The organism is Psychrobacter sp. JB385, from assembly GCF_900163785.1.
Lineage (GTDB): Bacteria > Pseudomonadota > Gammaproteobacteria > Pseudomonadales > Moraxellaceae > Psychrobacter.
Window position 1 is genome coordinate 461,371 of sequence record NZ_FUKN01000013.1, and the last position, 57,671, is coordinate 519,041.

At 43.0% G+C, this 57,671-nt stretch carries 42 protein-coding genes (2 of these 42 only partly in view); 20 read left to right on the plus strand and 22 right to left on the minus strand.

Annotated features, from left to right (window positions below; all coding sequences use genetic code 11):
• Both CZ794_RS09250 and CZ794_RS09255 read left to right on the plus strand, forming a co-directional pair.
• Positions 1-536, plus strand: partial view of an FAD-binding oxidoreductase gene (locus CZ794_RS09250; protein WP_087041311.1) — the final stretch only. Its footprint begins 712 nt before the window's first position; 536 of the gene's 1,248 nt are visible here — the last part of the coding sequence; its start codon lies beyond the left edge, outside the window; its stop codon occupies positions 534-536.
• Positions 537-595: 59 nt separating this feature from the next.
• Positions 596-934 carry a RidA family protein gene (locus CZ794_RS09255; protein WP_062845869.1) on the plus strand — a complete coding sequence of 113 codons (339 nt, stop codon included), beginning with the start codon at positions 596-598 and terminating at the stop codon, positions 932-934.
• A gap of 854 nt (positions 935-1,788) precedes the next feature.
• Here the strand turns inward: CZ794_RS09255 and CZ794_RS09265 are convergent.
• Positions 1,789-2,925 carry a glycerate kinase gene (locus CZ794_RS09265; protein WP_087041312.1) on the minus strand — a complete coding sequence of 379 codons (1,137 nt, stop codon included), beginning with the start codon at positions 2,923-2,925 and terminating at the stop codon, positions 1,789-1,791.
• A gap of 173 nt (positions 2,926-3,098) precedes the next feature.
• Entirely contained in the window at positions 3,099-4,454 is a 1,356-nt protein-coding gene (locus CZ794_RS09270) for a GntP family permease (protein ID WP_087041313.1), read from the minus strand.
• A 303-nt stretch (positions 4,455-4,757) separates the two neighbouring features.
• On the opposite strand from CZ794_RS09270, the gene CZ794_RS09275 reads away from it, so the two are divergent.
• The gene (locus CZ794_RS09275; RefSeq protein ID WP_087041314.1) at positions 4,758-4,913 is read left to right on the plus strand and encodes a nicotinate-nucleotide--dimethylbenzimidazole phosphoribosyltransferase; all 156 of its coding nucleotides are present in this window, start codon (positions 4,758-4,760) and stop codon (positions 4,911-4,913) included.
• Positions 4,914-5,058: 145 nt separating this feature from the next.
• Here CZ794_RS09275 and CZ794_RS09280 read toward each other — a convergent pair whose 3' ends face one another.
• The 6 genes from CZ794_RS09280 to ppsA all read right to left on the minus strand — a co-directional run bounded on the left by CZ794_RS09280 (position 5,059) and on the right by ppsA (position 10,615).
• Positions 5,059-5,283, minus strand: coding sequence for a hypothetical protein (locus CZ794_RS09280; protein ID WP_087041315.1), 225 nt, complete (start codon positions 5,281-5,283; stop codon positions 5,059-5,061).
• 329 nt (positions 5,284-5,612) lie between these two features.
• Positions 5,613-6,119, minus strand: coding sequence for a 50S ribosomal protein L9 (rplI, locus tag CZ794_RS09285; protein ID WP_087041316.1), 507 nt, complete (start codon positions 6,117-6,119; stop codon positions 5,613-5,615).
• A 20-nt stretch (positions 6,120-6,139) separates the two neighbouring features.
• Entirely contained in the window at positions 6,140-6,370 is a 231-nt protein-coding gene (gene rpsR, locus CZ794_RS09290; protein ID WP_010198808.1) for a 30S ribosomal protein S18, read from the minus strand.
• 16 nt (positions 6,371-6,386) lie between these two features.
• Entirely contained in the window at positions 6,387-6,791 is a 405-nt protein-coding gene (gene rpsF / locus CZ794_RS09295) for a 30S ribosomal protein S6 (protein ID WP_062844273.1), read from the minus strand.
• A 310-nt stretch (positions 6,792-7,101) separates the two neighbouring features.
• A complete protein-coding gene (locus CZ794_RS09300) occupies positions 7,102-8,091 on the minus strand; it encodes an RDD family protein (protein ID WP_087041317.1) in 990 nt (329 codons plus the stop codon).
• A 139-nt stretch (positions 8,092-8,230) separates the two neighbouring features.
• Complete coding sequence (gene ppsA, locus CZ794_RS09305; protein WP_087041318.1) at positions 8,231-10,615, minus strand: phosphoenolpyruvate synthase; 2,385 nt, start codon at positions 10,613-10,615, stop codon at positions 8,231-8,233.
• Between the two features lie 477 nt (positions 10,616-11,092).
• On the opposite strand from ppsA, the gene CZ794_RS09310 reads away from it, so the two are divergent.
• The 3 genes from CZ794_RS09310 to sthA all read left to right on the plus strand — a co-directional run bounded on the left by CZ794_RS09310 (position 11,093) and on the right by sthA (position 14,238).
• Positions 11,093-11,989: a pyruvate, water dikinase regulatory protein gene (locus tag CZ794_RS09310; protein WP_062844276.1), complete on the plus strand. Its 897-nt coding sequence runs from the start codon at positions 11,093-11,095 to the stop codon at positions 11,987-11,989.
• Between the two features lie 83 nt (positions 11,990-12,072).
• The gene (locus CZ794_RS09315; protein ID WP_087041319.1) at positions 12,073-12,477 is read left to right on the plus strand and encodes a hypothetical protein; all 405 of its coding nucleotides are present in this window, start codon (positions 12,073-12,075) and stop codon (positions 12,475-12,477) included.
• 111 nt (positions 12,478-12,588) lie between these two features.
• Positions 12,589-14,238 carry a Si-specific NAD(P)(+) transhydrogenase gene (sthA, locus tag CZ794_RS09320; RefSeq protein WP_087041320.1) on the plus strand — a complete coding sequence of 550 codons (1,650 nt, stop codon included), beginning with the start codon at positions 12,589-12,591 and terminating at the stop codon, positions 14,236-14,238.
• Between the two features lie 141 nt (positions 14,239-14,379).
• Here sthA and CZ794_RS09325 read toward each other — a convergent pair whose 3' ends face one another.
• The 5 genes from CZ794_RS09325 to CZ794_RS09345 form a co-directional block, all read right to left on the minus strand.
• On the minus strand, positions 14,380-15,579 hold the full coding sequence (locus CZ794_RS09325) for an ABC transporter permease (RefSeq protein WP_087041321.1): 1,200 nt from the start codon (positions 15,577-15,579) through the stop codon (positions 14,380-14,382).
• Positions 15,579-16,805, minus strand: coding sequence for an ABC transporter permease (locus CZ794_RS09330; RefSeq protein ID WP_087041322.1), 1,227 nt, complete (start codon positions 16,803-16,805; stop codon positions 15,579-15,581). Before CZ794_RS09330 ends, CZ794_RS09325 begins: the two co-directional genes overlap by 1 nt.
• Before the next feature lie 3 nt (positions 16,806-16,808).
• Entirely contained in the window at positions 16,809-18,008 is a 1,200-nt protein-coding gene (locus CZ794_RS09335; protein WP_087041323.1) for an HlyD family secretion protein, read from the minus strand.
• 48 nt (positions 18,009-18,056) lie between these two features.
• Positions 18,057-18,920, minus strand: a complete 864-nt coding sequence (locus CZ794_RS09340) for a YihY/virulence factor BrkB family protein (protein WP_179207280.1) — start codon at positions 18,918-18,920, stop codon at positions 18,057-18,059.
• A 107-nt stretch (positions 18,921-19,027) separates the two neighbouring features.
• A complete protein-coding gene (locus CZ794_RS09345; RefSeq protein ID WP_087041325.1) occupies positions 19,028-20,680 on the minus strand; it encodes a TolC family protein in 1,653 nt (550 codons plus the stop codon).
• Positions 20,681-21,251: 571 nt separating this feature from the next.
• Here CZ794_RS09345 and glpK point away from each other — a divergent pair.
• The 4 genes from glpK (at position 21,252) to CZ794_RS09365 (ending at position 26,028) form a co-directional block, all read left to right on the plus strand.
• The gene (glpK, locus tag CZ794_RS09350; RefSeq protein WP_087041326.1) at positions 21,252-22,829 is read left to right on the plus strand and encodes a glycerol kinase GlpK; all 1,578 of its coding nucleotides are present in this window, start codon (positions 21,252-21,254) and stop codon (positions 22,827-22,829) included.
• A gap of 494 nt (positions 22,830-23,323) precedes the next feature.
• Positions 23,324-23,794, plus strand: a complete 471-nt coding sequence (locus CZ794_RS09355; protein WP_227681041.1) for a hypothetical protein — start codon at positions 23,324-23,326, stop codon at positions 23,792-23,794.
• Between the two features lie 262 nt (positions 23,795-24,056).
• Positions 24,057-25,082: an endonuclease/exonuclease/phosphatase family protein gene (locus CZ794_RS09360; protein WP_087041328.1), complete on the plus strand. Its 1,026-nt coding sequence runs from the start codon at positions 24,057-24,059 to the stop codon at positions 25,080-25,082.
• A 253-nt stretch (positions 25,083-25,335) separates the two neighbouring features.
• Entirely contained in the window at positions 25,336-26,028 is a 693-nt protein-coding gene (locus CZ794_RS09365) for a TetR/AcrR family transcriptional regulator (protein WP_087041329.1), read from the plus strand.
• 44 nt (positions 26,029-26,072) lie between these two features.
• Here CZ794_RS09365 and CZ794_RS09370 read toward each other — a convergent pair whose 3' ends face one another.
• From CZ794_RS09370 to CZ794_RS09390, 5 genes are all read right to left on the minus strand, one after another.
• A complete protein-coding gene (locus CZ794_RS09370; protein ID WP_087041330.1) occupies positions 26,073-26,879 on the minus strand; it encodes a hypothetical protein in 807 nt (268 codons plus the stop codon).
• A gap of 128 nt (positions 26,880-27,007) precedes the next feature.
• On the minus strand, positions 27,008-32,338 hold the full coding sequence (locus CZ794_RS09375; protein ID WP_087041331.1) for an SdrD B-like domain-containing protein: 5,331 nt from the start codon (positions 32,336-32,338) through the stop codon (positions 27,008-27,010).
• Positions 32,339-32,471: 133 nt separating this feature from the next.
• Positions 32,472-34,616, minus strand: coding sequence for a DUF11 domain-containing protein (locus tag CZ794_RS09380; protein ID WP_087041332.1), 2,145 nt, complete (start codon positions 34,614-34,616; stop codon positions 32,472-32,474).
• 45 nt (positions 34,617-34,661) lie between these two features.
• On the minus strand, positions 34,662-35,126 hold the full coding sequence (locus tag CZ794_RS09385) for a hypothetical protein (RefSeq protein WP_087041333.1): 465 nt from the start codon (positions 35,124-35,126) through the stop codon (positions 34,662-34,664).
• A 267-nt stretch (positions 35,127-35,393) separates the two neighbouring features.
• Positions 35,394-37,427: a hypothetical protein gene (locus CZ794_RS09390; RefSeq protein ID WP_143515717.1), complete on the minus strand. Its 2,034-nt coding sequence runs from the start codon at positions 37,425-37,427 to the stop codon at positions 35,394-35,396.
• Between the two features lie 593 nt (positions 37,428-38,020).
• Here CZ794_RS09390 and aceE point away from each other — a divergent pair.
• Both aceE and CZ794_RS09400 read left to right on the plus strand, forming a co-directional pair.
• Positions 38,021-40,837, plus strand: a complete 2,817-nt coding sequence (aceE, locus tag CZ794_RS09395) for a pyruvate dehydrogenase (acetyl-transferring), homodimeric type (RefSeq protein WP_373407909.1) — start codon at positions 38,021-38,023, stop codon at positions 40,835-40,837.
• Between the two features lie 24 nt (positions 40,838-40,861).
• Positions 40,862-42,547, plus strand: a complete 1,686-nt coding sequence (locus CZ794_RS09400) for a 2-oxo acid dehydrogenase subunit E2 (protein ID WP_087041336.1) — start codon at positions 40,862-40,864, stop codon at positions 42,545-42,547.
• A gap of 160 nt (positions 42,548-42,707) precedes the next feature.
• Here CZ794_RS09400 and CZ794_RS09405 read toward each other — a convergent pair whose 3' ends face one another.
• Positions 42,708-43,349, minus strand: a complete 642-nt coding sequence (locus CZ794_RS09405; protein ID WP_087041337.1) for an OmpW family protein — start codon at positions 43,347-43,349, stop codon at positions 42,708-42,710.
• A 791-nt stretch (positions 43,350-44,140) separates the two neighbouring features.
• Here CZ794_RS09405 and CZ794_RS09410 point away from each other — a divergent pair.
• Complete coding sequence (locus CZ794_RS09410) at positions 44,141-45,124, plus strand: ion transporter (RefSeq protein ID WP_087041338.1); 984 nt, start codon at positions 44,141-44,143, stop codon at positions 45,122-45,124.
• 103 nt (positions 45,125-45,227) lie between these two features.
• Here the strand turns inward: CZ794_RS09410 and CZ794_RS09415 are convergent, their stop codons facing one another.
• The 3 genes from CZ794_RS09415 to CZ794_RS09425 all read right to left on the minus strand — a co-directional run bounded on the left by CZ794_RS09415 (position 45,228) and on the right by CZ794_RS09425 (position 50,058).
• A complete protein-coding gene (locus tag CZ794_RS09415; protein ID WP_087041339.1) occupies positions 45,228-45,875 on the minus strand; it encodes a TerD family protein in 648 nt (215 codons plus the stop codon).
• Positions 45,876-45,957: 82 nt separating this feature from the next.
• Positions 45,958-47,079 carry a YafY family protein gene (locus tag CZ794_RS09420; protein WP_087041340.1) on the minus strand — a complete coding sequence of 374 codons (1,122 nt, stop codon included), beginning with the start codon at positions 47,077-47,079 and terminating at the stop codon, positions 45,958-45,960.
• A 210-nt stretch (positions 47,080-47,289) separates the two neighbouring features.
• Positions 47,290-50,058 (minus strand): ATP-binding protein, encoded by a 2,769-nt coding sequence (locus CZ794_RS09425; RefSeq protein ID WP_306298352.1) that lies wholly within the window; start codon positions 50,056-50,058, stop codon positions 47,290-47,292.
• A gap of 432 nt (positions 50,059-50,490) precedes the next feature.
• On the opposite strand from CZ794_RS09425, the gene rsmG reads away from it, so the two are divergent.
• The 7 genes from rsmG to lpxK all read left to right on the plus strand — a co-directional run.
• Positions 50,491-51,207, plus strand: a complete 717-nt coding sequence (gene rsmG, locus CZ794_RS09430; RefSeq protein WP_087041341.1) for a 16S rRNA (guanine(527)-N(7))-methyltransferase RsmG — start codon at positions 50,491-50,493, stop codon at positions 51,205-51,207.
• 261 nt (positions 51,208-51,468) lie between these two features.
• Positions 51,469-52,248 (plus strand): ParA family protein, encoded by a 780-nt coding sequence (locus tag CZ794_RS09435; protein WP_087041342.1) that lies wholly within the window; start codon positions 51,469-51,471, stop codon positions 52,246-52,248.
• Positions 52,249-52,406: 158 nt separating this feature from the next.
• The gene (locus tag CZ794_RS09440; protein WP_087041343.1) at positions 52,407-53,555 is read left to right on the plus strand and encodes a ParB/RepB/Spo0J family partition protein; all 1,149 of its coding nucleotides are present in this window, start codon (positions 52,407-52,409) and stop codon (positions 53,553-53,555) included.
• 84 nt (positions 53,556-53,639) lie between these two features.
• Entirely contained in the window at positions 53,640-54,338 is a 699-nt protein-coding gene (locus CZ794_RS09445; RefSeq protein WP_087041344.1) for a MotA/TolQ/ExbB proton channel family protein, read from the plus strand.
• A gap of 105 nt (positions 54,339-54,443) precedes the next feature.
• Entirely contained in the window at positions 54,444-54,875 is a 432-nt protein-coding gene (locus tag CZ794_RS09450) for a biopolymer transporter ExbD (RefSeq protein ID WP_087041345.1), read from the plus strand.
• 97 nt (positions 54,876-54,972) lie between these two features.
• Positions 54,973-56,757: a lipid A export permease/ATP-binding protein MsbA gene (msbA, locus tag CZ794_RS09455; protein ID WP_087041346.1), complete on the plus strand. Its 1,785-nt coding sequence runs from the start codon at positions 54,973-54,975 to the stop codon at positions 56,755-56,757.
• 83 nt (positions 56,758-56,840) lie between these two features.
• Positions 56,841-57,671, plus strand: partial view of a tetraacyldisaccharide 4'-kinase gene (lpxK, locus tag CZ794_RS09460; RefSeq protein WP_087041347.1) — the 5' portion only. Its footprint extends 297 nt past the window's final position; only the first 831 of its 1,128 coding nucleotides appear in the window; the start codon lies at positions 56,841-56,843; the stop codon falls past the right edge of the window.

Genomic DNA, 57,671 nt, shown 5'->3' on the forward strand with positions numbered 1-57,671 from the left:
ATAAAGATACATATTATAGTGATAAATTGGTCATCGCAGCAGGTCCTTGGTCAAATGATTTGATCAAACCACTTGGTTACAATCTGCCACTATTCCCAATGCGTGGTTATCATCAGCATTTCAAAGTGACAGAAAAAAATACCATCCATCACAGTATGTTTGATATGGACAAAGGTTTTGTCATGGGGCCAATGCAGCAGGGTATTCGTATCACCACGGGTGCTGAGATGACCACCATGAATGCGCCAAAGAACTTTGGTCAATTACAAACCGTATTGAAGCTTGCTAAAAAAATCTTGCCGTTAGAAGATGCGGTTGAGAGTGAAGCATGGGCAGGGTCACGCCCTTGTATGCCTGATATGAAGCCAGTCATCGGTCCTGCTGATAAGCATGACAAGCTATGGTTCGCCTTTGGTCACAGCCATCAAGGCTTCACTCTAGGGCCAATGACAGGTCGTCTTGTCGAAGAGATGATTCACGATAAGCCTACATTGGTCGATCTTGCACCATTTAGTGCCCAGCGTTTTTCTAACTAAGAGCGCATCTGATATAGTTAGCACAGACTTAAATTTATAAATTGAAGGATTATAATATGATAAAGAAGCTACATAGCACGCCACGTATGAGCAGAATTGTCGTCCACAACAAGACCGTATACTTATGTGGTCAGGTCGGTAATGCAGAAGACGATATCAAAGCGCAAACATTGACTTGCTTGGAAAAAATCCAAACGTTACTAGAAGAAGTGGGTAGCGATAAGTCAAAGCTATTATCTGTCACGGTTTGGATCAAAGACATGGCAGACTTTGCGGCTATGAATGAAGTCTATGACAAATGGTTTGAAGGCATCGAGCCGCCAGCGCGTGCGTGTGGTGAGTCTGCATTGGCACGTCCTGAGCTACTGGTTGAGATGATCGCCATCGCTGCTGAGTAATAAAATAGTTTGAAAGCTTGAATAAAGCAAAAAAGGACACGATAGCGATATCATGTCCTTTTTTTATGAGTATGTTTTTTATACGAAAGGATCTAGTTATATAAGCAATATTTTTTAGCGTAGCTAATAATATAAGAAATCTCGGTAAGCTAAATAAGCCTACATTATTCATTAATTAAATATAGTTAAATGCTAAAAGCGAATTATTTGACTATATTATTTACTATAAATAGAACTTATGTTCAATAAAGTTATGTGTTTTTCGAAACAAATGTTATCATAAATAATACAAATTAAATATAGTCAAAAAACTTAATCAACATAGTAACCCTATTTTTAGGTCAAGTAGGGGAGTTTCTAATTTTGGTTGACTATGGCTTACTTCATACTAAGATTTTAGGGGATTATCACGTGGGAATTATAGGGATTGGTTTATTTTTTATTACTTTGATCATTTGTATTATTTATGGGATTAAGTTGATTATCATTGCTTTTCAAGAATCAACTGCTTGGGGGCTCATGTATTTATTTGTACCCTTTGCCAATCTGTATTTTGTTTTCACTAGATGGGAAAAGACCAAATCACCATTTTTGAAAACATTGATCGCCATTCCACTATTCTTGATTGGATCCGTTATGATGGCATCACAATCATAATGTTAAATTTGAGTAGTATGAGTATGTTTAATATTCCTTTCATACATTCTAAGATGCCTCGTTGAAAATGAGCTGCTCTTATATATCAATTAATAAAAAATAGCACCCTCAAGTTATGAGGGTGCTATTGATTTAGAGGTAAATAGAGTCGATTTAGTATTGACGAACAAATATGCCAATATGCCAAAGGATTATTCTTATCTCACGCTTTGACCCAGTCGCATGGCTGCGGCAATATTGACAGCGGTGGTCTCAATATTGTGATAGGCCGCACTTAGCACATTATCAATGGAATCTATCCTTTGAATACTGGGCATAACCACATCGAACTGGGTGGTTTGAGCAGGTTTTAACCCATCAACACTGCCGCAAATAGCGATAACTGGTGTATGAGTGGCTTTGGCAAGTTGGCTGATGCCGCCCGCGACTTTACCCATTGCTGTCTGCTCATCAAGCTTACCTTCGCCTGTGATAACAAGGTCAGCATCAGCAATATGCTGCGATAAGCTGGCAACTTCTGCAACTGTGTCAAAACCTGATTTTAATTGAGCATGGCAAAAGCTCATCAACGCATACCCAAGCCCACCAGCGGCACCAGCACCAGCAACTTCCTGACATCTCTCATAGCCATGTGCATCACATATGGTGGCAAAATGACCAAGCGCATGGTCTAAGTCAATAACCTGTTGAGGACAAGCGCCTTTTTGAGGTCCAAAAATAGCACTAGCACCAGACTCACCACACAAAGGATTGGTCACATCACAAGCAACTTCAAATACTGTCTCCAAGATGTCTGCATGAAAACCAGTATTATCCAGTCTCTGTAAGTTGGCAAGCTCACCGCCGCCTTGTCCCAACATATTGTCATCAGCGCCATGAAAAGTCATACCGAGCGCGGTTAGCATACCAAGTCCTGCATCATTGGTCGCACTACCACCCAGACCGATGATAATGCGTTTGGCACCTTCACCCAAAGCATCTGCAATCAACTCACCAACACCATAACTACTGGCAATGACAGGATTACGCTCCGCGACAGTTAGTAGATGTAATCCGCAAGCCTGAGCGATTTCAATCACGGCAGTGGCATCTGGTAATAGCAAGTATTTTGCGGTAATCGGTCTCATCAGAGGATCATGTACACGCACCTCTTTCCAGCGTCCGCCCAACACGTATGACAATACCGCTGACGTGCCTTCACCGCCATCAGCCATAGGCAGTAACGTATAATCAGCGTCTGGAAACACCTGACTAAATCCAGACTGAATGGCATGGCAAACATCCAATGCATCTAAGCTTTCTTTGAACGAGTCGGGGGCGATTAAAATTTTCATGAAAATCCTTTGAGTATTTCAGTAAAGGCGTTTAGGCAAAATTGGTCAAATACAATCATCGACCAATCTGTCTTTTGCTATATTTGCCATCACAGGCAGATGGTCTAGGGTGTGTCCTCACTTTTCATGCATCTAGATACACATCAATTGAATTGAGGACACGCTCTAATAGGTTAAATAAATACTAAGGTCAATAGCCAGATAAATACGATACTGGTGACACCCTGAATACCAGTAGCCATCGAATGAGCCTTGTAAGCCTGCGCCACACTCATACGGCTAAACTGACTAACAATCCAGAAGAAACTGTCATTTGCATGTGAAACGGTCATTGCGCCTGCACCAATAGCCATCACACAAAATACACGACCAAGCTCGCTGTCTAGACCGATCTGATCCAACAAAGGCGCAACCATTGCAGAGGTAGTAACCAAAGCAACCGTGGTTGAGCCTTGCGCTGTTTTTAGCGCAGCAGATACGATAAATGGCATAAAGACGCCCAAACCCAATGCAGATAACGTGGTACCCAAATAGTCACCGATAGGCGTCACTTTTAGCATGGCACCAAATGCACCACCAGCACCCGTAATCAATAGGATGGGGGCAGCTACTACCAAGCCTTGCGAAATACTGTCACTAATTTGCTGCGTTTTTTGATCAGTATTGATAAGTAAAAAGGATAAAAACAAACCGATAAGTAGGGCAGTTAAAGGGTTACCGATAAATACAAGGATATCTGTCAGCATGCCGCTTCCAAAGGGCATACTTGGAAGATTGGCAACAGACGATAGGCAGATGAGCAAAATAGGGACAATAATAGGTAAAAATGCCATCGTTGCTGAAGGCAATTGACTATAATCATCGCGTGTTTTCATACCATCAGGCATGACTGCTGCAGGCGCATCGGCATCTATATTGTCAGGCGTAGCATTAAGAAAGCGGTTCGACCACCACCAGCCTGCCAATACAGCAACTGCTGTCACAACCACACCAACCATGATAACCAAGCCTAGATTTGACTCCAGCCCTAAGTTCCCTGCGGCGGCAATTGGACCGGGCGTTGGTGGGACAAAGGTATGGGTTGCATATAGACCTGTTGCCAATGCAATACTCATTGCCACACTCGACACTTTCAAGCGCTCGGCCAAAGACTCTTTTAAAGAGTTCAAAATGATGTAGCCTGAGTCACAAAAGACAGGAACCGATACCACAGCACCGACGATAGACATGGTTAAAGTAGGGAAGCGTGGCCCCAATACTTTGATCACAAACTCAGCCATCACAATGGCGGCACCCGTTTTTTCAAGAATTAGGCCAATGATAGTACCGAACACGATCACCAGACCAATATAGCCTAAGATGCCACCAAAGCCATCTGATATTGTCTTAGCAACAGTATTCAGTGGTACTTGATAAAAAAGCGCGACCAAAAAAGCTGACAATATTAACACTAAAAAAGGGTGCCACTTTAATTTTGCTGTGGCGAAAATAATAAAAAGAATGGTCAGCACCAGCCAAAATACGATCATTACTGCCTCTATATAGTTGATATTTTTGGGAATTATCCATGCAGCTGTCACTGAGCTGGGCATCAATAGCGATATGTGTTTTTAAAGGGGCATATTCTATCTTAAATACGCCTTTCTAGGAAATCTATTCAACACAGAGATGACGCTATTAATAGTGAAACTTCGTATTCTGCTAGTATGGGTTTTTGATTTTATATGTCACAGCATTAGGATGCTTGCTTCGAACACATTTACCCCGGCGTTGCCCAGTAACTTACTGATTAACTTGCTGATTGTAGGAGAGGCGAGTATTTTGTAGGAGAAGTGGGTATTGGAAATACTTCAGCTGTCAGTTTGTTGATAGCAAGGTTGGGTCATCTACCTATTGCTAATAGTATTGGTCGTGGTACAGGGCTAAATAATAAAGAATTACAGCATAAGACAGGCAGGAGTGTCCCGACTACCTACTATAGCCAATGAGTGCCTACGTCCTGAAAATTGTCTAGAGCGTAGCCAATTGGATTTTTGATCAAAAAAATAGCCAATTATCATGACCATTCGTTTCAAAATCAGATTTACTAATTATTCAGTATGGAGCGCGTTATTATCAGTAGTTGGCTACAAGTTAAGCGATTTTGTCAAACCAAGCTTTACTGTTTTTGGCAGTAATAGAATCAAAGCTCACATAGATACCTTGATCATCCAAAGTGGCGTACCAGTGATCTTCATTATTGCCAGTTAATAACTGGAAATATTTATTATTCACAATTCTACCGACTGTGTAAATCTCACCTTCTGAGTAAAAATCATTACCGCGTACACATAATAATTTATCATCAGTATTTATCATATCAGTACACCTTGTCAGTAATTAAGAGGCAAGTAGAGTAGCAACTTACTAAGTAACCTTGTAGATGACTTTATATACATAATCTTATTATTAAGTATAAGTTTTTTAACAGATTTATTGCAAGTAGTTGCTAAAGTGAATTATGAAGAAAATAATGAGGTAGAGGCAAACTTGCGTAGAGTCTATGGTGCCACACACGGTTAAAACCGTCATTGCTCAATATATTTATTCTGTTTACGTAGTGACACTCTGCCAAAATATAGGTATAAAAAAACCAGTGACTGGGCGCCACTGGTTTTTGTGTAGACTAAACTTAGATATTCAAAAGATTACTCTTCAGAATAGTCCTCGCTCTCGTCTGCAGCTTCTTCTTGCTCTTCGTTATTACCATCTTCAGATAGGATAGTAACTAAGATGCTAGCAGTAACGTCATGGTGTAGCTGAATATCAACATTGTATTCGCCAACTTGACGTAAAGTGCCTTCAGGAAGCTTGATTTCAGCACGGTCTACTTCTAGACCTGAGTTAGTCAATGCTTCAGCGATATCGCGAGTACCGATAGAGCCGAATAGCTTGCCTTCGTCACCTGATTTAGCACGCATGATAACATTAACGTCAGTTAACGCATCAGCACGTTCTTGAGCAACTGCTACTTCTTTTGCTTCTTCAGCTTCAAGTTCAGCACGACGTGCTTCAAACTTTTCAATGTTAGCTTTAGTAGCAGGTAGTGCTTTGCCCTGAGGGATAAGAAAGTTACGTCCGTAACCTGGTTTTACATCGACAGTCTCACCGAGTTTACCAAGGTTGACGATACGCTGTAACAAAATAATTTGCATGAGTCATTCCTAGTTAACGGTTAACCTTGATGGTTATCAGTGTATGGAAGTAGCGAAAGATAGCGAGCTTGCTTGATAGCAGTGGCCAACTGACGCTGATATTTAGTAGATGTACCGGTAATACGGCTTGGTACGATTTTACCATTATCACTGATGTACTGTTTTAGCAATTCAACATCTTTATAATCGATGTGAGTGATGCCTTCAGCAGTGAAACGGCAGAATTTGCGACGGCGATAGAAACGTGCCATGAGTATTCTCCTTTAATTAGTCTTCACTGTTGTCGTTGTCGTCATGATCGTTTTCACGATTGTCTGGACGACGAGTAGTTGCTTTGCGTGCGCGTTTTTCATCGGCATTCTTGGCTAACTGCGACTCTTCAGTGACAGCTTCGTCACGGCGCATAACTAGACTACGAATGATCGCGTCGTTATAGCGGAATAATTCTTCAAGTTCAGCCAAAGTTTCACCGTCAGTTTCAATGTTGAAAAGAACGTAATGAGCTTTGTGAATCTTGTTGATTGGGTAAGCCAGTTGACGACGGCCCCAATCTTCTAAACGATGGATAACACCGTTGTTGTCTTGAACTAACTTGATGTAACGCTCAACCATGCCAACCACTTGGTCGCTTTGGTCTGGGTGTACAAGTAACACCAGTTCGTAATGTCGCATTATGACTCCTTACGGATTAGTAGCTATTAACCCTATGTTAATAGCAAGGAGATTTATAAAGTAAGCCTGATTCTTAACCAATATGGTAAGCAATAAGCTTAGTTTATAAAGCGCCGTATTATAACAGTACTTTAGCATTAACACAAAGGTTAATCGCTTGGCACCTAGAATAAGCGCTAAAACTGACTTTTTAGTATCAACAAAAAAGCAACGATAGAACGCTGCTTGTTTATTGATACTAAAAGGAGGTTATATAAATAGCAGAAGGGGTGGTTAAACTTGAACCAAAAAACACTGGCTCAAACATTGACTACTTAATCTTAGGTTCTTTTACCAATTGACTGCTATCTGCTTTTACCACCAATGTTTTGGCAAGTTTGTCGTGCCAGCCGATGTTTTCAGGGCTTTTCGCTGCCATGTAATAATGAATAGCAATAATGACAAAACCTAAAAAGCTGGTGAATGAGAATAACAGATTATAGATGATAAAAAGAAACAGTGTACGCATACCCACCAGTTTGGTAAATGATGGCAAACGATGTGTGGTTTGATCTACCACACGAATACCCGTCAGCAGTTTACCAAGTGACTGACCACGTAACGTGATAAATATCAGTTGTAAGGCAAATAATCCAAAAACCATGACTTGTGACATCATCAGTGTGCTGCTAGGAAGACTTTCCATCAGCGTCATTGAATATTGATAAGCAACATCCATATTTTGAATGTTTTGGAATTTACTATAGTCCACATCCATCTTAGTCAATGCCAAGACGAGTGGAATAATGGCCAATATATACAGTAGACCATTAATAGCTGTTGCTAATACACGCGACATAATTGGCGCAAGCACAAGATCACCGACGACTTTGTCTTTGCCAGATTTGTTAAGGACAGACTTATTCAAAGACACATTGTGATGCGGTGTTTGATGACGGTTGCCTGTCATGTCTATCTTTGCATTTTTACTTGAGTCTTTTGAACGTTCAGGCTTGCCATATAATCTGTCTAACGATACGGACTTGTCACCTTGGGAGTGACTGGCATTGTCTTCAGGAAAGATGGTGACATTGTTGATGATAGAGTCGTTAACCTCTGAAGTGCCGACATTATTAATTCTATAGACTGTTTGATTGTTGGTTAGGTTACCAACTCGCTGCCATTGATCTAGGCCTTCATGCCACATCAAGTCATCCAGCAGTACCTCGCCAGATGCCAACATGATATTGAGCTGATCCAATGTGTATGGGCCAGCTTGTACGTTATTTCGAGCAAGGAAAATCTGCATAGTTGCCTGCATAGTTAGTCATATCTAAGTCATTATATTAGGGTCTATCTGAAAAAATCAAATAGACCCTAAAAGTGATATCTTTAACGACTGTGTGAGTTGCTCTGCTAAGTTAATACTGCAACTTAACATTGTGACTTAACGTGATGGCTTATTTTGTTTCTTCACCCGCTAAGAAGAACCAAGTATCAAGTACTGAGTCTGGGTTCAATGACACAGAGCTAATACCTTGCTCCATGAGCCAAAACGCTAAATCTGGATGATCTGATGGGCCTTGACCACAGATACCAACATATTTGTTTTGCTTACGACATGCTTCAATAGCCATAGTTAACAGCTTTTTAACAGCAGGGTCACGCTCATCAAATAGATGTGAGACGATACCTGAATCGCGATCGAGACCTAGCGTTAGCTGAGTTAAATCGTTAGAGCCGATTGAGAAACCATCGAAGTATTCTAGGAACTCTTCTGCTAACAATGCGTTGGTTGGTAGCTCACACATCATGATGACGCGTAAACCATTTTCGCCACGTTTTAGACCATTTTTACCAAGTAGCTCGATGACTTCTTTGGCTTCACCAGTCGTACGTACGAATGGAATCATGATTTCAACGTTGGTCAAGCCCATCTCGTCACGTACACGCTTCAGTGCTTTACACTCAAGCTCAAAACAGTCACGGAAGTTATCAGACACATAACGGCTAGCACCGCGGAAACCAAGCATTGGGTTCTCTTCTGATGGCTCGTATAGCTTACCACCAAGTAAGTTAGCATATTCGTTTGATTTGAAATCTGACATACGAACGATCACTGGCTGATCCATAAAGGCAACGGCTAAGGTTGAGATACCTTCAACCAATTTATCAACATAAAAGTCAACAGGTGAAGCATAACCTGCAATACGCTCATGAATGGCTTGTGAGATTTCACGTGGCAAGCTGTTCATGTTTAGTAGTGCTTTTGGATGCACACCAATCATACGGTTGATGATAAATTCAAGACGCGCAAGACCAATACCTTCGTTTGGCATTTGCGTGAATGAGAAGGCGCGATCTGGGTTACCGACGTTCATCATGACTTTGAATGCAAGCTCTGGCATAGACTCAACAGAGTTGGTCTGAACTTCAAAGTCAATTTGACTTTCATAAATGAAACCAGTATCACCTTCAGCACAAGAGGCCGTCACGTCTTGACCATCGACCAGCAGCTCAGTGGCGTTACCACAACCAACGATGGCTGGTACACCAAGCTCACGCGCGATAATGGCAGCGTGACACGTACGGCCACCACGGTTGGTGATGATGGCAGAAGCGCGCTTCATAACCGGTTCCCAATCAGGATCAGTCATATCTGATACCAATACGTCGCCTTCTTCTACTTTATCCATCTCGTTTAGGTTGGTCACGATACGGACTTTACCTGAACCAATACGTTGACCGATTGAGCGACCTTCACACAATATTTTGGCATTACTCGTATCGATGATGTAACGTTCCATGACGTTGCTGTCTTGACGGCTTTTTACCGTCTCAGGACGCGCCTGTACGATAAAGATTTCATTAGTGTCGCCATCTTTTGCCCACTCGATATCCATCGCTTGACCATAGTGCTTTTCGATGGTCATGGCTTGTTTGGCAAGTGAGGTTAGCTCTTCTGTAGACAACGAGAACTGCATACGATCTTGTTTTTCAACATCAACGGTTTTTACTGATTTTGCGGTACTGCCTTCATCACCGTAGATCATTTTCTTGTGCTTGCTACCAAGGTTACGGCGAATAACCGCAGGCTTACCATTTTCTAGCAGACGCTTTGAGATGTAGAATTCGTCTGGGTTAACCGCACCCTGTACAACCATCTCACCAAGACCATAGCTTGATGTGATAAACACCACTTGATCAAAACCGCTTTCGGTATCTAGCGTGAACATAACGCCAGCTGCGCCAGTCTCTGAACGTACCATACGCTGTACGGCAGCAGATAAAGCAACGCCCTCGTGCTCAAAACCTTTATGGACACGATAAGAGATGGCACGGTCGTTATATAGAGACGCAAATACTTCTTTAATAGCAATAAGGATGTTATCAATACCGCGAATGTTCAAGAAGGTTTCTTGCTGACCTGCAAATGATGCATCTGGCAAATCTTCAGCCGTGGCAGAAGAGCGTACCGCAACCGCGATGTCTTCGCCGCCGCTCATGGTTTCGAACGCCTGACGTACTTCTTGCTCAAGATCTTTTGGCAGCTCTTGCTCAATAATCCAAGTACGGATAGTTTTACCAGTAGCAGCAAGCTTATTCACATCATTGACGTCTAATGTTTTTAGCTCGTTATTGATTTTGTCCAGCAAGCCTGTTTCTGTCAAAAAGCGATTGAACGCATTTGAAGTTGTGGCAAAACCGCCTGGAACACTGACGCCCAAATCAGAAAGATGGCTGATCATCTCGCCAAGTGAGGCATTCTTACCACCGACCACTTCAATGTCGTCTTTTCCTAGCTGATCAAGATTGATTACAAGCGCTGTAGATTGAGCTGCCATGATAACTCCAGAAAATAAGGTTATTTAGTAAAGATTATAATGGTGGATTATACCGCTATATTCTGAGAATTTCGAGGGGGTAAATTAAAAAACTTGTGAAAAAAATACAAATTGTCAGATTTGCTACATAATTATTGACGTCACACTAAGTTATTATGAATGATCGCTCTGAAAGTTTTTAGCCAAAAATGAGATAATATCTGCTTTTAAAGGTGAAAAAGGATGCTGTCTTCTGAGTGAACGCCTGTAACATTGATTTCTATTAGTTCTCTAATATGCGTATAATGGATAGCATAAATAGTAGAGGCTTATCATTATATAGGTGTTCAATTTCAGCACTTAATACTCAGTGTTAAGATATCAAGTACCAAAATATTAAGTACCGAATTACGTGCTATATGAGAGCAGTCGAAGACAGATGAGAATCAAGCGCTACATGAAGGTTACTATTGTGTTATCAATCGAGGTGCCAACGTTATGTACTCAAGCAATCCTGCTGAACAAGTGAAACCCACTATTCAAAATCGAAATGCCCTAAATTTAGACAGCTCACAAGCCGTTAGAACGGCATTTTTTATCTCAGATGGTACAGCGATTACGGCTGAAACACTCGGGCGTGCTATTTTGAGTCAGTTTGCCTCGGTGCCTTTTGAGACGCGAGTATTGCCTTATGTAGATAGTTTGGAGCGCGCTGATGATGCGGTTGAGCAAATCAATATGGCCTATCAGCGAGATGGCTTGTTGCCACTAGTATTTGATACGATTGTCAATCCTGAGATACGTGAAAAAATCAACGCAGCCGAAAGCTGTAATCTGGACATGTATGAAGGGCTGATTGGACGCGTTGCTGAAGAAACAGGGGTAGAGCCAGATGGACATTCAGGTCATGCCCATGATGATGTGGATTCTGAGACTTATAAAGAGCGTATCGATGCGGTTCACTTTGCCTTAGACAATGACGATGGCGCACGTACTCGTCATTATAATGCCGCTGATATTATTTTGATTGGGGTATCGCGTTCAGGCAAAACGCCAACGTCACTATACCTAGCACTACAGTTTGGTATTCGCGCTGCTAATTATCCTTTGACTGAGGATGATCTGTATGACAATCAATTACCAAAAGCCTTGCGCGATCACAAAGACAAGCTATTTGGTCTATTAATCGATACTGACCGTTTAGTAAAAATCCGTCAAGAACGCCGTGCGGGCAGTCGTTACTCTAGCTATCAGCAGTGCCAGCAAGAGCAGCGTGCGATACAAGGCATCTATATTACTCACGGTATCCCAAGCTTAGATGTGTCTGAGATGTCTGTAGAAGAGATTGCCACCCGTATTTTGCAGATGACTGGTCTTAAACGCCGCATTGGCTAATACCATATGTATTATAAAAATAAGCGCTAAAAAATATTAGTATACGCCATTCACTATCATGTCATTATCATACAGAGAATATTATGATCTCAGCCTATAAATCGAGTAAGACGCCTTTATTGTTGACCAGTTTACTGAGTATGGCGACCTTGCTCAGTGCCTGTCAAACATCACCATTCTCACGTGAGCCAGTGCCTGAGCCGCGTTATATCCCGACCATCGTCTTAGGCGAAGCACAAACGCTCACTATCATGCCAAACCGAGTGGCCTGCGCCTCAGCCCTGCCAATGCAGTGCTTACTGGCCAAATCAAATAAAGATGGCAGCGTGTTTCAGATTCCTTATGACTGGGTTGATGACTTTAAACCAAGTCTTGGCACAGAGTATGTGATCAGTGCCCGCCCACAGATTGATCAAGCCAAACAAAGCCCGACGGGGTATTGGACATTGCAAAATATAGTGTCACAACGTATGGTGACCATGCCTTAGCGCTTGAGATTGATACATACTTGAGCTTGGTACAATGAGCTTGACTCAACCAAGTATTGATTTACTCATGGTCTAACCACCACATAAATAAGTAAATATAAAGAGGACATGATGGTAAGTAAAAAACCAAAAGACGCGACCAATGAAGTTGGCGAAGATACTCAAACCGAAGTCTCAAACAAAAAAAGCAACCTTACCCCTAATTCTGAACATACAGAAGGTAAAGATAAGGAACAAAAGATTGAGCAAACTCACGAGCAGGTGACGGATGATATCATGCACCATCCGCATCTTGTAAACCCACTCGATGACACGCGTATTGATATCAAATCTGGTTTTGCTAAAGATTTGAATCGCATCAAAGGCGATGATCATGAGTATGAATACGATGTGGTCATTTTAGGAGCAGGGCCAGCTGGTGAAGCGGCTGCCATGAAGCTGACAAAATCAGGCAAAAAAGTGGTGGTTGTAGACCCGCGTGACCAAGTGGGTGGCAACTCTACTCATGTGGGCACCATTCCAAGTAAAGCCTTACGTCAGTCAGTATTCAACTTAATTAACTTTCGCCGTGACCCTATGTTCACTAAGGCGATGGAGTACAAACAAGTTCCTTTAAATAGCGTACTGGCTAATGCTCGTCAAGTCATACGTCGTCAGGTAAATACGCACACACGGTTTTATGAGCGTAACCGTATTGAGGTGATTCAAGGTTGGGCAAGTTTTGTCGATACCCATACGCTGCGCATCGAAATTGATGACAATATGTTTGAGACCATTACCTTTAACAAAGCCATCGTGACTGTTGGTAGCCGTCCATATCGTCCAGACATTCTAGATTTTAATCATCCACGGGTCTTTGACTCTGATAAAATCTTACAAATGGATTATATCGTCAAAAAAATCATTATTTATGGCGCAGGTGTTATTGGCTGCGAGTACGCCTCTATCTTTACTGGTCTTGGCTATAAAGTTGATTTGATTAATAACCAAGATCAATTGCTCAGCTATTTGGATAGCGAAATTAGTGATGCAATCGCACACGATTTTAGACAGTTCGGTGTATTAATCCGTAGTAATGAAGAAATTGACCATTTAGAAACGCATGATGATTGCGTGATTTTGCACTTAAAAAGTGGTAAAAAAATCAAGTCTGATGCCATCTTATGGTCGAACGGACGTTCGGGTAATACAGAAGGTCTGAATTTGGAAGCCATTGGCCTCAAAGCCAACAGCCGTGGTCAATTAAAAGTTGACGACACCTATTGTACTGAAGTCAAAAACATCTATGCCGCTGGTGATGTCATTGGTTGGCCATCGCTGGCTTCTGCGGCTTATGACCAAGGCCGCTGTGCGGCAGCCTTTATGGTTGGTGATAGCGATGCTGAACCAGTATCTAGTGTCCCAACAGGGATTTATACCATTCCTGAAGTCTCATGTATTGGTAAAACAGAGCAAGAGCTGACGGATGAAAAAGTACCTTATGAAGTAGGGCAGGCATTCTTTAAGCACCTAGCACGTGCGCAAATCATCGGGGAGCGTAGTGGGGTACTGAAGATCTTGTTCCACCGTGAGACGTTAGAAATTCTTGGTATTCATTGTTATGGCAACCATGCTTCAGAGATTATCCATATTGGTCAAGCTGTTATGAAGTGTAAGAGTAATAACACGCTTGAGTACTTCGTCAATACCACCTTTAACTATCCAACAATGGCAGAAGCTTATCGTGTTGCAGCATTGAATGGTTTGAATCGAATCTTTTAATGTACCATTATTGATTGTAAGTTTTTTACAGATAGTACAAATAAAAAAGCGTCTACTGAATAAGTAGGCGTTTTTTTATTTTTGCCTTAATAAAAGTATTCATTAAAAGGCAGATTCGTTATTTATAAAGGGTGGAATAGGTCATAGCAGAGCTTTACGCTGCTGTACAGAATCGTACCAACGTATGAGCATCAGCAGCATAAAATAAAGTACCCATAGTCCTGCCAGTGCATAAAACCCTAGAGCAACTTGAGAGATACTGGCCCCCATTTGATTCAGCTGGACAGAGGTATTGATCGCCGGTGTGGTCGGTATGAGCCAGCGAATGATCTGTAAAAACTCTGGAAGTTGATAAGCGGGCCAAGGGTAACCGCTGACAAAAAACATTGGTAGTGAGCTAAAGATCAAAAGTTGCATACTGCGCTCACGTTGACGGAACCAGAGCCCAAGTACACAGCCAAGCGTCGCGACCGTCGGACAAAACAGTAGTAAAAATAACAGGCTACCGATCATATTCTGTCCGCGCGCATAGTGGTGGAGCTCAAATGCCCAGCCATAATAAAAACATCCAGTCATAAAACCAAACGTGCTGAGGGCTGCAATACGTCCAAGCCAGCCCCTTATACTCGCCCTATGACGCCGCTGTTCATACCACGTACCGACCAGCATAGCAGTTGACATCAAAAGTGTTTGCTGCAAAATCAGAATAGACACTGCGGGCACGACGTAAGCCCCATAGCCTTCGGTTTGGTTATATAAAGGGATGATTTTTAATGGTACTGCCTGAGTATTGGCGGTGGCAGTTGCAAGATAAGCGCCTTGAGCCACGTTTTTTTTGATTTTAATACCAGCAGACACCGTACTAACGGCTTTTAAAAATCCAGTTTGTACGTTTTTATTTAATAAAAAGTAACCACCATTACCCAAAACACTGACACTGGCTTCTTTTCCTGACATCACTTGCTGCTCAAGTCCGTTTGGAATCACCATATACCCAGCAATGTCATCTGACCATATGGCTGCTTTGGCTTCTTGTTCATTCAGAAAACGCTGTGTGTCTAACTGCGGGCTGGCACTTGCATAACGAATGATGGTTCGTGATAAGTTGCTGTTGTCGTTATCAACGATACCCACAGGCACATGATTGACCACTTCTGTTGAATAAGGCCAAGGATAAAAAAATCCATAAATGATGGGCGCAATCATGAGTAATAAAAGCACCCCCTTATCAGAAAATACGTCTTTAAGCGTCTGTAAAAAACTGCCTAAAAAATGTTGTGAGGAGTATTTGTCCGAATCATCTGCCGTGGTGAATGAGTGGTTTTTCGATGTTAATGACATTAGCGTGCTCCCCAACGCTCAGGATGCGCAAGCGCACGTTTGGTTAGTAGCGCAGTCAAAATCATGGCAATGCCTGTTGCAAGGGTCAGGCCATAAATAATTGGCAGCGACACGGCTATAGGCGCCTGCATCTGTAATTGCGCAATGTGCAGCTTTAAATAATGAGTGAGTGGCAATGCATCTGACCAATGTTTGGCACTGTCACTAATGGCAATGTAAGGAAAAGTCACCCCAGCAAAAGCGTAAGAAGGTGCTGAGATAAAGGCAGTAGAAGACAATCCCATACGCAAGGAGAAGGCACCCAAGGTAAAAATAGCGCCCAACCAAAAAGACAGCATGATGAGCAGTATGAGACCGATGTAGGTAATAATAAATGAGCCAATAGCGATCGATGTTTGAGGTGTGGCGAGCCATAATGCCAACATTGCCCAAACACTATACGCCACTGTTGGCCAAAAATATTTGCCCAACAACCCACCCAATATCACCAAAACGCTGGCTGGTTCATCGATTTTATGGCCTGACTGATGCTTATTGATAAAACGATACCAATGACCAAGATTTTTATCACGTAACTCACGACCAATTGTGGTTGCACCAATGACCATCGCCAAAATATGTAATAAAGCAGGAATAACGGTCGACGCCAAAAACTGTTGGTAATTGGTGGCGGCGTTAAACAAGCTGATACGCTGTATTTTGATGGGCGAGTAGGCAATGGCTGCTTGTGCTGGTGACATGCCTTTTTTGATCAAACGCTGTATCTCAACGCCTGCTGACAACGTACCAGCAACGGCTTGCACACTGGTCTGAATAATGCCTGAATGTGTACCGTACTGCGCATTGACTCGCAGTACTAGCGGAGCTGACTTGCCCGACAAAATGTTGCGAGAAAAGTTTTCTGGAATCACCACGATGGCATACACGTCGCGCTGCAAGATTGCCGCTTGCGCCTCAGTATCTGAGTAATAAAGCTGTCTTACGGTCAAAGTGGGGCTGGCTTCCAAATAGCGAACAGCCATGTTGGCAACAGGCCCATTATCTTGATCCATCACGCCAATGGGCAAGTCGGTAATCTGAGTCTGTGAGAATATCCACCAAACCATGAATACGGTTAGCAGCGGTAGCCAAACCACCATACTAAGATCCCATGGGTTTTTGGTTAAAAACCGCCGTTCGTAGGCCGCGCTGCGTATAAAAGCCCCACTCAGCTTAGTTAGACTCATGACTTACTCTTGGGTCTGACGAACAGTAGTGGGATCAAGACGTACGACAACGCTCATACCTGAGCGGATACGGGCATCAGGCGTGGTTGGACGTGCTTTCACCTCAAACGTACGCACATCAAAGCCATCATCATTATTGGTTGGGCGCCAAGTGGCAAAGTCAGATAACGTCGAAGTGGCATAAACCGTAAACTGCTTGGTATAAGGCTGATTGGTCGAGGATAGTGCTGGAATTGTACCTGTAAATTGCTGACCAATCGCAAACTGATTTAGATGTGCTTCGGTGACGTTGAGTACCACCCACTGATCATTGGTATTGACAAGCGTTAAGATGGGTACGCCCTGTCCGATAACTTCTCCTGCATTGACAATAACATTATCGACAATACCGGCGATAGGACTTTTTAAATTGGCTTCTTCTTTTGCTACTAAGGCTTCTTCTAGTTGAGCATCGACTTGCGCGACTTGCGCGCTGGCAGCAGACTTGTCTTCACTGCGCGTGCCTTCCATCGCCAAGTCGTATTGTAAGCGTGAGGCCTCGGTTTGGTCTTGAGTGGCCAAATACTGCGCATAGGCTTCGTCACGTTTTTGCCGTGCCATGAGCCCTTCTTCATACAGGCGATTGACACGTTGGTACGTATTCTCTGCCAAATCAGAAGCGGCCTTATTAGCTTGCCATGCCGCTTTTGCTTGGGCGATTTCTTGTGGACGCGCACCGTTTTCTGCTTTATCTAACTGACTTTGTGCCATCTGTTTGCCAGCGCGTGCTTGGTTGATTTTGGCATTAATCTCAGGTGAGTCCATTTCAATCAGCTGCTGACCTACCGTCACAGTATCGCCCTCGGTCACTAATATTTGAGCAATACGTCCTGATACTTTTGCGGCAATAGAGGTTTGCTGCATCTGCATCTGACCTTGCAAGGTGACAACTTCAGGCTCGCTGTGCTGATTGCTTTTATACAAACCATAAGCAATGATGCCCACTACGATCAAAAACACTAACGCGAGTATGCCTTTTTTTATCAAAGCCGCTCTTTTGGATTTGGCGTTATTACGATGATAGGCGGGTGTAGGCTGCGCTGCTGTAGCTTTAGGCCCATCTTCTGTCGAATCAACGGAAACCTGTTCATTTTGAGAGGTCACTGACTCGGTCGAATCAGTGGGTTTGCGTGAGTTATCTGATTCATGTGGCAATTCAGTCATGACAGGAGGGTTCCTAAAGCGACAAGGTTGAGAGTAAAGGTTTTATGATTAATACACACGAATGGCATAAGGTTTGCCATTTTCTATGACTTGAGAGTTAAAAATAGCACCAAAGGCGATGATAAATGCTGAGTAATAAAGCCACAGCATAATGACCACCGCTGCTGATAGGGCACCAAACTCAGCGCTGTAATTATTAAAATTCTGCACATAAATCGAAAATAGTAAAGATAGCACAATCCAAAGTACAGTCGCCAAAGCCGCTCCTGGCATCAGCTGTTTTAGCACGATAGCGTCACGATTTGGCGCTAGGCGATATAGGCCCAAAAAGCTTAAGAAAATAATACCAGCCAATATCGGCCATCGGCTCCAAAGCGCAATGGTCTTGGCTATTTGAGGAAAAGGAAAATACTCTGCTCCCAGCGGAATAACGGCAATAGAAGATATCGCTATGATCAAGACCACTACTGCCCCGAAGGTCAAACCAATCGCTCGAATCGTACCTTGAATAAAACTGCGTTCTTGGGTGATATGAAAAGCAAGATTGATCAAAATAATCAAAGATTTTATGCCTTTTGAGCCTGCATAAAGGGCAAGAAAACTCGATAACAAAAGACTAAAAGTCAGTGTGGACGTGGTGTTAGAGACCAACTCACTTAAGCGCATATTAAGAACATCATAAACCGTATCTGGTATAAAGGCGCGTAACAGTGAGATTTGTTCTTGCATCTCAGCGGGCGAAAACGCAAGACCATAAATCAGTACAAACACAGCCATGACTGGAAAAATAGACAAAAAGCCAAAATACCCAACGCTCGCACAATGTGCCCAAATACTGGATTTATTTGCGATACGCCATGTTTCTAATAAAGGATGCAGTCCACTGGTCAAGTTGGAAGTTGTTTTTTTCATAAGACAGTTATTCACAATAAGATTAATAATGGTAGGGTGATGGGTAGTTGTATGATAGTTAGTATAAGCGCTTATCCACATACCCTACGATTTTTAATATAAAATCATCATTCCGTATACAAAGTTGGCAACTGAATGTCGGCGGCATTGAGATAAGTATTGAAAGCCATCGGTGTGCCGCAGCTTTGCATCAGTGCTGCCAATGATTGTACATAACTGTTTGCTGCTTGTGCTTGTTCCGTACGGGCTTTGAGCGACTGTGTTTGTGCTTGTACCACATCGATTGGCGTATTCACGCCTTCTTGGAGTCCCAATTGCCGTAGACGTAAAACCTCAGCGGCCAAATCAACATTACTTTGTAGTGCCTGATAACGTGATTGGGCATTATTGACATCGTGCCAGTTCTTTTCGACCAGTAACAACAGGTTGTCACTGACTTCAATCTCGGACAAATCTGCTTGACGTATTTTGGCATTACTAGATGCCAATGAAGCGGTTTTATCGAGTCCGCCCCACAGTTTCCAGCTTGCAGAAACCCCAGCGACCCAGCTGGGATCTTTTTCAACTTGCCCATAGCCATATAGTAAAACAGTGGGTTTATAACCTGTATCTGATAACGCATGTAATTGCTGCGCCTGCGCGCGTTTGGCAGCCACTTTTTGTAGACCTGGGTGATTATTGAGCGCCAAATCTTGAAAATAAGTAACGTCTGGCAAAGGCCGGCTGGAGACAAATAGCGGCGTTGAAGGTTTGATACGATAGTCAGTACGTAGCAGACGCTGTAAAGCCATCATGGCAAGCCTTGCGTCATTGTTGGCATTAACGGATTCGCTTTGTGCATCCGCCAGTGCGGATTGCGCTTCTAAACGATCAACACGTGAGATAAATCCTTCTTCGAAAAGTCGCTGCGCCATATGGTCGGTCTTCTGCAACGTGTCATAAGCATCGTCACGTAAGTAGGCAGCAATAATGGCCAGCTGTGCCTTAAAATAACGCTCAATTAATGTGTTATATAGCTCATTTTTATCTAATAGACTGTCTGCTCGCGCTTCTTGGGTTCGAGCATCAGATACCCCCGTTAACGCCGTGGTACGTCCAGCAGTATAAATTGGCCATACCACGCCAACACCGGCTCCTGTTGTCGAGCCTGAGCGCTTTAATTCGTATGAATCAGGGATACGTTCACCGATTAACTCTCCAAAATTTGGTAAGTCAGGTAACGTAGGAACAGGAGGGGTAATCCCGTCATTTACTTCATTGATAAGACCACTCTTGAGCGTGGATAAATCAAGATCTGTATCCAAGTTATAAGCAGTAGCCGATACTCGCGCAAATACCAAAGGGTTGTCTATGGTTCTAAGCGCGTCCGTTTGATATTCACTGGCGGCAATCGCTGCTTGATTGGCCGCAATTTTTGGTGAAACTTGCAATAGAATGTTTTGAGCTTGTTCAAGGCTCAATAAGCTAGACACTTCTATCGGGTAGCTATTATCCACGCTTTTGTGGGTAATAGGGTCGATAAGGGTGGTTAAGCCAATCGGTTTTCCTGCTTGATGCGGCTCATTATTTGTAATGGCGGTATTGTCATTTTGAGTATTGCTCTGATCATTAGCGTCAACAATTTGGGTCACAGTGATTGGTATCACGTCATTTTGTTGCGCAAGCTCAGTGTCTTCAGTTTGCGCAATAGCTGGAGTAGCCAAACCCAGCATCATAGTCGTCATCACAGCAGTAGACAGCGTCGATAAGGCAAATTTCATAAGTCATGTAAGCCATTAATTAGAGAGCAAGATATTTTGAAGTTGTGTAAAGCGTAAATACTATCGAGCACAGGGCGTGCTAAAAAAAGATCATCAATGAAAACCAATATCAAAAACCAGAGTTTTGTTATTCATGATAAAACGTACACTGTAGTGCCACAATGGTGACGGGTCAATGCTCAGTATTTGTCGGTTTTGCATTGAATGAACAAGGGTTTTATGTTAGTTGTTTGAATTCGAAAAGCACAACCGCATCGCTTATTGAATCACAATAAAAGGTTTATCAAACAGTTAAGGGATAAATCACAGAGGCGTTGATATTATTGGATGTTGATTAAAGAGCCATTAAGTACAGCTAAGTACAGCCAGCATAGACAGTACCAATGTATGTTATATTCCAGAAATCTAAATTATTTGTCTGATTACCACACATAACCGCTAAAAGCCGTCGTTCTTAGTTAATCATATTTTAATAACTGATGATGCGAGAAACTATAAATATGTGCAAATAACAGATAAATGGCTATAAAATATCAATGATAAATGACTGAGATAAGATAGGGTGTGAGTGATGGCAGGATATATTTTGGCTTTAGACCAAGGGACAACCTCAAGTCGAGCGATATTGTACGACGATCATGCGCGTCCAATCAAAATGGTACAGCAGCCAACGATCCTAAAAACGCCGCAGACAGGCTTTGTTGAGCAAGATGCGCAGCAAATCTGGCAGACGCAAATCAGTTGCGCACATGATGTCATCAACCAAGCAGGGCTGCTTGCCACTGATGTCACCAGTATTGCGATTACCAATCAGCGTGAGTCTATCGTCGTGTGGGACAAAAAAACGGGTAAACCATTAGCACCTGCGATTATTTGGCAAGACAGACGTACCGCAAGCTATTGCAAAAAGCTGACTACCGACACTCATAACAGCCAAAATGATATGTCAAGCGACGTACAGCGTATAACAGGTCTACGCTTGGATCCGTATTTTAGCGCCAGCAAAATCGCTTGGCTGTTAGAGCACAACCCCAAATGGCGGGCGCGCATCGACAAAGATGAAATAGCAGTCGGCACGATAGACAGCTGGCTCATCTATAAGCTAACAGGCGGTGAGCATGTCATTGATGTCACCAACGCTTCTCGTACTCTACTATATGACATCAACAAAATGGCATGGTCAGAGGAGTTGTGCGCACGTTTTGCCATACCTATGAGTTTATTACCTAAAGTGCTGCCCTCTGATGGCGACTTCGGTAAAACTAAAAAAGGACTGTTTGCCAAACAAATTCCCATCCATGCGGTACTGGGTGACCAGCATGCCGCACTTTTTGGACAAGGCTGCCTCGATGCTGGCATGGCAAAAAACACGTATGGGACAGGCTGCTTTTTATTAATGAACATTGGGACAAAACCCAAACTTAGTGAACATAAGCTATTGACTACCATTGCCTGGCAAAAAAAATCGACATCGTTGCGCTCTGATAGTCTATCACTTGAGCAAATTGTGCAGTCGGGTCGGCGCATGTTGCAACCGCCTAAAAAAGAAGTCACTTATGCACTCGAAGGCAGTGTGTTTATGGCAGGTGCAATCGTCCAATGGCTGCGTGATAATTTGGGTATGATTCAAAGCAGTGATGAGATTGAACAGCTGGCAAGGCAGGTCGATAGTAGTGAAGATGTGGTGTTATTACCAGCTTTTACAGGGCTAGGTGCACCCTACTGGCGTTCAGACGTCAGTGCTAGCATTACTGGAATGAGTCGCGGTACGACCAAGGCTCATATCGCGCGTGCAGCATTAGAAGCAGTCGCTTATCAGACTTACGATGTGCTGATCGCTATGCAAAAAGACAGTCCTCATCCATTAACTGAATTGAGAGTTGATGGCGGAGCTGCAAATAATGACTTGCTAATGCAGTTTCAAGCAGATTTGCTTAATGTACCAGTATTACGTCCAAAAGACACAGAGGTCACAGCTAAAGGTGCAGCGCTACTTGCTGGTCTAAAAACTGGCCTGTACGATGAAGCCACGATACAAGCTTCTTGGCAAGTTGATCGGATTTTTGAACCTCAAATGTCTAGCGATATGCGTGAGCAGCATCTGAGTAAATGGCAGCAAGCCATTGATAGAGCATTAATTGTTTTATAAAAATACGCTTTCAAAGAACGACTGTATGTAAGGAAACCCAGTCGCTAGATAATGATTAATTACGTAAATGGCTCTACCATCCTACAAAATAGAGAGAAAGATACAGGCTGTAACGCAAGACAATCGCAAGTAAGACACAGTTTACATAATCCGTCTATCTGTTTCTCCCCATAAGTTTTTATACTTTAGAAGAATTAAGTAAAACACCTAATTTATTATTCCAATGATAAGTTAGCACCCAATAACTACCAATATATAAAAACGAATTTAAGGAAGATATTATGAATAACGATGGCCGTATTACAGACCCTAATAACCGTGTTGTTGCGGATGATGACTACCTAGAAGTTGGCGATAGAGAGCGAATTATTGATGACAATCACCGTAGAGTAGCTGGTAATGATCCTATGCTGGACGGTAATAGAGGTGTTCTACATGACAATGACAACATTATAGACAATCATGATGCTATTGATCGTAGTGAAGTAAAACACATGTCGAAAGAGACAAAAAAAGATTTAAACGCTGATGTGATTACAGGTGAGCCAGGTTCTCATCCAGTAGGTACAGGTATTGGCGGTGTAGGCGGAGCAGCGGCAGGCGCAGCTATTGGTACTATGGCAGGCCCACTCGGTACTTTGATTGGTGGTGCCATTGGTGCTATCGTTGGTGGCGGTGCAGGACATGCAGCAGCAGAAGCGATTGATCCAACGCATGAAGAAGCTTACTGGCGTGCTGAACATGCAAATGCTGATTACTACAAAGAAGGTTATGATTTTGACCGTGACTTGCACCCAGCATATGCAGTAGGCTATGCTAACCGTGCACGTTATCCTGCTGATGCTCGTTTTGAAGATCACGAAGCAGATTTAGAGCGTTCGTGGCACGAAGTAAAAGGCGAGTCTCGTCTGGAGTGGAATGAAGCACGTAGAGCTTCAGCCGATGCTTGGAATCGTATATCTTAATATAGATATGCATTCAGAAAAGGGTAGTATTTCCAAGCGCTTATCTGACTTACGTAATTGGTCAATCTATTATATTACTCTCATATGACAAGAGTTAGTTTGATTGTAGAATTGGTCTTTTTACTAAACAAAATCAGTAAGATTTGTGCTAATTTAAAGCTTCCAGAGTAATCTTTGGAGGCTTTTTTGCTGCAAATGAGTATGTAATAAATTAAACTTGATAATATCTGTTCTCAATAAATATAATAATAGGTGATTTAGGATGAGTAGTATGGAAGATAGTGGTCAAAAACAGTTTTATATTGCGACAGCCAACTTACTCAATTTTGCCAATCCTGATCGTGTTTATTATGAAAATGCGCCCGCTTATAGTCAGCACCAATACCAGCATAAACTGTGTGGTATCACTGATTTGTTAGCGAAGGCGCATGCTGATATTATTGCAGTGCAAGAGGTATGGGATAGTCAGGCACTTGAAGAGTTGGCTGTTGCTTTGGGTTTTGAGCCAAAGCATGTTGTCGCGCCGCTGGCAAGTAATGACAGGGCAAGCTCATATACTCAAGGTAGAGGCGCACAGAATACGCCTGCTGTTGGGATTATTAGCCGTTTTGAGCAACTAGAATGTAGTTTGTTAGAAGATATTTTGCCAAAAGCTGTGATTGATATACCTGATATTGGATTGTATCAACGTTTCAATCGTCCGCCACTGGTATTACGTGTCAATGCATATGGCCAGCCAATAACGATTGTGACAACCCATCTAAAAAGTAAGCGCGCTTTTTTCTTGCGCGATGAAAACGGTGATTTGTTAGAAGATATGGATGATCCAAATATCCGAGTCCGTGCCAAACTGCGCAGTTTATGTATGCGTGCAGCAGAGGCAGCTTCTATTCGCATGTCTATCATAGAGCGCCTACATCATACTCGTGAGCCACTCATATTGTTGGGTGACATGAATGATGTCACTGGCAGTGTTACCACACAGTTAATGGCTGAGACTGGCGAAGTTAACTATGATAAGAGTATGCGTGATATTGCCTTGTTTGATGCGGCGCGTATTCAATCACGTTATGATTGGATGAGAGATGTGGCTTACACTCATATATATCAGGGTATGCCAGAGGTGATCGATCAGTTATTTGTCTCAGAAGAGTTTTTGCCTGATAGCAAGTTTTCACTGGGCCAAGTTGAGAGAGTAGATTACTTTAATGACCATTTGAAGTGGGATTATGCAGATAGAGTCATTGATCATGGTATTATAAGAGCGAAAATCAAACTTAATGATTAGTTTTAATTGAACGATTAATTTTATTGCAATTCATGGTCAGCTTGACTAAATTGTTGATCTGAACATCATTTTAACCCATTCATCTCCCTTGCTTGATAGTGTACAAGCGTTTATGATGCCTCTGCAATGAGTCTTATAGCGCTGATACTAGCATTATATTATTGACTGATAGGAAATATTTCTTCAATTAGGAGGAATATCTTCCAATGAAGATTATTTTTATAAATTAGGGTGTAATTTTAAGAGACTTACAATGAGCGAAAACAAAGACGAAAAAATTGAAGATGTGTTGGTAGACTCGGAACTGGCAAAGAAACTTGTTCCAAATAAGTTTAAGTTTACCAGCCAACAAGGCCGCGCACGTCGTCAAAAACTTTTGGCGGGTGCCAAGAAGTTGAGTGAAACACAACCGATTAACGATATTACGTTGGCGGCTGTGTGTGAAGAGGCGGGTATTCCAAGAGCTTCTGCCTATCATTTCTTCCCTAATATCGAAGCAATATTTTTAGCATTGCGTTTTTTGAATGCGATCGAGATATTAGAAATCGTAGAAACGGTTGATGTGGGTAATTACGACAGATGGCAAGGGTACTTAACGGCTCTGATTGACCAATGTGTGATGATCTTCCATAACGACGAAACCAAAGCCAAACTTATTTATGATACCAATACACCTGATTTTGAAGGTGACAGTTTTGGCGAAGATATGGATCATCAAATCGTCGATTTGGTTTATAAGCGTCTGTCAGAACGTTATGAGATGCCAAACTTTGAAGACGTACAAGACACCTTATTGATTGCCTATAGCATTGTGAATGCGATATTCACGTTGTCTTATCGTCGTCATCAAAGTATTACAGATGAATACATCCAAGAAGCGAATACGGCATTCATTGCTTACTTACGCTGTTATTTGCCAGAGAAGTTACCGCGTAAAAATCGCTAAGACAACTGGTCAAATACTATTGAGTAGTGGTAAAAAGGCCGACATTAATTGTCGGCTTTTTTGTTATTGTTCAGAGGCGTCAATATCTGTCCACGGCAGACGTCATCACTGGCATCCAAAGGTGCATACTGCTTGTAGTAGCTGACGATAGCCTGTTCTAAAGCGACGTTAGTTTGTGAATCGTGGGCATTCACATAAGCTTCGCGTGCTTGCTCAAGCCAGCGATCCGCCATTCGAAAATGTATCCCTGACTCGCGCCAACCGCGCTCGCACTGATTGGTTGCTGCCCAAATTAATGCCACTTCACTAAATGCCATTTCACGTGGTGCTGACTCTATACCATCACTGTCTTTGAGCGCGCTTAGCGTTGCCCATAGATCAGGACGCATTAGAGCAGAGGTTGTTGGGATGTCTTGCTGTAGAGCGATGTCTTGTGTGGTATCATTTTTTAGCGCTTGCAATATAGACTCTGCCATGTCTACCGCCATGGGACCAGCAGGTGAGCGGCTATTCATGCTGTCTTGATGAATCGCATAATTAAGCCATGCTTGTGCTTTATAGGCCAGATATTGCTGACGTGCGGTTTTGTCTTTTTGCTGATAGGGCTGTAGCTGCTTTATCATACAGTTAAGCACACGTTGCGGCGTGCTTTGGTATTTATAAGAAGGAGTTTGAGTCTCTATATCAGTGTGACAATCTACAATACTTTTTGTATTCACGATTTGAGTCGTATCGGTAGCGATATTATCTGCCGCTGATGCAAGCGAGGCCATGCTCAAAAGTAATAGTCCTAAGAGCGTAGCCTGTAGGGGTTGGGTACAAGCACTGGTGTTAAGGGCAGCTTTGAGCATAATGCAAACCTTATAGGAAGATAATAAGTGTTGGTATTTACCATTATTAGCGCTGATTTTGTGGTCTCTAGTCTCACAAATTATAATGCCAAAACCATCAGGTATGATTTAAGACACCACCAGCAACACTATAAGCTAGTGTCGCCGATTTGAATAGAGTCACTATTTAGACGCTTGTTTTTGCGTGGGTCTTCACGTTTGAATAGGTTTTCATCAAACTTGAAACGCAGTCTAAAGTAAGCACCTTCTTGGGTGCTATCATCATAAGCAATGTCTTCGTCCTCAAACCCCATGAAATTGTAGCCAAGAGACAACCAAAGATTGGTCATTGGGCTGTAGCCAACTTCAGCGCCAAGCATATAAGCCAAGTCATTTGCTTGATTGTTCCAGTACGTGCCAGCTTGCAATCCAACATCCCAGCGCTCGCTGATGTCATAAAGTCCACGACCATAGACGGCATGAGCCGTGTTGTTACTGGTCAGGCCATCTGCCTCGTATTCTGTATATTTACCTGCATAGCGACCAGACAGTGTTAATGGACGCGTTGGATGATAGTTACCATTCCATGACCAAACGGTCGTGTCTTTTTGATAAGTGTCATCACCCGTATTATTATCATCCAAACGATACTCAAGCTTTGCAAGCATGTCGAGCTGATTGCTATCGTAATCACGGTAAGCCGCGCCTAATTGGAAGCGATTGATTGTGCGATCACCGTCATTATAGTCAATGCGTGAGTAGGTGTCTTTGGCAAGTAAAGTCACCTCATCAGTGTAACGATAAGCAATACCAGCGCTACCAAGTAACGTGTCGCTCGTTTCGCCCCAACGTTTTTCGACACGACCTGAAGCTTTGTAATTTTGCTTGGCAAGGTATTCAACGCCAATACCTGCGGCGGTTGCGGTGTTGTTTTCTTCACCTTCGAGTGACTCAACACGCTCAAGCAATGTGTTTAGGGTTAGGCCTTCTTGCACATACCATTTGTTTTTTAGACCGAGAGCGGCTTCAGCTTCACGTGCGCTAATAGCATCACGCATACGATACTCGCTATAGACCTTACCATCTTTCATGTAATTGGCATCAAAACCAACCACGGTGCGTTGACGCTCATCGGTATCATCAAGACCATAAGTGCCAGATAGACTGTTGATCAAGTCATGACGCGCGTACAATCGACCTAAGTTTCCGATAGGCGTTTCGCCGCCGATAGACGTGGCATTGCGTGAGCTGTTGTCGATATCCTGCTCGTATTCTGCAAATACCAAGCTATTATTAAGTTTAGGCAGGCGAGAGGTGATACGAGCACGAACGGTCGTACCTTCGATGTCTTTATCAGCATCACTCACGCTACTCAAGGCAGATTGGTTGATGATGTCATCGTTAAACAATGTGTCATCAGTGATATCTACAACATCTGTGGCGGCTTGCGTATTACGCGAGGCGGCAGTGGCATCTTGCTTATAGTAGCGGACACCAATCTCGCCAACGACGTTTTCACTCAGGCGTTGCTCGATACTGGCTTGTACGCCTTCACGACTCGCTTCGGTAGTATGGTCTTCGGTATATATACCTTCTAACTTCAGGGCAGTCTTTTTATTGTTTAGCTTATGGATAACTTCTACACCAGACTCCGTACGTCCAGCGGTAAGCGGTGACGCACCAGTGACAAAACCTTCGTCAGCATCATTATAATAAGCCTTGGCACGGGTGTTTTTCTTATTGTCAAAGTCAAGCTCGACACGTAATGCATCACCTTTCACGTTGTTGTCGTCTAGTTCTGTCGTATTGATCTGATTGCTTGCTTGATAATTTGGGTTCTCAGCTTTATTCATCGCATATTCAGCGACCAGCTTCAACTTATCATTGAATTTGATAACGCTATTGATACTAGCCAGCTCTTCTTTGTTCAATGGATCGTCGCTATTGATATAGCTACCACCGATAGAGACTTTATCCGTCAGCTGTTGTTTAGCAGCGATACCGCCAACTAAATAGTCTTCACCACCTTCGTCGACCTCTACTGTGACACGAATATAGATAGGATTGCCTTCAAGATCTTGGCTGGCAATTGGTGATTTCAAAAATAAGCTACGGCTAATCGGGTCAATTTCATAATCAGCAAAGCGAGTCAGAGTCTCACGGTTAATGATGAGTCCAGGATTGTTGGCATCACGAGTGATAACTTCAACCGTTTCAGAGTTTTCTAGTACCGCATCAAAATCTTTAGCAAGTGGATATGGCCCAGAAATACCCAAACCGCGAGTCTCGTTCACACGCTGGCTAGTGCTGGTCTCTGCCAAAAATGCAGTCACGCGAGTATTGTTGTCTTCGAACTGAGTTTTTAGACCAGTCAATGTACGGTTGTACTGTCCCAGTTTGATGCCTTCATCATTGTCAATTTGGGTTTTTAGATCGCCATACATAGCAAACGAGCGACCTTTGTCCACACGCACATAGAGCTTGCTAGTTGATTGCGCATCAAAGCCTTTGGCAGATGAATCGCCATAGACAGGATAGTACTCGCCAGGATCGATATCGCGGAACAGGCGCTCGCCTTTTTTATCACTGTCATAAGCTAGAGTCAACAAATAGTCGCCACGTACTTTGCCTTTAAGGAACATGGCGGCACGACCTGATGCGGTATAGTCGTCGTTACCAGCAAAATCATTCAGCTCTTGCTCAAATGCACCTTGCGCATCAGTGATACTACTACCATCAAAGTCTTTGAGTGAAATGGCACCTTCAACGATACCAACGGCAATCAGTGGACGCAGTTTGGCTGTGAACTGTAGTGGGATGGTCTGCTTGCTGCTACCAGTATCGATGACAAGCTCACCTTTACCTGGTACGCTTGGTGCCGTGACTGGTATCAACAGCTCGCCACCTGATACAGTAACTTGAGTGCCCGCTTGATCTTTGCTGCTATCGGTAAGGTTAATACGGCCAATGTTGGTGTCGATAGTGATAGGGGTCGAGGCAATATAAGGGCGGCCATCGCGATCTTTTAGGCTGATAACGATTTGGTATTCGCTGATACCATCTGCAGGGACTAACTGCGCTTGAGTACGGTAATCAATCGTTTGCAGAATATCTGGCGTTAGTACCTGAATGGTTTGCTCAGAGATAACCTTACCATTTACGTCAGTCGCCACGCCGCGCAAGGTATTTTTGCCACGTTGTAAGTCAACCGCATAATAATCAAAAGCCATGACGCTTTGTTTCTTTTGCTCAGCAGTTTTACCAATTTGTTCTTCTGATATGGCTTTTCCATTGGCGTATAAGGTAAATACCGATCCTAGCGGAGCCTGTACTTGCACTATTTGCTTGTAAGTGCTGAGCTGCTGACCGTCGCTCAAGTTAATAAAAGTGACGTTATTGTTGGCCACTTCTTTTAGATATTCTTCAAGCTCTTTTTCTTTGGGTGCAGCAATTTTATTGACTTCCATTTTGATGCTGTCAGTACTAAGGTTCGCCGATTCATTAACAATGGCAAAGTCACACTGAATGCTTTGATCTAAAATATCGTTAGACTTGCAGCCACTGGCATCGACATTGTCTGTATTGTTGATATCGTAATCAGGATCCAAGATGAGCTCAGCTTTTACCGCTTGCTCAAGGGTGTCGTTTTTTGCACTGATGCTTTTGCTACGAGCGATAAGCTCAGCGTTTAAGCGTTCAGTGCTGTCAGCCATACCGCCAACTATCGCAAAATCTGCACGATGTAGCTCACCGTATTTTAAATCTACAAAACGGCTACCAGCATCACCAGCGTTACGGTTACTTTGAGTGACCAGTTCTGTTTCTTTCGGCAAAGTAGTGCGGTCAACTTTTAGTACGTGTGTTTTGGCGCTAACCCCATAGAAGTTATACTTACCTTCAGGATCAGTCACGATGAAATTACCGTTTTCCATATAGATACGTACGCCAGCAACACCAAGCTCGCCATCTTCTTTCTGCTGAATACCGTCACGGTTGATATCGTGATAGACCTTACCGATGATGATGCTATCAGTATTCATAATGCCGCGGCTGACCTCGACAGGCCACTGTGCTTCTAATGATGCCAAAGTATTGTTGTTGGCATCACGGCCATGCGCGGTGGCGCGGTTAACACCATCACCACCCAATGCTGATGAGCCAATGAGCACACGATATCTGATATTTTTGGTTTCACCAGCCGCTATCGTGCCTAGGTTTAGCACTTGGTATTTGCCATTTGCTTTAAATTCAGTCGTTTGGGCTTGATTGACATCGATACTAGCAGTTTGACCAACACGCACACTATTGTTGACATAATCAAAACCGCGTGGCAGCGCATCTTTTAACTCGACATCATAAACAGGTGCGGTACCATCGTTAGTGACCTTGACAGTATAATTGACGTAATCACCAAACTCTGCCGATTTTACATCACCTTCTTTTTCCACTCTTAGCGTCGGTGCATCATCAACGATAAGGATGTTGCTATTGATATCATCGGTAATTAAGTCGAGATCAGAGGAGGTTGGCTGCTGATTCAAACCTACTGAGGCTGCGATACAAGCGTCCAAATGAACATTCAGATTATCATCTTTCAATGTTTGAATGATTTTATCATTGATAGCATTGGCATTGTTTTGAGTAGCTGCTGAAAGCTGATATTTGCCAGTATTGTTACCTGTTTCTATGCCTTTGAGTGAGTAGGTATCTCCAGTTTTTGCTGATTTAATGGTTACCCATACTTGATCGGGCTTGTCCGTTTGCACGTTGCATTGAGCGTAGCTGGTACTGACATAAACATCTTCATTAATTTGTGACGTGGTTTTACTTTCATCAAATTTAGGCGTAGTGAATTTGATGCCAGACTCAACGATGACTAAGCTATCAGTTGCCATTACGTTATTTATTGACGGATCCTCTAATACAATGGCACCGATCTTAATATTAGCAGTATCCCCGTCTTTACCATTAGCGTCTGATAAAGCTTGTACAATAAGCTGTATGTTTTCACCCTGTCCAAGCTTGATTTGAGCGCTCATATCATCAAGAATAATCTGTCTATCACCACTATCGATGAGGCCATTTTTATTCAAATCTTGATAAACTTTTAAATTAGATAGAGTGGGCGATACATCAAACGTCAGCTCAACATTTTGATTGCTATAGCTAGTATTACTAAGCACATTACTCCAGCTTACTAGCGTGTTAGGTGCGACAGTGTGTAAAGGTTGCTGAGTTAAACTGATGCCGTATTCAGGTAAGGCAGAAGCTTTGACTTGTACTTTATTTGAAATGCCATTTTGTTTAATAGAATCAACGACATAATTCACATTAGCAATGTTGTTGATAGTTTGTACGAGGGCGCTAGGCGCAGCGAATGCCGTATTTGATTGCATAAGCAACATTGCAGCCGTCAGCGCAGAGATCTTCGCTGTACACAATGCGGTACGATTAGACGGTGTCATGATAGATAGAGTCATATGTCGCTTATCCAATAAAACATAAAGAGGTAACAGGGTAGAGCGTCTCTAGCTTGACTCATTAAAAAATAATTGGTTCAAGCTAGAGAGATGTACTATAAGCACCTTGTGGCGCTTATAGGGTATTTGATTATTAATTAGTGCCTGTTTGCGAAGGTTTTGCGGCAAATATAACGTTGGCTGTCGTATTAGCAGCGATACTCGCAAATGTCACTTGTATTGACTGACCAAGTGTTTGAGTCGTTGCTGTTGGTGACGATGAAAAGCTATTGGATTGATAGGTAAGTTTGCTATCTAATGTATCTGAAACCACAAGGTTGTTAACGATTTTGGTAGCATCCATAAATGTGTTTTTGGCTTCTAATTTATAGAAGACACATTGATCAGCAGTAGCAGTTACATTACCAGTCGACCATGCAGCAGCGGTAACACCAGGGTTGGCATCACAATTAGCCGCTATTTGGTATTTCTTCAGATTGATACCCTGCAAGGTCGTCGTAGAGGTTGTAGACAGTGGGTTGCCAGCAGTGCTAGTAGGCGCGGCAGTACCGCTAACGGCACCATTAGGCTGTACAGCGACGGTTAAAGTCTCAAAGTCACCTATGTTGTTTACGTTATCTGTTGTAGAGTTTGGATCGTTGCTACCTTTACCTGTTGAAGCGACCTGTACGCCAATTTTGACGCTCTCGCCAGGCGCTAACCCTTTACGAGTGGTCGTACTACCTGTCACGAAAGGAGTGGCAGCATTAAGATCGTAGATGCCATTCACACCAGTAAGTTCAATCTCACCAGTGTCAAACTTACCATTGTTGTTAGCGTCTACATAGACACGTGCGATACTGATGTTAGGATTATCAATGATGCCGTTATCTTGAGTAGCCGTTGGCTTTATAGACAGTTTGACAGCATTGGCGCTATTGCCTGTTCCTGCTGCTTCTGTAACGTCAGTACCATTGTTGGTGATGGTATACGTGTAATTGTTGGTCACATCATTAACAGTGTTTGGGGTAACAAGCGCAATTTCTTTATTGGCACCAGGAGTGATGGCAATAGCACGCGTTTGATTGGTCGTGTTTACGGTTGCATTGGTATTATCGTCTTTACCTATTAGAGGTTTAGCGGGATCTTCATAAGTGCTTTCAGTAGGACCGCCTGGAGTAGTACCATTATCAGATCTATCGATGATATCAGGCGTATTCGCAGTGGCATCGTCTTTGGTATTGTCTCTGACAACTGCATAGTTGACGAATGAGCTAGTAGCGGTTGCGCCAGTTGCTTTTTTGGCACGGAAAGTGACGGTGATTGTTTCGCCAACTTTGATATTTTGACCAGCTACCGTGATGGTTTTGTTGGCGGCTGATAGTACAGCTGTACCTGTTGCACTACCATTAGAGGCAGTAACAGTAGGCGCTACATAGTTAGCTTCTCCTGACGCTATTGCTACCAAGCCTGATGGTAGATCATCTGAGATACTGATTGCAGTACCAGCGATATTACCTTCGTTTTTTACGGTAATCGTATAATCAACATAAGCAGTGGCATTATTTAAATCTAAGTTACTGTTACCAAGGTTGGTAATCGCCGATTTTGTGATAGCGTAAAGTGGCGTTTTGGTTAACGCATTATCAGTGTTAGTGGCGGTATAAGTAGTAACAGCGCTGTTACTAGGTTTCGATTTTAAGTAGGCACTTTGAGCAGTGACGGTTAAGATACCATTGGCATCGGCAACCCGTTTAGTATCGGCTTGAGCTGTCACGGTGATTAACGCTTTTTCGCCTGGTGCTAATGCAATCGTACCGCCGTTAGCAATGGTCACCAAACCCCCAGTGTTAGCACCGCTAGCATCAACTTTTTGATACTTGATAATACTACTGCCTAGGTTGTAATCAAAATCATCGCCCGTGGCATTGGCAATATTGATGGTATAAGTATCATTAATGTTACCAGCATTGGCCAAGGTATGGGTGAAATCTACGGTTGAAACGGCTTGTGCATTAATAGCGCGATCTCTACCAAAATCATCGTTGGGATTGGCATCAACAACAGTAGAAATCAAACTAAAAGAACCCGTTTCAGAAACATTAACAGTGACTACGTTTGATTCCGCGTTTTGTACAGTCGTATTACCAGCGACAGTATAAGAAGCTGTGGCTTTGTTATTTACATTGAATGAGCCAGACGTACCACCTGTTGGGGTAGCTGCATTGGCAGTAGTAATACCCATAGCCGCAACCACACCGATGGTCAACACTGAGTATTGGAATAAATTAGGTTTCATGCGGTCAATCTCCAGAAGGTTTAAGATAAAAGCATTGTGTAAGTATTAGTTGACGATTGTGTTGAGTGATACGGCGGCGGATTTCATGGCTGGTAATAGCTTGATATTCCAACGAAGGCTACGGTATTCAGAAAACGGCACCTTAACTACTTTGCCATTTACTTTACGCATCAAAGGCATGTCAGCATAGTTCTGACCATCAGTACTGGCCTGAGCGCTAGCAGGAGTGGCGTCACCTGTGAATACCATGTTGGTAGGAATTGGTAGTGCTACCATCAAATCGTTAATATCTTTATTGATAGTATTGGTATAAGTTGCTTTGTATTGAATGACAGTACCTTTTGGTGCTGTGCGTACTGGCGAATAAACCGTTTTACCTTCTGCATTTTTGATAACTTGATTAGCAGTTAAATCCATTTTCAAGGCATCATCAGCGTGAGCGGTACCTAATACACAGGTAGAGGCCAACGCTGCTAACAAAATGTTGGTTACAAGCTTAAATCGTTTCATATAAAATCCTTGTCTCGATCGTAATGCTAATAAGGTATTAACTTACAAATCGCGGAGTAATTAACCTGAATCTGTTATAGAAAGTACGCATAAAAAATAGGTATTTTCTTCTTTGGTGATTTTCACGTAAACGATACAAATAATCACTATAAAGATGACAAAGGGCTTATTAAGGTGACCAAACGGCAAAAGCCCTATCTTGGCAGATAGGGCTTTTTGGCATGAAAACGAAAGCTAGTAGATTAGGTGAGAATTAATGACTGATCGCTACTGAGTGTCTACAGTAGTACCGTATTTGGTATTGAAATAAAATATGCGTTTATCTCTTTTGGGCAATGTCTGAGATATGGTTCGTATCGTGCCATTTTGTCCATTGCTCAGGCCATCGTTAAACACATTGGCTTCACGAGCAGGGGTAGTCAGGACTGAGGTTACAGTCGCATTATTGATCCCTTTTTTCTGTAAAATGTCTTGCATGATAAAATTATCAATAGGGATATTGGCGCGATTGGTCGCTGTAATTCTATAAGCAATGCATTGACCTGGACGTATATCAGGGTTGTCACCTTTTTCATTTAAAGCATCTTTGCTGTATTTGAGCGAAACATCTGTCAAGGAGGTGATGTCACACTTATTTGCCGCCTGTTCTTTTTCTAATACTAAAGCTGAGTTCTCAACAATAACTCGACCAAAGTTATTGTTTGGATAGTTATAAGTAGACGATTGAAAATTAATGGACCTACTGCCGGAAGTGGTGCGTATTGGAAAAGAAGTAGAACCTTCTTTCCTTTTTTCCACTAAACATAGGTTGGAGTATCCTGCCAATTGTGCTGCAGAAACATTGATCGAATACAACCCATTAACTGCGACTGGTTGTGAGGCAATAATTGTTCCTGAGCAATTGGTCAGATCGACCGTACTATCGTTATCAGAAATAACCGTTTCAGCATTGGGTGCCGTGTTATCGAATACGCCATTAAAGTAATTAGTGTTATTGGCATAAGGGCCAGTCACAATATCGGCATTAGAGGCATTGGCATTAGTGATGCCGCCATTGTCATTGAACACAGTGCCAGAGAAGTTATAATTGTTTACCGAGTTGGTGATAGTACAAGTGATTTCATCACCATATGTCGTATTAGCAAGTGTAAACGAGCGAGTTTTAGCGGTGGCGTTGTAAGTCATTGCAGCAGTCGGCATGACTGTGGTGCTACCAGTCGTGGCGTTGGTGCAGGTATAGGTAGCGTTATAGCTCGCTATATCACCAAGTGCTGTACCATTGATGGCTCGTTCTGTAATAGTGTAGCTTGTGTTCTCCGCTAAGGTGAGTGTAGCGCTAGTACCGTTTGTAATGGTGGAGCCTGTACCAGTGGTGGTAAAGCTGTTTGTCGCTATTGAGCCGCCAGTAGCGGTTATCTCAAATTGATCTCGTTTAGTGTCACTGTCATTCACACGGTTGCCATTAAGTGCCTTTTTGATTATCAGCTTAGGCGGTGCCAAGCAAAAATAAAAGTCAGAGTAGCCTACAGCGTGTGGGCTATTTACTTGTGAAAGTGTATTGTTGTGCTTAAGGTTTAGAGCAATATTTGCAAGATTGTAGTTCCAAGCGGCGTCTATAGTACAGCCTCCAGCACCACAATTGAGCCCTGAACGAGCTGTTACGATATCGCGAGCCGCATTTATCGTATGGAAGTTATTGTTAAAGGTTAATTGTCCTTTGCTAGAAGAGACATCCACTTGTTCAATATAAGGTACTTGTCCAGTAGCTCCAGTTGAGTCTAGGTCTTGAATTTTATATCCAGTTTTACTCGTAGATTGATTCACTTTGACGTCTAAAACGTGGTTGGTTCTAGAGGTTGCTGATACAGGAGAGTTATGAACCAAGTTGATAGCTGAATTGGTTACACCGCTCAAGCTATCATAAAAAGGAGATTCAGCATTTGGCGGAGCACTAATGGCAGTAGTGGTTTTGTCTAGTATGTTAGAAAAAGCAATTGTGAATGTTTTATTTCCAGATGACTCTGTGAAAGTAAAACTTTTGGTGGTTTGTCCAGCTGTCCAAGTCAACGTTTGAGAAACGACAAGAGACGATGGGGTAGAAGCAGGAGGATTGGCACCAATATAATACATTTTATGATTGGCAGGACACATACCAGTTGCAGAGGTTTCATTTGATGCAAAATCAGCGCGAGCACTATTAAGAGTAAGTATCAAACTTAAAAATAGAGCAGATATGATAAAATTTAGCATTTGACTGACGTTAAGGTATTTACCCAAGATTGGATATCTATCGATACACATCTAACCACCCCGATCCAAGTTTGTATCAAATAAAAATTACTGTGTAAGAAAAGTAAAGATTAGTAATTTTTATTAACTTAATATATCTAAGATCAGTATCAAAAGCTTTTTAAAAAGGACGAAAGGTTCATATAGTGCGATGAGTAACCATAGAATTATCAATTCCATTGTAAGTTGATAAGCCTATAAATATTTACCTAATCACTAATCAATATTTATTTCAAAAATACTTGTCATATCACCATTTCTTTATAGTTATAAACAACTGTGGCATAAACGCCTATAATAAAGGGTTATTATCGTTTGATGGTTGATTATAGGAGCTAGGCTGAGAGCGTATTTTACTATCTGATTATTCAGTTAGCATACGATATATAGATGCACAGTAGTACCGTTTTTACTTTAATTACGTTGGATGCCCAAGATTATGAAATGATCAAATGCAGCCGTATACATGCAGAATACTGAATGTAATTTCTTGAATTAACAAGGAAGTCATTGAGCAAACCATTCCCTTAAGACAGTATTGAACAATACTTCGACTTAACAACATCCTGTTTTTAGGCAGGGCTGACTGACAGAAAAGGACAGTAATGATGAATTATTATAAGGATGCTGATAGCACCGAAACCCAAGAATGGCTTCAAGCCTTTGAGTCTGTTCTCAAGCATGCAGACAAGGATCGTGCTCAGTTTTTATTAAAAGCGCTATACAATATGGCGGTTCAAGAGGGGTTACCATTTAACCGCCTCGATACAGCCTATATCAATAGTATCGCTGTTGAAGATGAGCCAATGTACCCAGGTGATCTGGGTATGGAGCGTAAGATTCGTGCATTGATTCGCTATAACGCTTTGGCAATGGTTATGCGCGCTAATAAAAATGATGATGATTTAGGTGGCCACCTAGCGTCATTTGCTTCTAGCGCCACGCTTTATGAAACAGGATTTAACCATTTCTTCCGCGCAGCAAGTGATCACTTCGGTGGTGACATGATTTATTATCAAGGTCACTCAGCACCAGGTATCTATGCGCGATCTTATTTAGAAGGCCGTTTGACAGAAGATCAGCTTGATAACTTCCGCCGCGAAGTGGGTGGTAAAGGCTTATCAAGCTATCCACATCCATATTTGATGCCTGATTACTGGCAGTTCCCAACGGTATCCATGGGCCTAGGTCCGATCATGTCGATCTACCATGCTCACGTGCATCGTTATATGGAAAACCGTAAACTGTTAGAAAAAGAAGGCCGTAAAATTTGGGCATTCTTGGGTGATGGTGAGACGGATGAGCCAGAAAGCTTGGGTGCAATCTCTCTTGCTGGTCGTGAGAAGTTGGACAATCTGATTTGGGTCGTTAACTGTAATTTGCAGCGTCTTGATGGTCCAGTACGTGGTAATGGTAAAATTATCCAAGAGCTAGAGTCAGTATTCCGCGGTGCGGGCTGGCGTGTGATTAAAGTCATTTGGGGTGGTAAATGGGATAGCCTGCTTGCCAATGATGATACGGGTGTTCTCAAACATCGTATGGAAGAAGTGGTCGATGGTGAGTACCAGCTATACGAAGCGCGTACGCCTGAATTTACTCGCAAAGAATTCTTCGGTAAATATCCTGAATTAAAAGAGATGGCTGATGCATTGACTGATGAAGATATTGCACGCCTAAACCGTGGTGGTCATGATCCACAAAAAGTGTATGCTGCGTTTAGCGAAGCGATGAAAACTAAAGGTCAGCCGACGGTCGTATTGGTCAAAACTGTCAAAGGTTATGGCTTGTCCAGCACAACACAAGCGGTCAATAAATCGCATCAAATCAAGAAACTTGATCAAGAGGCGCTCGTTTATTTCCGTGATCGTTTCGATTTACCATTTACCGATGAGCAATTAGAGACCCTACCATTCTACCGTCCTGAAGAGGATTCGGCAGAAATGAAATACTTGAAAGGTCGCCGCGAAGCATTGGGTGGTCATCTACCAAATCGTCGCAGTGGTCACATTCCATTGAGCATTCCTGAACTGTCAATATTCGATCGCGTCTTAAAAGGCAGTAATGGCAAAGAACAATCAACGACGATGGTATTTGTACGTCTGCTATCAGCCATGCTGAAAAACAAAGACATCCAAGATCGCGTCGTACCAATCGTACCAGACGAAGCGCGTACCTTTGGTTTGGAAGGCATGTTCCGTCAACTCGGCATTTACTCTGCGGTTGGACAAAAATACACACCAGAAGATAGCGAAGCCTTGATGGGCTATAAAGAAGCCATCGATGGTCATATGTTAGAAGAAGGCATCAACGAAGCGGGTGCAATGAGTACTTGGATTGCCTTAGCAACCAGTTATTCTGTGAACGCGCTACCAATGATTCCGATGTATATCTATTATTCAATGTTTGGTTTCCAGCGCATAGGTGATTTGGCGTGGGCGGCAGGCGATTGTCAAGCGCAAGGCTTCTTACTAGGTGCCACTGCGGGTCGTACGACTCTGAATGGCGAAGGCTTGCAGCATCAGGATGGTCATTCACAGATTCTATTTAACGTGGTACCAAACTGCGTGACTTATGATCCTTGCTATGGTTATGAGCTGGCTGTTGTCGTACATGATGGTCTACGCCGTATGTATGGAGAAGGCGAACGCGTTTATTATTACCTAACGCTAATGAACGAAAACTACGACCAGCCTGCAATGCCAGAAGGTGCTGAGGAAGGTATCAAACGCGGTATGTATTTGTTAGAAGACAACGGTTCAACTCAGGTACAGCTATTGGGCTCGGGCGTAATCTTACGTGAAGTACAAAAAGCCGCTAAGATTCTAAAAGATGAGTTCAATATCACATCAAACGTTTGGAGTGTGACCAGCTTTAACGAGTTGACTCGTGATGGTATGGTCTGTGACGACTACAACCGTCTACACCCAATGGACGAAGAAAAAGTGCCATGGGTTACTGAGCAATTAGCACCGCACGAAGGTATTGTAGTTGCAGCAACTGATTATATGCGCAACTACTCAGAGCAGATCCGTGCTTGGTTACCGGACAATCGTCCTTATACCACACTTGGTACTGACGGTTATGGCCGTTCTGATACTCGTGAAAACTTACGCAGCTTCTTTAACGTTGATGCAGCTCACATCGTTGTTGCTACGCTTAAGCGCTTAGCAGATGAAGGCGAAGTGGAAATGCGTTTGGTGAAAGATGCGATTTCAAGTTTAGGTATTGATGTGGATCAGCCACCTGCATGGCACCAACAGTCTTATTATGATCATTCTCCAGATGCACCAGCACCAGGCAAAGTAAACCCAAGTCCTGTACCTGAGTTTGTCGCTGAAGACGATGAAGAAATCAGCAATGAAGGTCGTGCTGAAGATCAAGCGGATGCAACTTTACTCAATGACGGCGATGTCAAAGAATAATAATCATAAGACTAGGAGATAAACATGGATATTAAAGCCCCCGATTTGGGTGTCGATAGCGCCGAAGTCAGCGAAATTATGGTAGCAGTGGGTGATGTTATCGCAAAAGATGACAACATTGTTTTGCTAGAGTCTGATAAAGCTTCGGTTGAAGTACCAAGCTCTGCGGCTGGTAAAGTCACCAAAATCAGCGTTGCTATTGGCGATCAAGTTAGCGAAGGCATGGTATTGATTGAACTTGAGAGTGCTGAGGCAAGTGACAATGCTGACGACAATGCCGAAGAAGTAACTGATTCAGAACAAGCAGACGAGAGTACTGAAGACGCACCTGTTGAAGAGGATGCAGAGGAAGAGGCGACTGATGATACTAGTGAAGGCGCATCGACAACCCATGCACTGCCAGATATAGGCGTTGACGAAGCGCAAGTGGCTGAAATCATGGTGAGTGTAGGTGATACGGTCAGTGCTGATGAGTCCATCTTACTGATTGAGTCGGATAAAGCCTCTGTCGAAGTGCCTGCACCAGAAGCAGGCGTGGTCGAAAAAATCTTGGTAAATGCTGGTGACACTGTTGCTAATGGTCAAGACTTTATCGTCATTAAAGCGGCAGGTAGTTCTAAGGCAAAACCAAAAGCGGACACTGCTAAAAAAGCGGATAAACCTGCACCAAAAGCTGACGCTAAATCACAGCCAGCTCCAACAGGCGAGCCAAAGCAAGCACCTGCACCGACCTCAACTGCGGCATCTACTGATAAAAAATTGACCGAAGCACAAGTCAATGAAAAGCTTGCAGATGTATATGCAGGCCCTGCTGTACGTAAACTGGCGCGTCAACTAGGTGTTGATATTACACAGGTAAATGGCTCAGCACTGAACGATCGTATTCTAAAAGAGGATTTGTTTGCGCATGTCAAAAACCGTTTGACCACCCAGCAAGCCGCGCCAGCTGCTCAGGGTGCTGTTAGCTCAGGACTGCCAAAGCTACCTGACATGAGTAATACTGAGATTTGGGGTGAGACGGAAACGCAAGATCTTAGCCGTCTTCAAAAAGTCTCGATACCTCAGCTTAACTATAATACGTTATTGCCACAAGTTACTCAGTTCGATTTGTCTGATATTACAGAGACTGAAAAACTGCGCGGTGAGCTAAAAGGTGGTATGAAAGCTGAAGGTATTGGCCTGACTATTTTGGCCTTTATTGTTAAAGCAACTGCTTACGCTTTGACCCAACACCCACGCTTTAACAGTCATTTGAGTGATGACAATACACAAGTGATTTTGCGTAAGAGCGTTAATATGGGTATTGCGGTTGCGACTGATGACGGCCTAGTGGTTCCTGTGATTAAAAACGCACAGGACAAAGGTATCAAGCAGATCGCCATCGAAATTGGTGAGTTGGCAGTCAAAGCGCGTGATAAAAAGCTCACTACTAAAGATATGCAAGGTGCTAGCTTTACTATCTCAAGTCAAGGCATCCTAGGTGGTACGGCATTCACACCACTCGTTAACTGGCCACAAGTGGGTATCTTGGGTGCATCAGAAGCGACCATGCAGCCTGTTTGGAATGCGGCTAAGCAAACTTTTGAGCCACGCTTGATGCTGCCATTGTCATTGTCTTATGATCATCGTGTTATCAACGGTGCTGATGCAGCGGTGTTTACCCGCTATGTCGCTACCTTATTGGCTGATCCGCGTCGTATTTTACTCTAGGTTTACGTCTCAGCTCATAGCATAATTGATTTAAAAAAAGACTGTCTACGGATGGTCTTTTTTTATGCTTGAGCGTTTTTTTGGAAACCATCATAAGCAGCAATAAAAAAGCCAGCTATCAAGCTGACTTCTTTATTTACGCTATGTCATCTTGGGTGTATTAGAACTGTTTAACAAATGCCACGCCATATACCCAAGGGCTAATATCAACTTCACCAACATCCAGCGTTTTACCCGCAACGTCTACACTTGCGTCTGTCTTGATATCCATATAGCGAGCATCAATACGAAAAGATTCAGTCGGCTTAAAAGGAATATCCAGACCAATATGACCAGCAACGCCAACACTGTCATCCAGTTTTAAATTTTCATAAGTGTCGCTATAGATTTTTTCTTTAAAAAAAGTTGTGTAGTTCACACCGACGCCAACAAAAGGTTTTACATTCATAGGCATATTATAGCCGTCAAAATGATATTGTAGAGATAGAGTAGGCGGTAGATGCTGAGTCTTTGCATCAATCGTGGTGTTACCAGCTGTCAAAGTAATATCATGGTGAAATGGAATGGCTGCTAATAGCTCGACTCCCACGTTGTTCGCAATGAAATACTCGCCACTGATGGTTGGACGGATGTCACTATCTACATCAACATCTATGGCGCCATTTGCAAGAGTACCATTATTACTCTTAGGGTCGACCATATGGGCACCAGCAGCCACTGACCAAGTACCAGCAGGGATTGCAAAAGCAGTATTCACGGTCAATGCAGCAATAGTAGCTAAAACTAGGGATTGTAGTTTCATCATTGTATTCCTCAATATAATAGATGGTTTCGGTAGAGATCTAATGAGGGATGGCATTAGCTACCGATACACAATGTTATGATTATTCACTAAGGTGTAACATTGTGATCATATTATAGTACAAAACCATGTTAATAGTAAGGTTTTATGGATGTGTTTGAGACGGTTTTATTCAGTAGATAAAGAAAAACGAGATTTTAGTCAAAAAAATTGGGCGTTTTCATAGAATTGGTTATCATAGAGCAAGGATAGTTGCCTCTATTACACCATAAGCCCATAAGGTATAACGGTCATTGTTTGCATATAAAGCCCCAAAACTGAAATGCTGATTTTAAATTCAGTCAGATTTACCTAATACTCTTTGGATTGATAATTATGTTATAAAAAAGGCGTATATATTATGCTTGGCTACTGTAGTAATTCTCCACTACGCTGTGAAAAAGCACGTTCTATGGAAACATTGAATCAGGTAGATTCGTGTTGTCCTAAATGTCATCTATTTTTACTGCCTGCCCAAGATATAAGCGAGCAATTACGCGTAGAGGAAAAGGTGCTACAGTCTGCTATTTTACTCATTGCATTCATATTATTCACATCTGCCTATATTTATTATTCAAATTTTGTATAATCAATGACGTTTGACACAAATGAATAGAGCTATGTATTACTAATGTCCTTTAACGTAGTAGCAGATGCTTGGCATCAGCGATGACTACGCTAAAACCCAAAGAATATATTGACGGTATATGTTGTATTGACATAAGACCAGCGTATTACCAATTAGGGATGTCATGCTACTCCAATCTATACGGCGCTTGCGTCTTTTTGTCTACAATATCTTGCAGAACGATGACCATGACACGTTCTTTAGCCGCTGCGTTGATTATTTTTTAATATTCTTAATCATGACCAATGTAGCAGCGGTCATTGCAGAGTCTGTCGATCAATGGTATTACGGTTATCAAGCATACTTTACTTGGTTTGAGAATTTCTCCATTGTGATATTTGCTATCGAGTATTTGCTGCGGTTGTGGAGTGTGGCTGAAGCAAAGCCAACAAACACGACTTGGCATCAGCGTTGGCAGTGGCTAAAAAGTCCTTCAGCATTGATAGACTTGGTGGCGATAGCCCCTGCGTTTCTGAACTTCTTTGTGAATATCGATCTGCGATTCTTACGTATTTTGCGCCTATTCCGTATCCTCAAATTGACACGATATTTTGCCTCTTTACGTATTCTACTGGTGGTCATTAATAAAGAAAAAGGCTCCTTTCAAGCCGTTATTTTTATTTTAATCATTATGATTGTCACCGCGTCTAGTGGTATCTATTTGGTTGAAAATCACGCACAGCCGCAGGAGTTTGAGTCGATACCCAAAGCCATGTGGTGGGCAGTGGTCACATTGACTACAGTTGGTTATGGCGATGTCATACCGATTACCACGGCTGGTAAGATACTGGGGGCAGTTATCACGATACTGGGTGTCGGTTTAGCAGCGTTACCAGCTGGTATCTTGGCGACAGGGCTTGCAAATGAGCTTGCCCAACGTCGTGAGGAGCTAGAACAGCATTTTCGAGAGCAACTGATTGATAGCGACTTTGACTTGATACAGAATCAGATGATGATAGACAAGATTCGACGTGAGCTTGGATTGGATAAAGAGCAGGCGCAAAGCATCGTGCTACAAGTATTACGTGAGCAAGAACTTGAGCGCCGTGAGAGAGAAGTAAACGTCAAACAGAAGAATTTTTGTCCGAACTGCGGTGAGGCATTATAGAAGATAAAACAGTAAAAACGGCGAGTATGAAGCCAAAAAAAGGGCAGCGTTTTGATGACGTAGCCCTTTTTTTATAGTGACGGGATATATGCTGTGAGAGGTTCTATATGCCTTGTGGAATAGGGAGCGCGCGTGCAAGTTCATGAGCCACTTCTTGCGCGGCCTCTATGATGTCTTCGGCAGCGAGTGGTAAATTATGCAAGGTTAAATGCCAATCTTCTATTTCTCGGCGCAAATGGGCTACCCAAAGCGTGGTGCAATCACGAGGAAGCTGCTTTAAATTGACTTCAAAACAGCGATTGCCTTCATCATCACTAAGATGAATCTCACCTTTTTTTACTCTAGAAAACGGGTGGTCATGATAAGAGTTGGCAATCAGAGCAATATGGGTGATATTGAGTGGGATTTTTTCTAAAGACAGTCTGATTTGCTCTTGGTCAAGTGGCGCCAGATACATGGCTTGTTCGCCGCGATCTTTACCATTTAAGCTGTCCCCTTGGTGTTTGACCGATTCAGCTCTATCGCGCAATTGTTTGAACCAAACGATATCATGAATGGTGCAATGCGTGTCATACAACACGCACGCCAAATCGATATCAATTGCTTCTTTGTTCTTTTTAAACCGCTTCAACAAACCTTTTGCTTCAATTTTGGTAAAGTCATAATTTAGCGCAAAAAACAACGTTCCTGCATCTATGCCCAGTCCTTTTAAGCTTTCTGAAAGTAATGGTGCTGGGGCAGTGGTCGACATAACATTCCTTTTTAATTCTTAGTTTTTAAATGCCTGCATCTATGTGAATACAGTTAAATTTGAGTATGGTTACAGTTGGACGTTATTCATTGTTTACAGACTTATCCAGCACAGCTCGATAGAGCAGCTCAGGTTTGGCATTTAACAAACCGCTGCCAAAACCACGTAACCACCAAACCAGCTGTGACGTTAGATTTACAGTGGCTTGGATAGTCAAGGTGTCATCGTCGTTTGACATGACTATTTGATCGTCGCTCAGCTTGCTTTCAGTAAGACTTTTACCGGCTTGTTTGGTAAATTGTAGCTCAATAGCGGTGTTTTTACCACGATTGGGCAGCTCGCTAAATAACGGGTGACTAAAGCCCATGCCACCTGCGTCCAAATACGTATCAAGCTGAAAATTCTCTGGTGTTTTTGCGGCGCTGTCGAGAATCTCAACACTGGCAAAACGGTGCAAAGCAAAGGTACGAATGATGGATTCTGTGTCGTCGATACGAGTGGCGACCAAATATATAATGACACCGCGCTGGATAATAGCAATTGGATTTAGGGTATATTCACTGGCCTGAGATTTATCACCACGAGTGTAGCTGGCTTTGATTTGTAATTGATAAAATAACGCATGATAAATATTGTCTTTACTTTCTAAGTTGATATGCGGGGCAATTAAGGGCTGAGTTGCGGGTTCAATACGCACTCTATCTATCCATGAATGCGTGACCTTACTGTTTTTTAGTTGTCGTCTGGCTAAGTCAAACCAAGGAAACAATTCATCCAAAATAACAGGGGGTAGCAGCTGAGTCAGATTGGCTTCCACCATATTGAAAGCCACGGCTTGCGACAAGTTCATATGCGGCAAGCTCTGTAATGGCGCGTCATCGCACCAGCGCCAACCTTGTGGATTGGCGTTGTTTTTTTCAATCGGAAAGCGCTTGGCAAGCGCATTTAAATCGCGCTGTACGGTACGTAGGCTGATATCAAAACCTGCCATGATAAGTTGCTCAAATATATGAGTTGTACCTACCCAGCGATTGCGCTGTAGCTGAGACAGTACTTGCCACTGCCTCGCTGTTGTGGCTGCGCCATGGCGATTATCGCTTGTATCGTTTAAGACATGACTGTCCGTTGCGACTGGTATGTTAGTCTGCTCATCAGAATCGGTCTGTCTTTGAAGAGAGTTAGCATCAGTAGTAGGTACAGTCATGAAAAGATAACCTTTATAAAGTTACAGTCAGTTGTTTTTTATGTATTTAGCGCACTAATAACTGTTTATCATCGCAGAAAAGCATCGTAGCGTCTAGGGACGTTCATCAAGGTGTAAGCCTGCTAAATATTGCATACGTCCGCTAAATTAGGCTGAGCCAATACAGCATACAGTGAAGCGTTATTTGATGACAATCAACCGTGAGTTGTGCTAAATACTATTAAGCGGTCTTTTATTCTGGTGGTGATTGTTGCTTTTTTCGTCATTAGTTACGTCTTTGCGATCATTCATTATATCCATCGCTTCGCTCTCACTTTTCTGAGAGTCATCAGTATCTTTTCTTTTTTTGTCGTCTTTTTTTTGACGTTTGGCTTTGCGCTTTTTCTTGTCTTTCTTTTTTGAATTCTTATCGTCAATATCCTCTTCTTCATTCTGATTCTCATCCCATAGCATCAGACGATTCAGCACTTTGCCAAACAAGGTGTCTTTGCGGTAGCGACCTTTTTTATTCATGGTATCGATAGGAAGACCTGTCATCAGTGTTAAGGCTTCGCTTAGCGTATAGACGCCATAGATATGAAAACTGCCTGCTTTGACGGCTTCAATAATATCGTCGCGCAGCATCAGTTGTTTGACATTGGCCATAGGAATCACAACGCCTTGTTGTCCTGTCAGCTCCTGCTCACGGCACGCATCAAAAAATCCTGCAATTTTTGCATTGATACCGCCCACGGCTTGTACTTCACCAAGCTGATTCATGGAGCCTGTGATGGCAAAAGATTGGTCAATGGGGACGTTGGCTAGTGCGGACAATAGGGCACAACCTTCGCTGACCGTGGCACTATCGCCATCTATGTGGGCATAACTTTGCTCAAACGCCAGTGACGCACTAAAGTTTAAGGCATGATGCTGACTAAACAGCGCTCGTAAATAGCTGGTCATGATAAGCATGCCTTTGGCATGTAAGCTACCGCCCAAATCCACATCGCGCTCAATATCTAGAATCTCTCCAGCGCCAATATTTGGCTGAATGACGGCGGTGAGACGTGCTGGCATGCCAAACTCACTGTCCGCATAGCTAACCACCGTCAAGGCATTGACCTGTCCGACAGCAGAACCTTGTGTTTGAATCAATTGCTGACCGTTTTTTAGCTCATCCCAATACAAATCTCTTAAGTATCCTGAGCGCTCATCCATATCACTAATGGCTTGAGTAACATGCGTGGCGGTAACGATGTTTTCATCATTTAAGCGGGCATGACGGTTTGACTCATGGAGCAATTTGATTAGAAGGTCGCTATGTAGGCTCAAGCGGTCTTGTTCTTCCGCTTGCAAGCTCAAATGCTCAAGCAAAGTGGCTTGGGCGTGACGATCGAAAGGATAAAGGTTGGCATAGTCGATAATGTCAGCCATCTTGGCGACCAGTGCCAGTTCGTGCTCGCTGGTACGAACGACGTCGTCATGAAAGTCAGCGCGAACCTTAAAAACCGCATCAAATTCAGGCTCCAGCTCCAGTAGCTCATAATACAAATCTGCTTCACCCAATAAGATAACCTTAATATCTAGATCAATGGGCGCAGGAGATAACGATAAGCTGCCTGTCAAGGTTAGCATTTGCTCAAGGCTTGAGAGCTTGATTTTGCGAGACTGCAGAGCGCGCTTGAGTCCTTGCCAAGCATAAGGGTGCTCTAGTAAATGACTCGCCTCTAATAGTAAATAACCGCCATTGGCACGGTGTAGCGCGCCTGCTCGAATCATACTCACGTCAGTGGTTACTGTGCCCAGTTGGGTAATTTGCTCAACATGGCCCAATAAGTTTAAATGAGTTGGTAGGTCTTCGAAGATAACTGGCGCACCACTGTCAGGTACATGACTGACAATCACATTGACCGCATAACGACTTGGCGTGGTGGCCAAAACTGCCGTCACGAATTCTTCATCATCGCCATTGACGATACGTTCCACATGAGTGACCATATCTGCAAACACCGCTTTGAGATAATCAACGACAAGCGGGTGTGTATTAAATTGTTCATAAACAGGTGCAAATAAAGGCTGTAATGCCCGCTGTGCAATGTTTCTATGCAGCGCTTCTATCTCATCGTTGGCTTCGTCTTCCAATTGCTCCAAAGCGATGGTCAGCTGACTGAACCTTTTTTGCATATGGTTCTTTTGTACAAAATTATTAAGCTCAGTTTCGTATTCACTGTCACTATTACTGTATTCAGCACCGTTGCTTTCTGTATCATTGGCTGAGGTTTCGCTGTTACCTTCTACCTCTAATTTTTTATTAGCGTTATTTACGAGCAGATCGGTGTTTCCATTGTTCTCATTGTCAGTCTGTAGCTGGCTAGGATGCACAAAAACAGCTTTATTATCAAACGATCGAAACGTCAGTGCCAAGTCATATTGCTTGCCTTCAGCGTTTAGTACTTCATACGCCTGACTTTCTTTTTGATGCGTATTGTTTTTGATGGCTTCGATTTTGCTTTGATACTGATCGCTACGAAATCGCTGGCTCAAACGTTTTTTGGCTTGTTGCCACAGATGATTGACTTGCTGCTGTAACAGATCTGCATGACCTGCTGGCAGTCGCAACGCCAAAGGGGTACGAGGATCGGTAAAGTTATGTATATATACCCAGTCATCTGGTGTCTGTGCATCAGCTGCGATGCGCGTGAGTAAACGGCTGATAATCGTGCGTTTGCCTAAACCATTTTCTCCAGCTGCAAATACATGATAGCCACTGGCTTTGATATCTAAGGCGGTTTGTAAGGCTTTGAGGGCACGCTGTTGACCAAAACCAACATCTAGATCAGGCGCTGTGCGTGTATCAGTCGGCAGCTCATCGGGATCGCTATAACGCTTGAGTTGCTCAGTGCCGATCAAGCAGCGTTGCTCAACCTCGGTAAAAACAGGATGCGGCGCAGCTGGTGATGTTGGTTCGGTTTCTTTTAACTCAGAGAGAGATGTTGCCATATTATTGGTGTCTTTTGATACTTGATAATGAAGGTTATAAAGTTGTTCGGTCATAAGCGTATGATAAGTCATCTTAAAAGAAGTGAGTCATTATTGATTTTTTAATACTTAGCTCGGTTCGCATGTGTTTTTCTAAGTCTAATTTTTACATGAGTTTTTTGATACATCATCAAAGCATATTACAAGATATCGCTGCACTTGAGACAAATCATTAAACGCAGTTTTGTATCATGATGAAGTAAATGGTTAAGTAAAATGAAAGAAATAAGTATCAAGAGATAGGCCATCTAGAGTCATTAAAGAAGAATAACGCACTTCATGTAGGGGAAGATAGTATAAGATGTCTCACATTGGCGCAATCTGCAACTATTCAATGAGCAGGCTGCATGATAAAATAGACGGTTCACATGTCAAAACTGGATAACTTGTTGTATGTCAGCTTCCGCTAAAACTTCTTTGCCTTCTGCTAGTACAGGTAATGTACACATTGATCCGACTGGCTTTGTAAAGCTTGGTTCACAATTGCCAGCACTTGCCAAGACCTTGTCGCAAGCAGCAGACAAACTGAATCTACCTCTAAGCGAGGCACAGCAACGCACGTTATTATTGTACTTAGACCAGCTCTTATTATGGAATAAAGCGTATAATCTGACCGCAATCACTGATCCAGAAGAAGCCTTGATCAAGCATGTGATTGATTGTTTGGCTATTATAACGCATTTACCAACCGGATCTTTACTCGATATTGGCACTGGTGCCGGTTTGCCTGCTGTTATTATTGCTATTTGTCAGCCAGAGCGTCCGTGTACCGCGCTTGATAGTAATCAGAAAAAAATCCGTTTTATCAAACAAATCAGTAGCGAGCTTGGTTTGAGTAATATGCAGCCAATTGCATCTCGCATTGAAGCTCATGAGGCCAGCTACGACGTGGTCACTTCCAGAGCATTTGCCAGCTTAATCGATTTTGTAGAAGTGGCACAGCCTAGATTGGCAGATAACGGTTATCTGTGTGCTATGAAAGGTAAAGTTCCGAGCGATGAAGAGTTGCAAGCGCTTGAGAGCGAGTGGGACATTAAAACCATCAAACTTCAGGTGCCATATTTACATGATAGCCGTCATTTAATTGAATTATCGGTCAAAAATGTCTAAGCTACCAACAGCTTTTGACCATGAAACAGCCATAATTTTTTTTGTGAAACAACGTTTACGCCTGTATTTAAATGGCATAGTATGGAAAATACGCTGAAAGAAGTGCGCTATTTGTCTAATGAATGGTTTATGTCGCTTCAATATCCAAGTATGATGCATGCGCTTTGAGACATGATAGCGATACAATCATGGCGCAGACAATAGCAAATAGACAACCAACAAGAATAACAGTAATAGACCCTAATAAAATTGAGTGAGTGTATGGAAATCATAGCAATTGCGAATCAAAAAGGCGGCGTGGGTAAAACCACAACGGCGGTAAATTTGACCGCCAGCTTGGCTGCTAAGCACAAGCATGTACTACTGATTGACTTAGACCCACAGGGCAATGCGACCAGTGGCACTGGTGTAGACAAAAATGAGTTGGCGTTGACGATAGCCGATGTGCTACTTGATGGCGTGTCTCTGACCGATGCCATTGTCACAAGCCCAGCAGGATTTGATGTCATTGGTGCCAATCGCGATTTGGCTGGTATGGACATCACTTTGATGAGCAAAACCGATAGTCATGAGCTGTTTAAAACAGCAATGGCTGATTTGGTCAACGATCAAATCACTGCCAAAAAGCCTGCCTATGATTATGTCATCATCGATTGTGCGCCCAGTTTGAATCTACTAACCATTAATGCGTTAGTCGCGACGGATGGCGTCATCATTCCTATGCAATGTGAGTATTATGCATTAGAGGGTCTCGCGGATTTATCACAAACCATCGAGCGTTTGACTGAACTCAATCCCAACCTTTATATTCGCGGTGTTGTGAGAACGTTATTCGATGCACGTAATACATTAGCGCGAGATGTGTCTGCCGAATTGGAGTCACATTTTGGGGATATCATGTACAACACGCATATTCCAAGAAATATTCGCTTGGCAGAAGCGCCAGCACACGGTTTGCCAGTTATTGCGTATGAAAGATGGTCGAAAGGTGCGCGTGCTTACCAAAAATTGGCAGCAGAAGTGATGAAACAAAGTCGCTAATTGCTTTGCTCTTAAGCAAAAGTTGCTGGTCATCAATGAAACCGACCAGTCAGAAGCGAGCATATCCAGCGAGACATCAAAACACTTAACATTGTATTTTTAGTAAGCCGCATGAATCATTATTTGGCTTTTATTTTAGCGTTAGAGGATAGGTAATCATGGCGAAGAAAAGAGGATTGGCTGCCAATCGAGGCTTGGATGCCTTATTAGGGTCAATCAAAAAGGAAAAGCAAATTGCCGCCTCTGCCTTGCAAGACGATATGGCTGCGCGTGACAATACTTTGCCAGTTGAAACGCCAGATACCGTTGCATCAGCTAAAGTAAATAGCACTGAGACTAGCGACGAACCGTCTGCAACGCCAACAGATTCTAAAATCATCAGCTCTGAGACGATGGATACCAGCAATCGTAAAGCGCGCCTGCCACGTACAACGAGCAAAGCGGCCGCCAATAAGTTACGCACTAATGGGGCGGAGACTAACGCTACAGAAGACCAAATCAGTTTGGTACAAATCGATGTGATGCGCTTGCAAGCCGGCAAATATCAACCGCGCCGTGATATGAGTGAAACGGCTCTAGCAGAGTTAGCATCGTCTATTGAGCAGCATGGTGTGATGCAGCCTATCGTGATTCGTCCGCTACTCGCGAATGAGGATAAGAGCGAAGCCTTCGTAACGCACGAAATCATCGCTGGTGAGCGTCGCTGGCGTGCCGCGAAAATGGCTGGCAAGTCGGTAATTCCAGCAATTGAACGTGCTTTATCTGATGAGTTGGCTATTGCACTGGCACTGATTGAGAATATTCAGCGGGAAGATTTGTCTGTGATTGAACAGGCCGCGGCTTTGCAGCGCTTTCATACTGAGTTTGGTATGAGTCATGCCATGATTGCTGAGGTTGTAGGTAAAGCGCGTACGACAGTGTCAAACTTACTACGATTGAACCAGCTGCATGATACGGTAAAAGACCATTTGGCGAACAATACCTTAGATATGGGTCATGCGCGTACACTGTTAGCCTTATCGTCGGAACAGCAGCCAATCATTGCACAAAAAATTATCGATGGTGGAATGACAGTACGCGAAGCTGAAAAATTGGTGAAATCCATTTTACAGCCTGCTCCGAAAGCCAGTCGTGCCGAACAAATCCAATCTCGCGATGCTGAACAATTGACGCAAAGACTCACAGATATGTTAGGCGCTCAAGTGAAGCTCAAGCACAAAAAAGATGGGCAGGGCAGCGTTGAGATTTTCTTCCACAATCAGGATCAGCTGGCAGCGCTCATTAAGCATATAGAGGCGCAGGCTTAAACGTTAAAATAAGCTTGCACAGCATATTCGTATGTCAATCATTTTGGTAACCGCTGTTTTTAGAAAAAATAGAAGAGAGTCACTATGTGGGAGTTGGTGAAAGCAGGTGGTTGGTTAATGACCCCTATTGTTGTGTGCTCGATTTTGGCATTGGTTATTATCATCGAGCGTAGCCATACTTTACAGTTTAACAAGATTGTACCCAGTAGGCTGCGCGAACAGCTGATCACGCGCTTGCGTGAAAACGGTGATATTGGTCGAACACAATTGATGAATGTCAAAGAAAAGACCGCGCTTGGCGATATTCTAGCGACGGGTTTGCTCTATCGCCAGTATGGGTTAGAGTCAATGACGATGCATATGCAGAATCGTGCAAGCGTGCAAATTCATCAATTAGAAAAAAACATCAATATGCTCGGTACCATAGGAGCCATTGCACCACTGCTTGGACTATTGGGTACAGTGTTGGGTATTATCTCTTCATTTTTGGCAATCACCGATGGTGCGATGCAAGATCCGACGATGCTTGCGGCAGGTGTGTCACAAGCATTGATTACTACAGCAGCGGGTATGATTGTCGCAATTCCAGCATTGGTTGCTTATCGTTATTTTCAGCGCCGTATTATTGATATCAACGCGCAATTTGAGACCCAAGCAGGATTGATGATTCAAGAGCTATATGATTATCAATTGCTTGAGAATACTTATGTGACAAGTGTCAAGCAGCCTGATCGGTATGCAGGGGCATATGATCAATTGCATAATGCAGTTCAAGCAGATTAGACCAAAATAAAGTGACGACAGTGGTTCCTTAATATCAGCTTATCATAAGCAAATATGTGAACCATCACCGAACATAGTGCTATTGAGTGAATTAAAGAGAGTGATATGCGCTTTAGAAAACCGACGGTTGAGCCACTTGAGATTAACTTAACCCCAATGATCGACTGCTTGTTGTTTTTAATTGTGTTTTTACTACTGGCAACATCGTTCAATCATTTTAGTCGCTTGAATATCATTCTTCCTGAGGCTGAAGGTGTCGCATTGACAGAGCAAAAAAACAGTATCGAAGTGGCCGTACAAGAAGACGGCAGTTATTTGGTCAATGGTATTACGCTGGCTAGTAGTAATGAAGCGGAATTGACCAGTATGCTACAACAAGAAGCAGGCAGTAATCGTGATATGCTATTTGTCATTGCTGCTGATGCCAATGCCACGCATCAGTCAGTCGTACGAGTAATGGATATCGCTGGTAAGCTTGGATTTTTAAATCTTAATATCAGTACCGTTGTGCCACTTGGGCAATCTTTGCCGCAATAAGGCCTATATTATATAGTCAGTTTTTCTATAAATACCCTTGTAAAGCTGTGTGTTAATCACAGTCCATTCATATGATGATACCCGAATTGAGGCTTTTATGAGCCAAACCTACCAATCTGATTCTGCCAAGACTTCTGCTACTGCTAAGATAACACCAGCAAGTGTGTCTAGGTATGCCACATTATTGCGCCTTTTACGCTATCTGAAACCATACTGGTGGGCATTATTGCTCACAGTTTTGGGGTTTGCCATTAATGCTGGCACTGAGATTTGGATTGCCAAGCTGTTGCAATATATCACTGATGCTATTAATCAAAATGATCAAAGTCAACAGGACTTATTTCCGTTACTGATTATTACATTGTTCTTTGTTCGCGGTGTCGGTAGCTTCTTAGGTAACTATTATTCGGCATTGGTGTCGCGTAATTTGGTTTATGAGCTACGAGTAGAAGTTTTTAATAAGCTGCTACGCTTGCCAAGCTCATTTTATTTGGCCAATCCAGCTGGCACCATCTCGTCCAAATTGATTTTTGATGTTGAGCAGGTAACGGCCGCCAGTACTGACTCTATGAAAACCTTGCTACGTGATGGTTTGACAGTCGTAGGACTGATTGGATTTTTGCTCTATAGCAACTGGCGTTTGACCTTGATCTTGTTTGTCGTGTTACCGCCTATCTTGTGGCTAATTCGTCTGGCTTCCAAACGATATCTCAAGTTGTCTAAAGGTATTCAAGAGACGATGGGCGATGTGAGTCATATCACTAATGAGGTCATCGGCGGCTACCAAGTGGTCAAAAACTATGGTGGGCAGGCTTATGAAGCCAAGCGTTTTGATAAAACTTCAAAAAAGAACCTACGCCAAGGGATGAAGGTCGTTGTTACCAACAGTATTAATACGCCAGCCGTGCAACTATTAATGGCAGTCGCCATGTCAATTGTAGTGTGGCTTGCCTTGCGTCCAGCAGTGATAGACAATATCTCGGCTGGTGCTTTTATCTCTTATATTGCCGCTGCAGGATTACTCAGTAAGCCTGTACGGTCATTGACTGATATCAACCAAAAGCTGCAAAAAGGCATCGCTGCGGGTGAGTCGATATTTGCTTTATTGGATGAACCAGAAGAAGAAGATACTGGTGTGCTGAGTCCTGAACTATCAGGACAGATTCGTCTAGATAATGTTGGTTTGGTTTATCCAGATTCGACCGTAGCCTTGCGTGATTTTACGTTGGATGTACGAGCGGGCGAGACGGTCGCGTTGGTCGGTCGCAGTGGCGCTGGTAAGTCGTCTTTGGTGAATTTGCTGACCCGCACTTTATCGACGACTTCAGGGCAGATTACCTTGGATGGTATGCCTATTGAAGATATTACTTTAGAAAGCTTACGGTCTCAAATTGCGATGGTCAATCAGCAAGTGGTGCTTTTCAATACCACCATATTTAACAACATCGCTTATGGTAGTTTAGCCAATAGAACCCAAGCTGAAGTCGAAAAAGCAGCGAAAGATGCCTTTGCTCATGACTTTATTATAAAAATGCCAAATGGCTATCAAAGCGAAATCGGGGCCGAAGGTTTGCAGCTCTCCGGCGGACAGCGTCAACGCTTATCCATTGCTCGTGCTTTGCTAAAAGATGCGCCTATTTTGATTTTAGATGAAGCCACTAGCGCCCTTGATAACGAATCAGAATACTATATTCAACAAGCACTAGATAACGTGATGAAAGACCGTACGACGTTGGTGATTGCTCATCGTTTGACGACGATTGAATCCGCCGACCGTATCGCTGTCATGGATGGTGGTCAAATAATTGAGCTGGGTACACATGATGAGTTGATACAAAAACAAGGTCATTATGCGCAAATGTATGCTCGAGACTTTACGTAAGTCAATCAGGACATGCGATTAGGCAATAGTTAGGTACAATTCTCGCGCTTAAGCAATGAGAAACATGGGATAAATGGCTAACAATGAGTATTGAGACGACGGTGACGCGCGCGTGGCAACGTCAGGCCACTTGGTTATGGCTGCTGCTGCCTTTAAGCTGGTTGTATGGGCTCATTACAATGATACGTCGGCAGGCTTACAAGAGCGGCGTCTTATCCAGTTATCGTGCCCCTGTTCCTGTGATGGTGATTGGTAATATCAGTGTGGGTGGTAGTGGCAAGACGCCGCTGATTATTACTTTGGTCGATTATTTGCAACAACAAGGGGTTAATGTCGGTGTCATCAGTCGTGGTTATGGCGGGGATACCAGTCAGATGCCAGCATTGGTTAGTAAGAGTAGTCTGCCCAGTGTGGTAGGAGACGAGCCTTGTCTGATTGTGAATACGACAGGGGTGGCGATGGCAGTATGCCCCAACCGTGAGCAAGCAATTACTACGCTATTAAAGGCCTATCCAGATCTACAGTTTATTATTGCGGATGATGGCTTGCAGCATTATGCCCTACAGCGCGATATAGAATGGATTGTCGTAGATGCGGCACGGGGTTTTGGTAATGAGCAGCTGTTACCCACTGGGTTTTTACGTGAGCCAATATCACGGTTAAAAGAGGCGGATGTCATTTATCATGAGAAGGCAATGGATGCATCAAATCATGATAATGCAGACAATGACCAGCATCATGTCAATCGCCTGACCATGCATCTAGAAGCGGATAGTATGCAGCGCTTATGGCAATCCTCCTTTGACAGTCAAATGAGTAGGGATATGCCTGAAAAAGGTAGTCCAGTACATGCAGTCAGCGGTATTGGTTATCCGCAGCGTTTTTTTGATACGCTAGATTCGCTTGGGTACAAC

Bases quoted from the DNA above. Each gene is read 5' to 3' on its own strand.
- CZ794_RS09400 (WP_087041336.1), top strand. From the start codon at position 40,862: ATGGATATTAAAGCCCCCGATTTGGGTGTCGATAGCGCCGAAGTCAGC.
- CZ794_RS09420 (WP_087041340.1), bottom strand. From the start codon at position 47,079: ATGACTGTACCTACTACTGATGCTAACTCTCTTCAAAGACAGACCGAT.
- CZ794_RS09405 (WP_087041337.1), bottom strand. From the start codon at position 43,349: ATGAAACTACAATCCCTAGTTTTAGCTACTATTGCTGCATTGACCGTG.
- msbA (WP_087041346.1), top strand. From the start codon at position 54,973: ATGAGCCAAACCTACCAATCTGATTCTGCCAAGACTTCTGCTACTGCT.
- CZ794_RS09365 (WP_087041329.1), top strand. From the start codon at position 25,336: ATGAGCGAAAACAAAGACGAAAAAATTGAAGATGTGTTGGTAGACTCG.
- CZ794_RS09440 (WP_087041343.1), top strand. From the start codon at position 52,407: ATGGCGAAGAAAAGAGGATTGGCTGCCAATCGAGGCTTGGATGCCTTA.
- CZ794_RS09310 (WP_062844276.1), top strand. From the start codon at position 11,093: ATGTACTCAAGCAATCCTGCTGAACAAGTGAAACCCACTATTCAAAAT.
- CZ794_RS09300 (WP_087041317.1), bottom strand. From the start codon at position 8,091: ATGCAGGCAACTATGCAGATTTTCCTTGCTCGAAATAACGTACAAGCT.
- CZ794_RS09270 (WP_087041313.1), bottom strand. From the start codon at position 4,454: ATGATCGTATTTTGGCTGGTGCTGACCATTCTTTTTATTATTTTCGCC.
- CZ794_RS09375 (WP_087041331.1), bottom strand. From the start codon at position 32,338: ATGACTCTATCTATCATGACACCGTCTAATCGTACCGCATTGTGTACA.
- CZ794_RS09370 (WP_087041330.1), bottom strand. From the start codon at position 26,879: ATGCTCAAAGCTGCCCTTAACACCAGTGCTTGTACCCAACCCCTACAG.
- CZ794_RS09450 (WP_087041345.1), top strand. From the start codon at position 54,444: ATGCGCTTTAGAAAACCGACGGTTGAGCCACTTGAGATTAACTTAACC.
- CZ794_RS09385 (WP_087041333.1), bottom strand. From the start codon at position 35,126: ATGAAACGATTTAAGCTTGTAACCAACATTTTGTTAGCAGCGTTGGCC.
- CZ794_RS09280 (WP_087041315.1), bottom strand. From the start codon at position 5,283: ATGATAAATACTGATGATAAATTATTATGTGTACGCGGTAATGATTTT.
- CZ794_RS09330 (WP_087041322.1), bottom strand. From the start codon at position 16,805: ATGAGTCTAACTAAGCTGAGTGGGGCTTTTATACGCAGCGCGGCCTAC.
- CZ794_RS09340 (WP_179207280.1), bottom strand. From the start codon at position 18,920: ATGAAAAAAACAACTTCCAACTTGACCAGTGGACTGCATCCTTTATTA.
- CZ794_RS09415 (WP_087041339.1), bottom strand. From the start codon at position 45,875: ATGTCGACCACTGCCCCAGCACCATTACTTTCAGAAAGCTTAAAAGGA.
- rpsF (WP_062844273.1), bottom strand. From the start codon at position 6,791: ATGCGACATTACGAACTGGTGTTACTTGTACACCCAGACCAAAGCGAC.
- CZ794_RS09355 (WP_227681041.1), top strand. From the start codon at position 23,324: ATGTCGAAAGAGACAAAAAAAGATTTAAACGCTGATGTGATTACAGGT.
- sthA (WP_087041320.1), top strand. From the start codon at position 12,589: ATGGTAAGTAAAAAACCAAAAGACGCGACCAATGAAGTTGGCGAAGAT.
- CZ794_RS09315 (WP_087041319.1), top strand. From the start codon at position 12,073: ATGATCTCAGCCTATAAATCGAGTAAGACGCCTTTATTGTTGACCAGT.
- rsmG (WP_087041341.1), top strand. From the start codon at position 50,491: ATGTCAGCTTCCGCTAAAACTTCTTTGCCTTCTGCTAGTACAGGTAAT.
- CZ794_RS09360 (WP_087041328.1), top strand. From the start codon at position 24,057: ATGAGTAGTATGGAAGATAGTGGTCAAAAACAGTTTTATATTGCGACA.
- CZ794_RS09435 (WP_087041342.1), top strand. From the start codon at position 51,469: ATGGAAATCATAGCAATTGCGAATCAAAAAGGCGGCGTGGGTAAAACC.
- aceE (WP_373407909.1), top strand. From the start codon at position 38,021: ATGATGAATTATTATAAGGATGCTGATAGCACCGAAACCCAAGAATGG.
- CZ794_RS09445 (WP_087041344.1), top strand. From the start codon at position 53,640: ATGTGGGAGTTGGTGAAAGCAGGTGGTTGGTTAATGACCCCTATTGTT.
- CZ794_RS09425 (WP_306298352.1), bottom strand. From the start codon at position 50,058: ATGGCAACATCTCTCTCTGAGTTAAAAGAAACCGAACCAACATCACCA.
- ppsA (WP_087041318.1), bottom strand. From the start codon at position 10,615: ATGGCAGCTCAATCTACAGCGCTTGTAATCAATCTTGATCAGCTAGGA.
- glpK (WP_087041326.1), top strand. From the start codon at position 21,252: ATGGCAGGATATATTTTGGCTTTAGACCAAGGGACAACCTCAAGTCGA.
- CZ794_RS09325 (WP_087041321.1), bottom strand. From the start codon at position 15,579: ATGTCATTAACATCGAAAAACCACTCATTCACCACGGCAGATGATTCG.
- CZ794_RS09390 (WP_143515717.1), bottom strand. From the start codon at position 37,427: ATGTGTATCGATAGATATCCAATCTTGGGTAAATACCTTAACGTCAGT.
- rpsR (WP_010198808.1), bottom strand. From the start codon at position 6,370: ATGGCACGTTTCTATCGCCGTCGCAAATTCTGCCGTTTCACTGCTGAA.
- CZ794_RS09345 (WP_087041325.1), bottom strand. From the start codon at position 20,680: ATGAAATTTGCCTTATCGACGCTGTCTACTGCTGTGATGACGACTATG.
- CZ794_RS09380 (WP_087041332.1), bottom strand. From the start codon at position 34,616: ATGAAACCTAATTTATTCCAATACTCAGTGTTGACCATCGGTGTGGTT.
- CZ794_RS09335 (WP_087041323.1), bottom strand. From the start codon at position 18,008: ATGACTGAATTGCCACATGAATCAGATAACTCACGCAAACCCACTGAT.
- CZ794_RS09265 (WP_087041312.1), bottom strand. From the start codon at position 2,925: ATGAAAATTTTAATCGCCCCCGACTCGTTCAAAGAAAGCTTAGATGCA.
- rplI (WP_087041316.1), bottom strand. From the start codon at position 6,119: ATGCAAATTATTTTGTTACAGCGTATCGTCAACCTTGGTAAACTCGGT.
- CZ794_RS09410 (WP_087041338.1), top strand. From the start codon at position 44,141: ATGCTACTCCAATCTATACGGCGCTTGCGTCTTTTTGTCTACAATATC.